The organism is Myxosarcina sp. GI1(2024), assembly GCF_053543375.1.
Genome location: NZ_JBKGTY010000005.1, coordinates 1 through 56495, shown reverse-complemented (window position 1 = coordinate 56495; position 56495 = coordinate 1). Strand labels below are relative to the sequence as shown.

The window sequence follows — 56495 nt, the reverse complement described above, 5'->3', positions numbered from 1 at the left end:
CTAAAATTGCATAGTTAATTAAAAATTCTAGCTGCTGAGAAATCGTACCATCAACAGGAAAATTATCTTCTTCGACTTGCCAAGGATGGAATCCAGTCTCGGTGTCTGGCGGAGTGGTACTCGAAGCAACAAAGGGAAAATTCCTTAACAGACTAACCATTATCATTACACCTCATTCAATAATAGACATTTCAGTTTCAATAACTAACACTCGCGATCGCTACTTACTACTAACTATTAACCATTTCTTTTGCTGCCAAATACTGATACATGGCGTAGCGGGTATTTACATCTTCTTGTGCTTGTTGCATGAGTTTTTTTGCTACTTCTGGTTGGGAGTGCATCAACATTCGGAAGCGGTTTTCAGCATACATAGAAGGTTCTACCGGCTGTTTGGGAGTGCGACTGTCGAGTAAGAGTGGATTTTCACCTCGTTGTTTGCGTCTGGGATCGTAACGGTAAAGTAACCAGCGTCCCGAATCGACTAACGCTTTTTGCTGCTGCATGGCGGTAGTCATATTAATGCCGTGAGCGATACAGTGAGAGTAGGCAATGATTAAAGACACTCCTTCATAGGCTTCGGCTTCGAGAAACGCTCTTAACGTATGTTCGTCTTTGGCACCCATGGCAACGCTAGCGACATAAACATTGCCGTAAGTCATCGCCATTAACCCCAAGTCCTTTTTAGGTGCTGGTTTGCCTGCTGCGGCAAATTTGGCTACTGCACCTCTGGGGGTGGCTTTAGACATTTGCCCTCCCGTATTAGAATAGACTTCTGTATCCAAGATGAGAATATTGACATTCCGTCCGCTAGCGAAAACATGGTCTAGTCCGCCGTAACCAATGTCGTAACCCCAGCCATCACCACCAACAATCCAGACGCTTTTTTTAACCAGGTAATCGGCAAGGGACAGAAGTTGTTTGATTTGGGATATTGTAGTTAGGGGCAAATGGCTATTCGCCCTGACAATAGTTTCAAGTTTTTGTTTTAGTTGGGTAATGCGATCGCGCTGTTCGTAGATCTCGGCTTCGTCTTGTTGTTTGGCGGTTAAAATACTGTTAGCTAGTTTTTCTCCTACTTCATCGGCTAGAGATGTCAGTAACTCAGCTGCAAATTGAGCCTGTTTATCGATAGAAACCCGAAATCCCAAACCAAATTCGGCATTATCTTCAAACAGAGAGTTCGACCAGGCAACCCCTCTACCTTCAGCATTATGACTCCAAGGTGTTGTTGGCAGGTTACCGCCATAAATTGAAGAACAGCCAGTGGCATTGGCGACGATCGCGCGATCGCCAAAAAGTTGACTCATTAATTTGAGATAAGGAGTTTCGCCACAACCCGCACAAGCACCAGAGAATTCAAACAGGGGTTCTTGCATTTGCTGGTGGCTAATTTTATGGAGATTTAATTTAGTGCGCTCTGGGTTGGGAAGCTCGCAGAAGAAATTCCAGTTTTTTCGTTCTCGTTCTCGTAAGGGTAGCTGGGGTTGCATATTAATCGCTTTAAAGCGAGGCTGAGATTTATTTTTAGCAGGACAAACATCAACGCAGATTCCGCATCCCGTACAGTCTTCGGCTGCGACTTGGATGGTAAATTTCGCTCCTTTCCAGTCGTGTTCTCTTGCATCGGCACTCTTAAAGCTATCTGGGGCATTTTCTAGCTGTTGTGGTTCGTATACCTTACTGCGAATTACTGCATGGGGGCAGACCATCACGCATTTACCACACTGAACGCAGACATCGGGATCCCAAACGGGAATTTCTTGGGCAATATTGCGTTTCTCGAATTTAGCAGTACCAGTAGGATAGGTACCATCGCAAGGTAAAGCACTGACGGGGATACTATCTCCTTGTCGAGCGATCGCTGTGCCTAATACTTCTCGGACGAATTCAGGTGCGGTATCGGGTATTGGGTTGGGTTTGAAGGTGTCCCGTTCCGCTGATACATTCTCAATCTCGACTTCGTACAAATTATCTAAAGTGGCATCTACGGCTTTGAGATTCATGTTGACGATTTCTTCGCCTTTTTTACTGTAGGTTTTGCGAATTGACTGTTTAATCGCGGCGATTGCTTCTTCTTTAGGTAGCACTCCAGATAAGGCAAAGAAACATACTTGCATTACCGTATTAATTCTGCTGCCCATTCCCGCTTCGCGAGCAACTTTGTAAGCATTGATGGCATAGAACTTTAACTGCTTAGCGATAATCTGCTGTTGTACTCGCTGCGGTAACTGATTCCACAGTTCATCTCGCTGGTAGGGGCTATTGAGTAAGAAAATTCCTCCAGGTTCGATCGCCTCGAGAACTGGTAATTTTTCCAAGAAATGCCACTGGTGACAGCCAACGAAGCTAGCGTTGTTAATCAAATAGGTCGAATGAATCGGTTGGGAACCAAAGCGCAAATGAGAAACCGTTACCGAACCAGATTTTTTCGAGTCGTAGACAAAGTAACCCTGTGCATAGTTATCGGTAGACTCGCCAATAATTTTAATCGTGTTTTTATTTGCCCCGACAGTTCCATCCGAACCCAAACCGTAGAAGATAGCGCGGACGATCTCTAGTGATTCGGTTGAAAAGTTGGGATCGTATTCTAGGCTAGTGCCCATTAAATCGTCATTGATGCCGATTGTGAAATAATTTTTCGGTTGGTTTTGAGCTAAATTATCGAATACTCCTTTAATCATCGCTGGAGTAAATTCTTTGGAAGATAATCCGTATCGTCCCCCAACGATTTTAGGTAGAGACGTTCGATTGTATTCGACAAGAGCATTGACTACATCTAAGTATAGTGGTTCGCCTGCACTACCGGGTTCTTTCGTGCGATCGAGAACGGCGATACTCTTAACCGTTTTAGGCAACGCAGCGATAAATCTGAGAGAATCAAATGGGCGATAGAGCCTTACTTTAACCAAGCCAACTTTTTCACCTTCTCTATTGAGATAATCTACTGTTTCTCTTACCGCTTCGCATCCCGAACCCATGAGAACGATTACTCGTTTGGCTTCGGGATCGCCGTAATATTCAAACAAACTATACTGTCTTCCCGTCAGTTGGGCAAATTCATTCATTACTCGCTGAGTAATTTGCGGACAGGCTTGATAGTAAGGATTGACCGTTTCTCTGGCTTGGAAGTAAACATCGGGGTTTTGCGCCGTACCTCTGATTGCCGGGCGCTCTGGAGTTAAAGCCCTGTGACGATGAGCGATAATATCATCTTCTCTAATCAGCGATCGCATTAGCTCTTCGTCTAATAATTCGAGCTTTTGAATTTCGTGGGAAGTGCGAAAACCATCAAAGAAATGAAGGAAGGGAATGCGCGATCGCAAAGTAGTAGCAGTAGCAATTAGAGCCAGATCTTGGGCTTCTTGTACCGATGCCGAACATAACAAAGCAAAACCCGTAGCGCGAGTTGCCATTACGTCGCTATGATCGTCAAAAATAGATAAAGCTTGTGCTGCTAGAGAACGGGCTGCGACATGAAATACTGTTGGTGTCAGTTCTCCAGCTATTTTATACATATTGGGAATCATCAACAGCAATCCCTGAGAGGCGGTAAAAGTAGTCGTCAGCGAGCCCGTCTGTAAGGCACCGTGAACCGCACCTGCCACTCCGCCCTCACTCTGCATCTCCAATATTGTCGGTACGGTACCCCAAAGATTTTTCCTACTCTGTGATGACCAGGTATCCGCCCATTCACCCATTGGCGAAGAAGGGGTAATGGGATAGATCGCGATAACTTCATTTAGTGGATAGACAACCCGAGCGACGGCTTCATTACCATCGAGAGTAGCATGGGTTTGAGTCATTTCTCTAACAGGCGATTGCTTCGAGAGCACCATAATCAACCTCTTTTCATCTGGTTAGAACAGTCTTGTAGTGGTACTGTTCTAAGTTCACTTTAAAGTTAATTAAAAAGTTTGAGGATGTTGTGAAGTGTGACAACCTGGCTTTTTTCGCTCGTTACAATAGCAGTAGTTCCGATTTATTTACTGCATCGGAATTGGAAACTGTGTCAAGATCCACAAAAACATCTTCAAACATCAGTCTGTTTATGCGCCATCTTTCCTACACTCCACCTACGTTGCTGAAAAACGGCATGACGATGACTGTCTACACCGCTTTGAAAGCCAGCCGTAATTGGGAAAAGACCATTACCGAATCAGAACCACTTTACCAAGAAAAAATCTTTGTCGGTGCGGCAGGAGTGCCAATTTTTGGCATTGTGGCTATTCCCGAACGCCCACGAGGAACTATTGTCGGTACTTACGGGATTACAGGAGATTTGGATAACCAATGGTTTCTAAGGCTGTTGGGACGCAAGGCATTTGCCCAAAATTATGCCGTGGTTTTGTTTGACTGGCGTGCTCATGGCAAAACAGCCGAGTTATCTGCAACGCTCACTTCCGATGGTTTGTATGAAGGAGAAGATTTCGTTCGTATTGCTGCAGCAGCTAAAACCATGGGTTGTCCAGCACCATTTTGGTTTACCGGATTCTCTCTAGGAGGACAACTGGCGTTATGGGGGGTTAATTCAGCACAAACGATGGGAACCTGGGGGTCAGATCTCGGTTTACCAGAAGCAGAAATTGCTGGTGGAGCAGTGATTTGCCCCAGTTTAGATTCTAATCGTTCTCTAACCTATCTAGTTCAAAGTAAATTGGGTAGATTTATAGAAAAAGCGATCGCACGAGAACTGAAATTACAAGCTTTACGGATTCATCAGTACCATCCAGAGAAAATCGATCGAGCCGCAATTAAGCGAGTTAAAAGTATTTGGAGTTTCGACCGAGAACTGGTGATTGAGCGATTGGGTTTCTCGTCAGTCGAAGAGTATTACAAGCGCAGTAGTGCTTTAACCTTGTTACCTCACTTGAGAAAACCAACCCTGATCCTCTACGCAATTGACGATCCGATGTTCGATCCGGCAATCGTACCCGAGCTACAGGCTGCTGGTGCTGAAAATTCGGCGATTGACTTGGTGCTGACTGCTAACGGAGGACATGTCAGCTATATTAGTAGCAAAACTTGCCAGCGTGAAAATCAAGACGGCGATCGCTGGTGGGCATGGAATCGAATCTTAGATTGGTACAATCGTAATAGCTGAGTCTTTAACTGCCTTTGGATACTGTACTCAGTTTAAGCAATAAGTAATAAGTACAATACTCTTTACTCTTTACTCCCACACCTTTTTTCGTTCACCCGATTCGGCGTTCCATCACATATAAAGGCTTTAAAATAAAATTACAGTTATCAGTCGAACCAAGATCGATGGAAGCCATTGCTATCCCCAAGGGATTTAAAGTAACTCCAGAACAATTTGAGCAACTAGCATCTGCCGAACAGCTAGCTCGAATCGAATTAACCAAAGATGGAGAATTAATTGTTATGAGTCCCACTGGAGGTGAAGCAGGAAGAAAAAACCGTCGTTTAACACAGCAAATAGGAATTTGGACAGATCGAGACGGTACGGGAGAGGCTTTTGATTCTTCTACGGTGTTCGTTTTACCCAATGGTGCGAGAAGAAGTCCTGATGTTAGCTGGATTACATTAGAGAAATGGAATACCTTAACTCTAGAAGAAAAACAAGGTTTTCCGCCGATAGCTCCTGATTTTGTTATCGAGCTAGTAAGTCCTAGTGATATCGAGAACCAAGGATACGAAGACTTGCAGGCAAAGATAGAAGAATATTTAGATAATGGAGTGCAACTCGGTTGGTTAATCGAGCCGTCAGCAAAAACAGTTGAAATATATCGAGTCGGGCAACGAGTAGAGATTTTAAATAATCCTCAAACCCTATCGGGAGAAGATATCTTACCTGGATTTAGTTTGGATTTAAGTGAGATTTTTTGAGCCAATTGCTTTCCAATTCAACTTATTTTTAACTTATTAAAGTAAAATAGTCAGCATTACCGGGATGAATAATAAAACTATGACAATCCAAAATACTGTTTCTGGAGTCGTATCTGTAATTATTTCTTTTCTTTGGCGATGACTCATCTCATACCTCCCGCAGCGTTTAAAATTTGTCTATCGTTCGGAAATTGACTATACGACCTGGGAATCGCTTTCAAGCTGGGAATAATAAAATAAGAATAATTTGTTTAAAGATAATAACGTTTGTCTAACCAAGATCTAACTTCCTCTTCAGAACCGAGGTAAATAAAGCGATCGCTAATTGGATCGTAGATTCGGAAATAAGTATTGCCATATCGATCTTTTCTTTCCGATATTTTCGGTTCGTAATTCGGATCGAAATCGATTAAATTTTTACGCAAATTATCAATGCTTTTAGCCAAATTATGTCCCAGGTCAGCATTAAATATGGTTAGGGATTTTTTGGAGGTTTTTTCCCTAGAGTTTTCTTGCCGACAATTTAGTTTTGTTCTTGCCAAAGTTTTCATAATACTCCTTAGCTTCGCTCGAGCGTCAAAGAGCGATAGCTAGATCCTAGCTTTTTTGTCTCTAGTTATAGATTAGGAAGTTTATTTGAGGATTTTGTGATGAATTTTCATTCTAGTTGAGATAGACAATCACAGATCGAAATGATTTAGCGAGCGTTTGGTACCGCATAAATAGTCATTGAAAAATGGGACAGAAAGTGCTGTAGATTCCTCCCTAGTCGATTTCTTCATAAGTTCTTCAAGTAGTTTAGTTACTTTAAGCGTGGAAAGTATTAATCAAACGATAGTTTAAGATTTTTTTATAACTCAACTTAGCAATCTAATCGAGGAGCAATCTCATGGGGGGACGAAAGCGATCGCCTTCTAGAATTATTATTATGGGAGCGGCAGGTCGAGATTTTCATAATTTTAATCGGGTATACCGCCACGACCGAGAAGTAGAAGTAGTGGCATTTACCGCAGCACAAATTTCAGGCATTGCCAACCGTCGTTATCCACCTAGTCTTGCCGGTTCTCTTTATCCTGACGGTATTCCGATCGTCGATGAAACTGAATTTGAATCCCTTTGTCGTCGAGAACGAATAGACCGTGTGATGTTTGCCTACAGTGATTTGACTCACGCTGAAGTAATGCATTTAGCATCCCGCGCCATGGTAGCAAGTTCGGATTTCTTACTTTTAGGTCCCGAACGAACTATGCTGTCTGCCAAAGTACCCGTAATCGCTGTTTCTGCAGTCCGGACTGGTTGTGGCAAGTCTCAAACTACCCGTTGGCTGTCTAAACTACTGCTTCAAAAAGGGTTACAGGTAGCAGTTATCCGCCATCCTATGCCTTACGGAGAGTTAGAAAAGCAAGTAGTGCAACGATTTGCTAGTAAAGCAGATTTAGATGTAGCTGAATGCACGATTGAGGAACGGGAAGAATACGAACCTCATATAGAGTTGGGTAACATAGTCTATGCAGGAATCGATTATGAATTAATCGTCCAAAAAGCCGAACGAGAAGCAGATATTATCCTTTGGGACGGTGGTAATAATGACTTTCCTTTCATTCGACCAGATCTACATTTGGTGTTAGTCGATCCTTTACGTCCCGGAGATGAAACTACTCACCACCCAGGGGAAGTAGTCTTGCGGATGGCAGATATTGTAGTCATTGCTAAAATCGATTCGGCGGCTGATGCGGACGTACAGCAGGTTAGGGATACAGCCAAAAAAGTTAATCCTCGAGCTACAATCGTTCGCGGTACTTCGCCGATTAAATTAGACGATCCAGAAGCGGTACGCGATCGCCGCGTCTTAGTAGTCGAAGATGGTCCAACTACTACTCATGGCGGCATGTCCTACGGTGCTGGTTACGTAGCTGCTACCCGCGCTCAAGCAGCAACGATTGTCGATCCTAGAGATTATGCCGTTCCAGAAATTGCTGAAGTTTATGACCGCTATCCTCACATTGGCTCAGTATTGCCAGCGATGGGTTATTTCCCTTCCCAACTCAAAGCACTAGAAAAAACTATTAACAATGCAGAAGCTGACGTAGTCGTAGCAGCTACTCCTAGCGATCTCAGTTCGCTGATGGAACTCAACAAACCAGTAGTCCGTGCCCGCTATGAGTTCGCCGAGACAGGTACGCCGAGTCTCTCGGCTCAAGTCGAGAAGTTTCTCGTGCAGAACAATTTGGGAGGATAGGTAATAATGCTCGTGGTTATTGCCTTGGGCGGTAACGCCCTAATTAGGCGCGGTCAAACTCCAGAAGCAGATATCCAACGACAAAATATTCAGCGAGCAGCCAAAGCGATCGCCGAAGTTGCTAGAGAACATCAAGTAGTACTCACTCACGGCAATGGTCCCCAAGTGGGACTGCTGGCAATGCAAGCCGAAGCTTACCAGCAAGTCAAACCCTATCCTCTCGATATTCTAGATGCCGAGACAGAAGGGCGATCGGCTATTTAATCGAACAAGAACTCCACAATCAACTACCAGAGCGATCGATAGTCACTCTGCTCACTCAGATTGAAGTAGATCCCGACGATCCTGGTTTTACCGAACCTACTAAACCCATCGGTGCGGTTTATTCAGAGAGTGAGGCGAAACAGTTAGCTAAAACAAAAGATTGGACGATTGCCCCCGATAGGGAAGGCTATCGCCGCGTCGTCCCCTCTCCAGAACCCAAACGAATCTTAGAATTATCGGCAATTCGCTTACTCGTAAAAGTGGGAGCATTAGTCGTCTGTGCTGGCGGTGGTGGTATTCCCGTTGTGGTTACTCATGCAGGTAGTATTCGTGGAGTTGAAGCAGTAATCGATAAAGATTTAGCGACGACAATACTGGCAACAGAGTTAAAAGCCGATGCGTTACTGCTATTAACCGATGTAGATGCTGTTTACGCTAACTGGGATAGCCCAGAAGCACGAGTAATACATGAGATAACCCCACAGCAGTTACCCAACTATAGCTTTGCTCCCGGTTCGATGCAACCGAAGGTAGAAGCAGCTTGTCGTTTTGTTGAGGCTACAGAGAGTATAGCGGGAATTGGAAAGTTAGAAGATGCAGCAGCCATTTTGAAGGGCAATCGTGGGACAATTGTTAGAGCAGAATAGCGAATGTACCGAAAGTTTCTTAATATCATTTAGGGAGTAAATATAGGAAAAATTTCTCTGATTTACTCTATACAGAGTGGATATTCAGAAAGTTTCCGCTCGCAATAAGCTAATCGCGTCGAGTAACGGATGCGGTTCAGCTGGTTCCTTAGCGTTCAAGAACAGCCCAGTATGAATTTGAATGTACGCAGAGCCTTGGAATCAGATAGACAAGCGATTTTGGATGTTGTCATTGCTGCATTTGGTAAGGTGCAAGGGCAAGAAATTGCCGATCTAGTGACCGATCTATTGGAAGATCCAAGTGCGCAACCATTGTTATCGCTTGTTGCGATTTCTAATGATAACGTTATTGGACACATTTTACTTACGAGCACGGAAATCGAGCATCAGCCAATAGTTTCTTCGGCTATCCTTGCCCCCTTGTCTGTACGCCCAGAATATCAAAATCAGGGAATCGGAGCTCAGCTAATCAATGAAGGGTTAAGACAGTTGAAGACAGCGGATATGGAACTGGTGTTTGTGCTAGGTCATCCCGGCTATTACCAAAAGTATGGCTTTACCCCCGCTGGGGTGAAGGGATTTGACGCACCGCATCCAATTCCTTATGAAAACTCTGAAGCCTGGATGGTTCGAGAACTTCGCCCAGGTACTATTGGTCATGTTAGTGGGCGAGTAATATGTGCTGAGACGCTCAACGATCCTAAGTATTGGCGAGAGTGAACATAATATCGATTAAAATAAAATAGGGATAAGAAATTGACCTGGCAAAGTTGGAGACAACCTCAAAATGTTACAAGCTTGTTCCAAAGTACTGACATTGGAGGAGTTTTTGGAACTGCCAGAAACTGAGCCTTCTAGTGAGTACATTGATGGTCAAATTGTTCAAAAACCCATGCCCCAGGGGAAACATAGTAGGATTCAAGGAGAACTAGTTTCCGCTATTAATATTGTAGTTAAACCGAAAAAAATCGCCTGTACATTTCCTGAGTTACGCTGTACCTTTGGAGGACGCTCAACCATACCTGACATCGCAGTATTTGTTTGGAATCGAATTCCCTGTGATGAAAATGGAGAAATTGCTAATGCCTTTTCCCTAGCTCCAGATTGGACAATTGAAATCTTGTCTGCTGACCAAAGTTATACAAAAGTAACCAAAAATATTCTTCATTGTCTCAAGCATGGAACTCAGATAGGGTGGTCGATCGATCCAGACGAAAAAGCCGTCTTGGTTTACCGTCCCCAACGAGAAGTTGAGGTGTTTGACGAGCCAGATGTCTTGCTTCCCCCATCATTTGTGAACGAACTAAATCTTACGGTCAAAGATTTGTTTGCCTGGTTAGTACTTTAATAGATTTAAGAGAATATATTTTAAACTCTCGATTAAAAGAGTATTTTCAGGTTATTGAATGAACGATCGAACGCCTCAAAGTTTAGTCTCCTTAATTGAATCTGCAAAAACTTGTGTAGATTTATATCTCAAAGCATCTAGAGCATCCGCCGACAGCCTCACTGGTTGGTCACTAGAAGACCGAAACCCAGAAATAATTGAAAAGCTGATGCCTTTTTTCGGCTGGGTATACCAAAATTATTTTCGAGTGCGAACCGATGGCTGGGAAAACATTCCCAAAACAGGAAAAGTGCTCTTGATTGGTTCTCATAATGGTGGTTTGGCAGCTCCCGATACCGTGATGATGACTTATGATTGGTTTCGCAATTTTGGTACGGAGCGATCGGCCTATGCGTTAATGGATCCCAAAATCTGGAAGTTATTACCTGGTTTGGCTCGCTTGGCAACACAAGTAGGCACCATTCAACCACATCCGGATTTGGCGAGGGCAGCGCTGCGCCAAGGTGCTGCTGTTTTAATCTATCCGGGAGGAGCCAAGGATGTGTTTCGACCCTATTCGTTGAGAGACAAGATCTATTTTCATGGGCATCAAGGATTTATCAAACTAGCCTTGCAGGAAGAGGCTCCAATTATCCCGTTTATTTCTCATGGAGCCCATTCTACCCTAATTGTGTTGGTGGATATCTATCCTCAATTGCAGCAACTGCATCAATTGGGTATGCCTTGGTTGGGGGGCATCGATCCTGGCGTATTCCCCATTTATCTGGGGTTGCCTTGGGGTATTGCCTTTGGTCCCTTACCCAATATTCCCTTGCCGATCGCTCTCCACACTAGAGTCTGTCCGGCGATTGTCTTCGAGCGATATGGAGAGGAGGCGGCTCACGATCGCGATTATGTCGAGCACTGCTATCATCGAGTTTGCCAACAGATGCAGCAAGAACTGGATCGATTATTTCGAGAGGAAGAAAACTCTGGTTTTAAATTATCTTGTTTCTAAGCTGGCTCTTGATGAGCCAAAGCTCGCATCACCGTTTCTCGAACGCTGGGATCGTTCATCATAAAGGTATGCATGACTGGTAGCTGAACTATGCGGTCTCGAGCAGACAATCTAGTCTCATTCAGAGCAACAATACCATCATTGAGTTCCTCTCCAAATGGACTCCAGAATCCTGTCGCTCCTCCAATTCCCGCCACAATCGTGTAGGGAGATTTCAGTCTTGGGAGGGAAGAAAAAAAAGCTGGATTGGTTAAGTTAGATCCACATCGACCCGTCCACCATCTAAAAAGTGGTAATTTCCAAGCATGAGGCGCGAGACGTGGTAGCTGGTTTGGCGTACCCAACATCACGATGTGTTTGGGCAGTTCGATAGAACCCAATCCGAGAGCTACTCGCGTTAATAATCCGCCGAGAGAGTGGGCAACAATTCCATAAGAACCTTGGCTAGCTAGTGCCTGAAGTCGGACTCGAAGGCGTTCGACGATGCGATCGAAGGTTTCTGTAACGGCAAAGTAGCTAAATTGTTCGGTCGTCCATCCCGCTCGTTGTAAATCCCACTCTAAACCTAGCAGTGACAGGGGTGTTCGACTAAGACCATGAATTAGCAAGATCTTCATCTTTCTCATCATTCAAAATATTGGTAATTTTAGCAGATAATTTTAGTAGTAAATAGATTCGCTCTAAACTGTATTCATTAAGATGAATTATCAGTTTTACGAGCTGTAAAATTCATTCTAAACATTGAGATTATTAAGTAAAGTTCTGTATCATTTACCCGGTCTCAAAACAAAAAGTGATAAATTAATAATTGAAGTCTAAAAAACTTCCCTGACAGAAGATTACAGGTTTGTTCCCATTTAATTTAAGGAGGTTTAACAATCTGTTTCATTTAATATCTGTCTCGTTTTATCAAAACAGTAACACTCAACTAGAAAGCCGATATTTCCTCAAGTGGATAAACAGGGAGTTAATTTACTGAAAAATATCAAACAGTAAAACTCCAAATCAGATTAATGTAAGAGTGGAAATGCCTCAGCGAGTATAGCTTGAGTGTTGTTGTTTGATGGCAAAATCGCTCTACTTTAGTTTGGTAACTTGGTAACTTCAGCCTGCTAAAAAAATTCCAATCTGCCCGCCCAACTAATACGCTCGAGCTTTAGAGATTAGAGAAACGCCTTGGTAGTAACTAAGAGAAGAAAATCTTCGATATGGTTACAATATTGGTGCTAACAAGCGAGATATTCTAGCAGCTAACTTAAACCAACAAGGTTTTTTTTGATAAGTACTAAAGTCGACTGCTGAAGAAAGATTTAAGTCTGATTGCAGCATAGTTTCAACACATTGAATGAAGTGACTATCGATCGAAAAGGTCATTACTTCAAAATTTAAAAAAAACGAACGATTATCTAGGTTAACCGTACCTACACCTGCTATGTCGCCATCGACGAGGATAGCTTTTTGATGCATAAATCCAGAGCGATAACGGTATAGCTTAATTTTTACCGCTTGCAACTCTTGATAGTAAGAAAAAGAACATAAGTAGACAGTTAAATGATCGGGGCGATTGGGTAAAATAATCCGCACGTCTACGCCACGTAGAGCAGCTAACTTAAGAGCGTTGAGAATAGAACTATTCGGAACGAAATAAGGTGTAGCAATCCAGAGTCTACTTTGGGCTCGTTCGATTAATGAGAGAAAGAATAAATTGCAATTGTCTAGGGAATCTGCTGGACCCGTTGGTAAGATTAAGATCGTTTGGTTGTGTTTACTCGCCCTTTGCACCTGCCAGCAAACTTGAGGAATTTCCTTGGTCACCCAATACCAATCTCCTAGAAAGACGCTTTGCAAACATTGAACTGCGGCACCTCGAATTTTTAAATGAGTATCTCGCCAGGAGCCAAAATGGAGATTTTTTCCTAAATATTCATCGCCGATATTTAAGCCACCCATAAACCCTACTCGTCCATCGACGATCGCAATTTTGCGATGGTTGCGAAAGTTAATTTGAAAGCGGTTACCTTTTCTTCTGGTACTACCAAAGCCAGCGACATTGATGCCGTGCTGACGTAAAGATTTAAGATAAGTACGAGGGAGTTTACGCGAGCCAATTTTGTCATAGAGCAAATTAATCCTCACTCCCTGCTTGGCTTTATCAATCAGAGCTTGTTTGAATTCATTTCCCAGGCGATCGTTATTAATAATATAGGATTGCAACAAGATATAGTCTCGAGCTTCGGCGATCGCCTGTAACATTTCTCTATAGGTTTGCTCGCCATCAATGAGCAATGTCACCTCATTGCCAACGGTAAAAGGAAGAGGGCTGAGTACCTCGGTAAGTTTTTCTAGGGTAGTAAATTTAGCTGGAAGTACGGCTTTGAATTCCAGAATGGTTTGATATACTTGACTGACTAATTGATGTTGTTCTGAATATGCTTTTTGTAGAGCTTTAGCATATTCATGAAACTCGTTTTTGCCTAAAATTAGATACAAAGGAATAGCCAGCCAGGGAAAAGTAATCAAAGAAATTCCCCAGGCGATCGCCCCTCGGGATGAACGCACCGCCATCACTGCATGAGCAGCACTAATAGCACCCAAACAATGTACGATTACCGTAACTACGCTCCAAATTGAGACGATGTTAATATTAATCCCTGCCAGCATATCGAGCATATGTTGATTATCGATCTAAATATAAAACTCTACCAGCAAAGGATTGTGATCTGAAGAGGAAAATGTATCGATTACTTTGGCACTAGCTAATTTTTGTTTTAGTCCTCTATAAAATATATAATCTAGGGGCGGAGACAGCAAGAAGCGTTTGATTTTTAGGGCTTCAACCCGAGGAAAACTGACAGGAGTCATACCCAACTCATCTATCATCTGTAATAAAAGTAACCATCGCGAACGATTCCAAGTATTAAAGTCTCCCGAGAAAATCACTGCTCCTTGGTGTCGAGCGATTATTGCTTTAATTTCTTGCAATTGAACTTGAAATTTTTTGGTTTCGACGAAGTTAATCAAATGAGCATTAACAGTTAGCAGAGTTTCTTTCTCGTTACCGAGAGAATATTCAACAAATAGAGAAACTTTAGGCGTACCGGTTACCGGTTCTCGGTGTTTGGTAATCTTGGCTTTACTATTAAGGCGATTGGTTTTAGTTGCAGTTAGCACTCCCGAATAGGTGCCATCCCTAGTGTCAATTAAGTTAGGAGCAAAACTCCAACCCATCGATGTTAGTTCGGGAATTTGTTGCTCGATCGCACAGAGACGAACCTCTTGTAAAAAAATTTTATCTGGCTGATGTCGTTCGATAATTGACAGAAAATCTTTACTCCAGTGGCGATCGCGATTATTTTTGGCGATATTCCAGCTTAAAATCTTAATTGAATCTCGATTTAAGGGCGATGGACTGGGATGAGTGTTCTCAACTGTGGTTTCTAAAACTTTCCCAAATCTGTGGATAGGACTTAGTTGTTTGAAATAGGATAGGGTACTACGTTCTTGTAGCTCGAACATCGCTTGAGGCAACTTGACTTTAAGTATTAAAATGTTTCTACTCAATTATGACGAAGTTTAAGGGAGAAGCTACTAAATCTTTAAGCATTTCAGAGTATTAATTATTTACTTGAATAGGGAGGCTAATCGGTCAATTTTGGCTTTTGTCTCCTCGACTTAACTGGCGATCGCTCGATCTCTCCTTCACAATAGCCTAGATCGTACATACTGGCTGCCTGAGGATCGTGTTCTGGGGTTTGTTTGGGTTTCCCCTCCCAAGCATCGGCTTTACCTTGGTTAATCCAGTCTGCGTCGGACATCTCGTGAATTAGGTTGTCGTTCATCGTGACTTGTTTCTCCTGTGGCTTTGGCTAACTTTGCTAATTAAAAAATCTCTACTACCGTTGTAGCTATTTAAGAACCGATCGAGATATTTTCGTAACTTTTTGATAAAAAATCTTGGCTGTATTCTTGATATAATTATAGTTAGAAGACTAACTAATAAATTGCTTGAAATCGACTTCAATCGCCGTCGAGATTGAGGTTGGAAATGAGCAAAAAACTAGTATTGAACGCTAAACAGTAGTTATTCGTGGATTAAACCAGCTTATCAATAGCATCAGTATTACCGAGTTTTATTATCTAGGAAATTCAAAAAAACACAACTTAATAATAATTTAATTGTAGAACGGACAATTTAATTTATTTATTAAAAATTTTGCCTTTGGCGATCGCATTCGTAGTGCTAGGAGGTGTAAATTGGTCATGTTAAAACCAAAACTCGGTCGACTCAGTAAAGTCTCGAGCATTTCTGCTGGGACGACCTTAGCCCTGGTTTTGGGCAGTTTGGGTTTACTGCCAACTGTAGGGTTAGCTCAAATCCAATCGATTACAGCTACTAGTGCGCAATTAGAGACTCTATACCTCAACAATAATCGCAGCTATTCCTATAACTTAGTGGCAGATAAAAGAGGTGTAATTGACGGAATAGTTATTCCCAAAGGTGCCACTATCGTAGGGAAATACATTCCAGCTAAAGGCGGACTCCGCTATGTCGCTGAAGCAGTAACTTACGATCGCTATAGCTATCGGATTAGTGCTATTTCTCCAGTACTCAAAGACGTTAAAGACCCTAGAGACAGAACCGCTGGCGCGATCGCTGAAGATGCAGCCATTGGTGCTGCCGGAGGCACAGTTCTCGGTGAAGTTTTTGGTAGCGCAGGTGTCGGAGAAATTCTGGGTGGTGCAGCAGCAGGTGCGGTAGTGGGAAACGTTACCGCAGATCGAGTTGTAGTTATCGATCCCAATCGGCAGATTGTGTTGCAAGGTAATTAATACCTACAAGATTGATATTAAGGTTTGACAGGGTGTAAATCATGAGTAAGTTTGTCATCGTAGTTGTTAACCGAACTCAAGCACGTTTTTTTACTCTAGACACGGCAGAATTAGACTTATCTGTTGTCGAAACTGTAGCAAAATTGAGAGAACGTCAAGGACTACTAAATTCCGTTGCAGAACTTCAGGGTCAAGAACTTTGGGCAAATACCAAAACTGGACGCAATCGCGGTACGAGGGGACAAGCTCACAGTTACGACGACCATCGACAAGACCACATGCTTGAATTCGACCGTCAATTCGCCCAAAAAATTACTAACAGAATCGCTCATTTACTAGAGTCCGAGCAAGCGCGACAATTAATCCTAGTAGCAGAACCGCAATTTTTAGGCTTAATGCGAGAAACTCTGAAATCACCTCTGTTTAAAGCGATCAAGATCGAAGAATTAGATAAAGATATCTGTCACTTTAGCTCGCTCCAAATTCATGATTATCTGGCGAAAAGAAAATTATTGCCAGCGCGATCGAGAATGCTTTAATAGCTAGGTCTCGATTTTTACTGGGGTTCTTTGCCGATCACAGATGTGATTTCGAGTAAGACTCGAGCGATAAACTAAAATTAGTATTTCTATTCACACGAGATTATCGAGTTGCTCGTCTATAAGTTACAAGTTAAATATCGAAATATAGGTATTTAAAGACCGAGCGCAATAATATTTGCTTTAGTTTTAGATAGAAGAAAAAATTGAAAATTCAGGGAGAAGAGCAATGAAAGCAGCAGACATCATGACTACTAAAGTATTTACGATTCACAGTTTGGCAACTGTAGCTGAGGCGCTCGCGATGATGCAGGATAAAAAAGTGCGTTCTTTAATTGTCGAACCTAGTGATGATGAGGAAGCTTACGGAATCATTAGCGAAACAGATATTGCCTACAAAATAATTGCTCGAGAAAAAAATCCTGAAGAAATTTTAGTCTATCAAATCGTAACTAGACCTTGTATCGTGGTTAATCCCGATCTCAGTCTAAAAAATGTCGCCCGACTATTTGCTGAAGCTGGTATTCAAAGAGCCCCCGTAATTCAAAAAGAGCTTCTGGGAATCATTTCGGTAACCGATTTGTTAATGAAGCTAAATGTCGCGCCTCAACCCAATTCTAATAAACTATCTGAAAAGATTCACGATACTCTGTTACACGAGCGCATAGTTCGCGATCGCCAAGAAGAAATAGATCGAGAATGTGAAATAGCTTGGGATGCAGTCGATGAATCAGAGACTGAATAAATCGAAATGGATAATAGTTAGTAGTTAGTGGTTAGTCGTCAATTTCAAACTAATGAGTCTCTAGGTTGCCACGAGGCGATCGCTAGTGCCCTATTTTCTTTACCATTCCATGGCAAGTTTCACGGAGCATCTTCCCAATCCCTCAGCTTTTCTCCTTGTTTCTGTTTGGGAGTTGTGCTCAGTGGAACTTTTGGTTTTCCGAAATCTACCAATTGGTTACGCTTTTGTCTTTTAGGATTGTTTTTACGATGAGGTAGATCTGATTTAACTAACATTTTAATTTATCTCCATTACAAGTTAGATGAGTTAACCAAGCCAAACTATAGCATTTAAGATAAAGATCGCTCGCACTTATCCAATGCTTTATGTTGAAATTTGGCTTGACTAGGTTAAGTAAAAAACCAAAATTAATTTCGATCTTTTAACCGGATTATAAACAAATATTATGAGTAATTCGTGAGCATATTTATCTCAAATATTTGCTAGGTTAATTGGCTAAATTTTTTGGGTCTACATACATGGCAATACCAGCAACCCCGAGGACATTTGTTAGACTTTCTTTTTTCTACTCCTCATTCCTTCTTGACTAGATTAATGTTCTAATCCGTTATCCTATTGCTATAAAAAGCTCACAAAATCTTCAAATTTTATTTTTAAATTGAAATCGAAGAAGTTTTCTGGCGATCTTTGGCTAGATATACAACATTATTAACAGTACTAATGTTCTGATGAAATTTGTCGATGAATATCGTAATGCCGCAATAGTAGATCGTTATATTAAAGCGATCGCGCAAATAACTACTCGTCCCTGGACGATTATGGAAATTTGCGGCGGACAGACTCACTCCATAGTTAAATACGGCATCGACAAATTGTTACCCCAGGAAATTACTTTGGTTCATGGTCCTGGGTGTCCCGTTTGCGTTACCTCTGTAGATTTAATCGATCGCGCGATCGCACTTGCTACTCTTCCAGAAGTGACTTTTTGCTCGTTCGGGGATATGCTGCGAGTTCCTGGTAGTCAGAGCCAAGACTTGTTGTCGGTTAAAGCTGCCGGTGGAGACATACGAATTGTATATTCTCCACTAGATGCACTAGAAATTGCGCGTCAACATCCAGAACGAAAAATTATCTTTTTTGCGGTGGGATTTGAGACTACCACTCCGACAACGGCAATGGCAGTATATCGAGCTAGCCAGTTAAACATTGACAACTTTTTTTTATTGGTAGCACACGTACTCGTTCCCCCAGCAATGGAACTGATTCTAGCCGCACCTGATAATTGCGTCCAAGGATTTTTAGCGGCGGGTCATGTCTGCACGGTTACGGGATATCGAGAATATCAACCTATCGCTCGCAAGTATGGCGTGCCGATAATAGTTACTGGCTTTGAACCTGTAGATATTCTTCAAGGAATTTATCTGTGTGTCGAGCAACTAGAAGCAGGCAGAACAGAAGTACAAAATCAGTATAGTCGTTCCGTTAGTTCTGAGGGCAATCAAACGGCTCAAAAATTAGTTGCAGACATATTTGAAATCGTCCCTCGTCAATGGCGTGGTATTGGTACGATTGCCAATAGTGGTTTGAGATTGCGAGATAAATATCGTCATTTTGATGCTTTGAAAAATTTTAAGCTCGAAGTTTCTACCACCAAAGAATCATCGGACTGTATTAGTGGCTCGATTCTTAAGGGAACGAGAAAACCCTCTCAATGTCAAGCATTTGGTAAGCGTTGTACTCCAGAACATCCTTTGGGTGCGCCAATGGTATCTTCTGAAGGTGCTTGTGCTGCTTACTATCGTTATCGGCAGTTAGTTGGGAGTAAATAGTTAGTTTAATAATTTGAGACTTTTCAGAGCATCAAAAATAGATAACTTGCGGAGGTAGAGATGATCGATTTAAAATTTAACTCATTATTTTTAAGCATTTTACTATTGCTTTTTAGTTTAATTTTACTGGCAGCGCCTGCTGACGCAGCTATCTACGAGGTAAAAATGGGATCGGATCGAGGCGAACTAAAGTTCGTCCCAGAAGACTTGGAAATTAAGCTTGGAGATACGGTCGAGTGAACGATTAATAAAGTCCCACCACATAATGTAGTGTTTGAAGAAGATAAAATTCCTAATGGCAATAAAGCATTAGCCAAACAGCTATCTCACAAACAACTATTATTCAAAACTGGCGACTACCGATCGAACTAACTTTGCCCGAGATCTTACTCCAGGTTCGTATCCTTATTACTGCGAACCCCATCGTGCTGCTGGTATGGTAGGTAAGATTATTGTCAAAGGCTAGACAAACCAAATTATGAGCGATCGCCCAAATTTTAATCTTGCTTGTCCCCTTCCCTTACAAACATATCCCCATGTATTATTGGCTCATGGTGGGGGTGGCAAATTAATGCAGCAGTTAATTCAAATGTTTTTGACTGCTTTCGGTACGACGAATGAGATTCAACACGATGCGATCGCTCTTCAGCTTAGCGGCAATAAAATTGCCTTTACTACCGATTCTTATGTGGTTAATCCCTTGTTTTTCCCGGGTGGCAACATTGGTTCTTTAGCCGTTAACGGTACGGTAAACGATCTGGCAATGGCGGGGGCACGTCCACTCTATCTCAGCGCGAGCTTTATCTTAGAAGAAGGATTATCTATGGAGACTCTTTGGCAAGTGGTGCAATCGATGCAGCAAGCCGCAGCAATAGCCAAGGTAAAGATAGTCACTGGCGATACTAAGGTGGTAGATCGGGGCAAGGGAGACGGTATTTTTATTAATACTACGGGAGTGGGAATTATCGAACACAATCTGGCGATCGCGCCGCAGTCAGTTAAGCCAGGGGATTTACTATTACTCAATGGAGATTTGGCACGGCACGGAATTGCAATTATGGCGGTAAGGGAGGGATTAGAGTTTGAAACCACTATTGAAACTGACTCGGCACCGCTAGCGAATTTAGTCTTAGAATTACTTGCCGCTGATGTGGAAATTCACTGTCTGCGAGATTTAACGCGCGGTGGTTTAGCCAGTGTTTTAAATGAAATTGCTTATGCTGCTGGCGTTGGTATTGAAATTGACGAGAGTTTAATTCCTATTACTGAAGAGGTACAAGGAGCTTGCGAACTACTGGGTTTAGATCCTCTTTATGTAGCTAATGAGGGTAGGTGTGTAGTTTTTATTCCGCAACGAGATGGCGATCGCGCTTTAAGAATAATGAGTTCTTATCCTCCCGAGTACCAGGCAAAAATTATCGGTCAAGTGGTTGAGGATAAAAATTCTTTAGTTACTCTCAAAAGCAAAATTGGCTCGAAGCGTATTGTCGATCTCTTAAGTGGCGAACAGTTACCGCGAATCTGTTGATTCGATTGGTAGTTACAGCAGTTTTCTATGAGTAGACTACATCTCGATCTGAGGCAGTAGGCAGAAGGCAGTAAGGTTATTATGACTGATTAAACGGACTTGATATTAGAGATCGTCTTGCTAGTCTATAGTAGCAGGAAAGCTAGTAGAGAGAAGATTTTTCTACTAGCTTACGATGTTGATTATTGCTTTTCCCTAAAATATTTATGAATGTTGTTCGCGTTCGTCATAAGGATCGCCTTCAAAAGGCTGTACTCCCGATTTAGGATAGTCATCATCGGTGGGTTTGAACAGTCTAGAAACTCCGTCCCAAATATATTGAACTGTATCCCGCAGCCATTGAGCAATCTTCATTTTTTTTACCTCTTTATTTAATTATTCAGCTATAAAATTTTTAGTGAATTACTATCTTCACTGCCAACTTAGAATTAGACACTGGGCTACCGTCTATAAATTTAGAACCTTTAAAGCTTAGCCGTACTGGCAATCTCCATCTTAGGCATGGTTATAGTTAAGACTCCATCAATGAGTTCGGCACTAATTTTTTCTACTTCAATCTTTACTGGTAAGAGAATATTGCATTCAAGCTGTCCGTAGTGCAGTTGAGAAGGAATTAATTCTTTTTCGGCTTGCGATTTATGACGGTCGTGAATTCCCGAAATCGAGAGCGATTCGGGTTCGGCATGAATATTCAAATTTTTTATTTCAATTCCTGGCACTTCTGCTTTGAGAATTAGGTCTTCATCAGTTTCATTGAATTCAACAGCAGGACACCAAGTTTTAGTTTGCTCTTTCATCGAGATTATCTCCTCATGGTTCTCTAGGTGTGAAAGTTTCTAGCAGTTAGCCTCGATCTTTTATATTTTTAGATTAAGAAAACAACTTGAAGAACTTGTGAAGAGAATAGAACTAATGCGAAGAAAATAGATAAGTATACAAGTAGTCGATTCCCTCACCTGTTTTAGCTGAAATCTCAAAAATTTGAGCTTGAGGGGCAATTTTTCGAATATTAGAAATTGCTTGGTCTCGATTAAATTCTATCACTGCGGCAAGGTCGATTTTGTTAATAATTACTAACTGGGCAGATTTAAACATGGTTGGATATTTGAGTGGTTTGTCTTCTCCTTCTGTTACCGACAGCAATACAACTCTCAAATCTTGTCCTAAGTCGTAAGCGGCAGGACAAACCAAATTACCGACATTTTCGATAATTAGTAAGTCTAAATTATCTAAATCGAGCTTCTGAGCAGCTTTGGCAACCATAGCTGCTTCTAAATGACAGGCATTACCAGTAGTAATTTGTATAGTTGATGCGCCTTTGCTTTGCAGTCTTCGAGCATCGTTATCAGTAGCCAAGTCACCTACAATGGCACCGATACCGATAGAATCACTATAATCTTGCAGTATTCTTTCAATTAAGGCGGTTTTACCCGAACCAGGTGATGACAGCAAATTGATAACCAGCAATCCTTTCGATTTAAAGTAGTGACGGTTTTGCTCCGCGAGGCGATCGTTTTTACTGAGGATACCTCGATGGAGATTAATTGTCTGCTGGTTTGTTGTTTCTATTTCCTGAGTTGGAGTTACATCCTCAAGAACGACATTATCGATTACACTACAGCCACAGTCTTTACACATTTTTTATTTCTCCTTAAACACCGAGCGAGCAGCAACTAACTACTAACTACTAACTACTAACGAAGCCAATTCTAGTTCTCTACCAGTAAGAATATTGCTGCTAATTTGCTGGCATTGAGGACATTGGTAAACATAATTTTTAGGTTGAAATTGGCGATCGCACTCTCGACAATAACAAACTACTGGAATAGCATTAATTTCTAAGCGAGCGTGTTCAGCTATCGTGCCACGAGTTAGAACTTCAAAGGCAAATTCTAAAGCTTCGGGAATCACTCCCGATAATTCACCAATATTCATCGTCAAACGTTCGATCTTCGTTGCTCCATTTTTTCGAGCCTGAGCGATCGCAATCTCTAAAGTAGTTTGCATCATACTTACTTCGTGCATCTATCTCAACTGGCTGGTTTTGCCTCTAGATGTTACTTCGGTCTGGGAATTGACTGCTGAAATTAGGTTTCTTATCTGAATTAATGCCTGAGAAATACCATCTCGTGCCAAAACTGATAGGCGATCACCCAAAGTGAAATTTACTCCTGGCACTACTACCCACCATGCTTGAGGACATTTTTCATAAATAGATTGAGTGAGACTGAGTATTGCTATCGGATCGCTGAAGTGGCTCTCAAGTTTAGTTGCATCTACAGGTTTTAATGAATACAATTCTACGGAATCTCGACCGAAAGCCCGACAAGCGTCGACAAAAATTACTAAATCTACGCTAGCCAAATCCGCAGCTAATTCTGGGAATAACTGATGTAATGGCAGCGATCGCACTCTTGGCAAATGCCAAGTGGCGACAATTTGAGCGACCTGAGTGCCGATACCATCATCACCGCGTAAGTCATTGCCGTAACCGACCACCAAACTTTTAACCATTTAGCCTCTAAGTTTTTAGTAGCAAGATATTGTTCTGCCCTGACTCTGTCGTTTACCATTAAAAGTCTAAGCAAGAGCGGTAGATTCTACATTTTCTAATGCAGAATCTCCCTGTGGTTCGATGGCAGTCCGAACTAGCAATATCGAGCAAGGAGTGTGATGAACTACATAGTTGCTAACGCTGCCGAGAAATAGTTCTTTCCAACCCGAATATCCCCTACTGCCGATGAGGATTACCTTGGCGTGGCAAGTCTGAGCAAAGTCGCAGATAGTCAAACTAGGATGACCGATAAGCTGACTAAATTCTGTCGGTACTCCTGCGGTGATCGCTTCATTGGCAAAAGAACGTAGTAATTCCACTCCTTGAGCTTTAAAAGCATTCCACTGCCTACGATACATTTCATTTGCCATTTGACCGACTGTAGGATCGAGATGTAGGTAATGGTGATGGTCGCCCACTGCAGGATAGTGAGACATAATCGGACTGTCTGGTTCTTCTCCAGATAAAACGTGCAGTAAGATTAAACTAGCTTGGTTCGCTTTGGCTAAAGATAGAGCTTTGTCGAATACCTTTCTATTTGCCGGGGAGCGATCGAGCGCTGCTAGGATTGTGTCAAACATCTTGTTTTGCTTAGTAGGGTTAGTCTTGTTAGTCTTCAGTGAGCGGATTGTTATCTGCTGGTTGTTCTTCAGCAGCGATCGAATCTGAGTTTGATTCGGGTTCGATCGCATTACGCACGATGAACACCGAACAAGGTGCATGGTGAGTTACGTAATTACTAACGCTGCCGAGAAACATTTCTTTGAGACCTTTTAAGCCGCGACTGCCTACTACAATCAAGTCGGCTGACCAAATATGGGCTATTTCGCAGATCGACCGCCCTGGATTGCCGGTTAATTGGGTGTATTCAGTTTGAACTCCTACTGCTGTTGCCTCTTGAGTGAGATTTTGTAAAAAATCAATTCCCCATTGTTTGTATTCTGTCAAATTTTCTCGATATAAGTTATAACTGCGCTCGTCTAACATCGGATAGTAGGCATAGCTAGGCAACACGGGATAGCCTGCTTCGTCTTCGGATAAAACGTGCAGCAGCATTAAAGTTGCCCCTGTAGTTTGGGCTAGAAATACTGCTGTCTCAAAGACGGACTTATGTATTTTAGAATGGTTGAGTGGTACCAAAATTTTTTTCATCATTGGCAATACCTCTTGTTCGATGGGTGGTTGGTGGCGAGGAATGAAACTTCGATGCTACCAACTGTTGCTTGCTAACTAAGATTTTGGGCGTTGCTGATTAGGTAATGGTGTTCAGTATTTATGACATCTACAATCCATGTTTTTCGTAGACAAACGAAGTAAAATCATTACGCATTCAGCAACGCCAGATTTTTTCTACTTCGGCGACTTTTAATTTCGTTTTCAGCACGGAATCGGGATTGAGACTAATCGAATCAATACCCTGCCGAACTAAAAACTCGGCAAACTCTGGATAATCGCTTGGTGCTTGACCGCAGATGCCAATTTTACGTTGATTATTGCCAGCCGCAGAGATCGCCATTGCCAGCATAGTTTTAACAGCGTAGTTGCGTTCGTCAAAGAGATGGGCAACTAAAGCTGAATCGCGATCGAGTCCTAACGTTAGTTGAGTAAGGTCGTTCGAACCAATGGAGAAGCCATCAAAGACTTGACTGAATTCATCCGCTAGCAGCACGTTACTGGGCAGTTCGCACATGACGTAGACTTGCAAATCATTTTTGCCTCTAACCAAACCATGTTTGCCCATCTCGGCTATAACTTTGCGTCCTTCATCGGGAGTTCGGCAGAAAGGAATCATGGGAATAACATTAGTCAAACCCATTTCATCTCGGACTCGTTTAAATGCCTGACATTCCATCGCAAAGGCTTGACGATAGAGAGGATCGTAATAGCGACTCGCACCACGCCAACCCAGCATCGGATTTTCTTCGGTCGGTTCGAATTGTTTGCCCCCCAAAAGATTGGCATATTCGTTACTCTTAAAGTCCGACATCCGCACGATAACGGGTTTGGGATAAAAGGCGGCGGCAATAGTAGCGATGCCTCGGGCAAGCTTATCCACAAAGAAATTGGGTTTATCTGGGTAATGAACTGTCAGGCGAGCGATCGCCATTTTTTCTCCAGCATCTTGGAGTTCTTCAAATTTGAGTAACGCTAGGGGGTGTACTTTAATCTGATTGGCAATGATAAATTCTAACCTGGCTAAACCCACCCCATCGCAGGGTAAAGCTGACAAGCTAAAAGCTTCTTCGGGATTGCCGACATTCATCAAAATTTGCGTTTTGGTTTGGGGTAAGTTATCTAACTCCGTCGAGTCGACGGTGAAAGGAATCAAACCAGCATAAACTTTACCTTCTTCCCCTTCAGCACAAGATACGGTTATTTCTCTTCCGGTTTGAATATTTTTAGTCGCAACGTCACAGCCTACAATTGCCGGGATTCCCATTTCGCGAGCGATGATCGCCGCATGACAGGTTCTACCGCCCTGATTGGTGACGATCGCACTGGCTTGTTTCATAATTGGTTCCCAGTCGGGATCGGTTTTATTAGTAACTAAAACTTCTCCCGATTGGAATTTATCAATTTCAGTAATATCTAAAATAACTCTGGCATTACCGGCACCAACTTTTTCGCCAACTGCCCGACCTGTGGTTAGTATCTCGCCTGTTGCTTCTAACTTATATGTCTGCAAGATATTGCGAGCTTTCTGAGATTGTACGGTTTCGGGACGAGCCTGGACGATAAATAATTCTCCCGTTAACCCGTCTTTTGCCCATTCAATATCCATTGGGGTAGCAACACCGCGTACTTGAGAATAATGTTCTTCGATTTGACAAGCCCAAGACGCTAAAGTCAAAATTTCGTCATCTTCGATCGCATATTTAATTCTTTCCGAGGGGGATGTGGGTACATTTTTGGTGAGCTTACTACCGCCAATATCATACACCATCTTAATTTCTTTGCTACCGAGACGTTTTTCTAAAATGGGTCGATAGCCTTGAGTTAGTGTCGGTTTGAAGACGACATATTCATCGGGATTGACCGCCCCCTGAACCACATTTTCACCCAAACCATAAGCAGCCGTAATGATAGCTGCATCTTTAAAACCAGTTTCGGTATCGATCGAAAACATCACTCCCGAAGTTGCTAAATCCGAACGCACCATTTTTTGTACGCCGACAGAAAGCGCGACATTAAAGTGGTCGAAACCTTTAATCGTACGATAGGAAATCGCGCGATCGGTAAATAGGGAGGCAAAACATTTATGACAAGCGTCAAGGACGCTTTGGAAGCCATGAACGTTAAGATAGGTTTCTTGTTGTCCTGCAAAACTGGCATCGGGTAAGTCTTCAGCGGTAGCCGAGGAACGAACCGCCACATCTACGTTATAAGTATATTTGTGACAGAGTTCTTTATCTTCCCCTTCAAAGCGATCGCAAGCTTCAAAATCGATGCTATATCGCTGGCATAATTGACTGTAAGCTTCGGTAATTGCAGCCTCTAATTCTTCGGGAAAGGGAGTATTGAGAATCAACGTCCTCGCTTGCTTGCCGTGCGATCGCAAGTTACTAACATCTTCTACATCGAGATCGGCAAATAGTTGACGTAGCTTGCTTTCTAATTCTGCCTGTTGAATAAAATAACGATAAGCATAAGCAGTAGTGGCAAAACCTCCCGTAACATTAATTCCCTCTGGTGTTAACTGTCGGATCATTTCTCCTAAAGAGGCATTTTTACCACCGACTAGGGAAACGTCTTCCATTCCCACATCTTCAAACCAGAGAATGAAAGCTCCTTCTCTATCTTGCGATAGTTCTTTTTGGCGATCTACTATTGTTACCATAAATCCCAGTTCCTCATTTTCTTCATTCAATTTTTATTTTTTCGCATCTAATAGAGCGAGAACTCATTTAGGCTGATAACTCTGTTGTAAACCAGTAACTTGAGGAACTTGTGAGGATATGGGATGTAAAATTCAAATAGGCAAAGATTGATACTTTTACAACCAATTTCCTACCAACGCAAAAGGCGACCAATAAAAAGTATGGTTGGAGTCCTGAGAATGGATCGATGCCAATTGAGCTTGACGCAAAGCTTCAGCTTGATTAATGTCGGACTGGGACTGTACTAACTGTTGATAAAAGTCATTAATTAATAAGGAACCGTCTGTAGAGACAGAATCACCGCCAGGCGCTCGCTCGAGATTATGGGATAAATTACAGCCGTAGTAATAGTTACTTCATCTGTTTGTTTGGGTCGAACTTCCAGACAGGCTTCTGGAAAGAAGTTTTCTAGTTCTGCTAACTGAAGCGATTCGATCGCTTGTCGCGCTTGTTGGAGTTGTGCCTGAATGGGATTAACATCTAGTAACAGCCCAACTAACTCTCGATCTCTCGATATACTGGTTCGACACATTAGTCGAAAAGAAAATTAGGCATCGGGAGTAACTGCTACCAAAAAGCTGCGTGGAGACTGGAAATCGTTCACTGCGGCTATGTAGGGCGCGATCGCACTGTTGTAGCCGAGCGATCGGATTAAATCTTCTCCTCACAAATTCTTCAAGTCTTGTTTGTACGCTGAAATTACTAGGATTTCCCAGGCAATTTTATCGAACTGCGTGACTTAGATTTGATGAAGCGAGCAAGGAAAAATCATGAAAATCAAACTAGCAAAGAAATTATTGGTTGCAACTCTAACGAGCTTTATTTTAGTTGCGCCCGCAGCTAATCCTCTTGCCTCCGAAGAACCACTCGAGGATTCTGAATATCCCTATTGTTGTCAACAAAACCGCTCTGGCTGGCACAGAGGTCGATATGGCAGAAGTTACGACCTCAACCAAAGTGAAACTTTTAATGGAGAGATAGTAAGTATAGATACTTATGGCTATCCTTTGTGGCGTAGCTGGAGAGGATAAACCACGATTGTTTACTAAACTAAGCACTAACCACCAATATGCCAATTACAAAAGGAAATTCTCAACTACATCCTAGCGGCGATAAGCGGTTTCGGATGCTGGAGGCGACAATGAAACGTCACCAGTATGCGCCTGATGCACTGATTGAGGTGCTGCACCAGGCGCAAGAGTTATTTGGTTACTTAGAAGAAGATTTACTGCTTTATATTGCCCATAGCCTAAAACTACCTCCGAGCCAAGTCTACGGAGTAGCTACTTTTTATCATTTTTTCTCTCTAAAGCAAAAAGGAGCGCATACTTGCGTTGTCTGTATGGGTACGGCTTGCTATGTCAAAGGGGCGGCTAATTTACTGGCAACTTTAGAACAGCAGTATCAAATTAAAGCAGGAGAAACCACTCCTAACGGTCAATTGTCCCTAGTAACCGCCCGTTGCTTGGGTGCCTGCGGAATTGCTCCTGCAGTAGTAGTAGATGGCAATGTCGAAGGTCATCAAACCTCTGAATCTGTTATTCGTCGAGTTAGGGAACATTTACACTATGGATCTTGAAGAACTCAATACAATTGCCACTAGAGAACGGCAAAAACGACAAAAAACCTGTATTCGTTGCTGTACCGTAGGAGGATGTTTATCTGCTAATGGACTAGCAGTCAAAGAGCAGTTAGAAGAAGCCATAAACGAAGCAGGTTTGGGAGGAAAAGTCGAAGTTGCCGGGGTTGGTTGTATGGGATTGTGCAGTCGAGGACCATTAGTCAGAGTCGACCCCCAAGGAACTCTATACGATCGCGTTGCTCCGGATAGTGCTTCAGAAATTGTGACATCTATCCGACAGATGAACGAGGGAGACTCAGCCTTTGCACCATCACCATATCAACCACAAACTCACCCTTTCTTTACCCGACAGTTAAAAATCGTCCTCGAAAATAGTGGCAAAATCGATCCAGAAAAGATAGAAGAATACATTGCTGCCGATGGTTATCGGGCACTATATAAAGTATTACGGGAAATGACCCCAGAATCGGTAGTAGCGGCAATTACCAGCAGTGGACTGAGAGGTAGAGGTGGCGCAGGATATCCTACAGGATTGAAATGGGCAACTGTAGCCAAGGCAAAAGGCGACCGCAAGTTTGTAATTTGTAATGCCGACGAAGGCGATCCTGGTGCCTTTATGGATCGCAGTGTGCTAGAAAGCGATCCCCATCGAGTAATTGAAGGTATGGCGATCGCTGCTTATGCGGTGGGAGCAAGCCAAGGTTATATTTACGTCCGGGGAGAGTATCCTCTAGCTATAAGCCATTTACAAACAGCAATTCGTCAGGCGAAGCGGTTGGGTTTATTAGGAAGTCAAATCTTTGAGTCTCCTTTCGATTTCAAAATCGACCTTCGTATTGGCGCAGGGGCATTTGTCTGTGGCGAAGAAACTGCATTGATGGCATCAATCGAAGGCAAGCGGGGCATTCCTCGCCCTCGCCCTCCCTATCCTGCTGAATCTGGTTTGTGGGGTTATCCTACTCTAATTAATAATGTCGAAACTTTGGCTAACGTTCCGACAATTATTCGTCAGGGTGCAGAATGGTTTTCTAGTATCGGCACCGAAAAAAGTAAAGGAACTAAAGTTTTTTCCCTGGCAGGAAAAGTCTGCAACACGGGTTTAATTGAAGTGCCAATGGGCACTACTTTGCAGCAAATAGTAGAAGATATGGGTGGCGGCGTTCCTGAAGGTATCGCCAAAGCAGTGCAGACAGGGGGACCTTCAGGTGGATGTATCCCTGCTGCTGCATTTGACACTTCTGTAGATTATGAATCTCTAACCAAATTAGGTTCGATTATGGGTTCGGGTGGCGCGATTGTCATGGATGAAACTACCAATATGGTAGATGTGGCTCGCTTTTTTATGGAATTTTGCATGGACGAGTCTTGTGGTAAATGTATTCCCTGTCGAGCGGGAACGGTTCAGCTATATCAGTTACTAACCAAAATTCGAGAAGGCAAAGCTTCGGTTACTGACTTAGACAAGCTAGAAGAATTATGCGAGATGGTGAAATACACTAGCTTATGTGGCTTGGGGCAATCGGCACCCAATCCCGTTTTAAGCACTCTGCGCTACTTTCGCAGTGAGTATTTGGCACTGATTGCCAACTCTTAATTAACGACAGAGATTCGATCGCAGATCCAGCAATTAAAAGTCATAGAGACTTAAGAGATGCGATCGAGTTTGAACGAGTACTTAACAAATTTAAAACTTGCTGTATTACATGTATCTCCCTCGACCATCAATAGTCGATTGAATTTAAAATTAGACAATCGAGCACTGAAATTTTATTCACTTTTTAGGTCGATAGATTCCAGGTTTGACTCGCACCCATTCTCTTCCCAAATAGTCACGTCTACCTAAAACATTGGCGATTGATTGACGAATTTTAGTCCTGCGATTTGTCGTCCAGTTCGATTGCTGCCGTTCTGAATATAGATAATCGATTATTTCTCTGGTTGAAAATACTCTAGGCTTACACTCTTTTAAAAAACCTCGGATAGTTTCTAATAGTGTTACTTTGAGTTTGTTTGAGTCGGGTAAGTTATGGAGCTTTCGCATCCCATTCTTTTCGCTTGAAGTTTCCTCTACACTATCGTCGGCTAAATCTCCTGCAGCTTTTACTTCAGCCGAGTCAGCGTCGTTCGAGAAAACTGGGGAAGTTTCAACTGAAGAATCCTGTTGGCTTTCGGTATTCGTGTAGCAATGAAGGTCGTAAGTATCCAAACGACAATAGCCTCGATCTATCGCTTGATTTAGGTAAAGTTCGAGAGATTCTTCAGTCAAATCTAGATTGAGTTCGGTGTTGAGTATTTTCTGCAAATAGCTGAGATGCAGGGTTTTGTTAGGTTCCGAATCAAAGACTTTTTTGATTGCTGGCAGCACGGTTTTAGATAGTTTTAAAAAACTAGCAATAGTATCGATCTTTCCTTCCAAGTTAGATTCAAGTCTCGAGACTTCATTATCAGAACCAAAATTAGTCGCTCGCAGTTGTGAACCATACCCATTGGTTCTCTCTAATCGTGCATCTGGCAAATTGAAACTTTTTTTCCGGCGACGACGACTGAGTGATGGTTCTACGACCGAGGTTGAAATTATTTCATGAGTGAATTCTGACTCATTAGACTCTTCAAGCACATCTTCTAGTTTCTCGTCTAAATCCCGCAACAACATTTCGATTTTTTCTCGATGTGCTTTAGCCGCCATTGCCTCGGCTAAATAGCGTTCGTATTTGTTTTGATAGTAATTCTCTAGCCTTTCAAGACTCTCAATCGCTGCTACGATTTCTCTTTCCAGCATTATTTATTTCTCCTGCACTCTGAAGCTTTTCCATTACACTCGTTGCCATAACTCGGACAGCATACTGCATAGCTAATCCGTTCTACTATGCGATCGCATCCCTTACAGACAAACTTATATTCACGTTCGTACATTTTCCGCTCGTGTTCTTTAACCTTGTATTTACGATAATGTTCCGTTTTGACTGCGCGAACTAACTTTTCTGAACTCATCTTGACACTTCTATATTGGATGTACTTTATTTTGACTAATTTTTACCAGTAAACCCCATCTACTTTGAAAAGCCGAATCTTTTGGTTCTGGAAATTAGCAACAGCATTAATTTACTCCTGCTGAGAATCATAACAGTATGATAAATTACGTTTCCGACCATTGCTCAAAATACTTTTGTAGGATTGACTCGAAACAAAGATCGGTCACGATGATATCGGTTCGACTAATGCTGCTCGACGAAGATGTTATCCCAAACAATCGTCATTTTTTGCTTAACCTCAGCTCGGATTAAGACAATCAAAGGCTTAGGAATGTTAAGAATCTACCTTTGATGGTAAACAAACTAATTGAGCGGTTTTAAGATCGAAGAAATAGATTTTTTTTAAGCTAAGGAGGGTAACCATGGTCACTGCTACAAGACCAGAACCAAAAGTAAAACTCGGACCTACTAAGCTGCTAACGGTACTTAAACAAAAATCAAGCCCAAACAAAGCCCAAACTAGCTTTATAAGCTACGAATACGTCGCGATTTTGGTTCAACCATTGGACAAAACGATAAGATATACCTGTACGAAAAGCTTCTAATGCTTCAGGAAATGTCTCCAAAGGTTTGTTCGCCCAACGTCTTCTTAAACCTCCAGTAAGCTTATGCCAAAGGATAAAAGTATAGGCACAAAAAACTAGAATAAAATGTCTTTCCAAACTCTTCTTATCTCTAACTTGATACTCTTTTAATCCTAACCATCCCTTGGCTTCTCGATAGAAAACTTCTATCCAGTTTCTCTGAGCATAAGTTTGAACTATCCATTGCTCGGTTACTATTTCTCCCTCAACATTTGTGAGTAAGTAGTCAATATCTTCAGCATCTTCAAAGATTGGTGCACTCATGACGATAGCTATTTTTCTGATTCCTTCTAGCCTTGATATTTCTGCTTCTATTATTGCTACCCAGACGGTTCTAGGTTTTTCACCCTGGATTTGAATCTCCTTAAATTCCTCATCAGATAACCATTGAGCATATTCATCTACTCTGATTTTTTCTAATTGATTTGATGGAGTTTTAACCAAAATATTACGATTTTTAGCGATTCCTCCTATATACTTTAATTTCTTTTTTTCCAGTTCGAGTAAAACAGTTGTGTTGTTACCATAGGACGAATCTATTAATACTAGTCCTGGTCGATATCCCCTCTTCAAACTTTTATCGATTAATTCTAAGGCTAAGGTGGGTTTTTTCTTGAATTCTCTGTCTTTCTTTCCTTCGGGCAACGAATTACCATGTTGATATAGTTCTATGTCTAAAGGTAAGCTTTTTTGGCCATCATATAGATGAGTTGTTACTACAACATTGCCATTATCTGTTTTCCCAATTTCCCCAATATATTGACGACCTACTGCTGCGGTAAAGTTACCACTTTTTCTATGCCCAGAGTCATCAACAATTAGACTAAATCCCTTACTGATTCTCGTTTGATTACACTTGTTCATCACTTCTAAGCGACGTTCATTTATCTTGTTCGCTGACCAAGTTGCTTCAGTTAAGAAATGGTGTAATTTGTGGTATGTGACCTCTACTGCGTCTTTAGCCATTTGAGATACATTTTTTCGCTCACTTTCCCCTAATAATCCTCCTAAATAATGTCTGAATTCCCTTTTTTGCGCTTTAGTTCTCAGTAAATCATCAAACTTTTGACACCATCTCATCTATCGAAACAGGGAGGCATGGCTGCGGGAGTAGTTTCTTTCATAAAGTAAGTGCGATCGGGCTTTAGAATAATGTTAAAGTTAATCAGCAAAGGTATTCTATCTTATTTTGTCTGTTTAAATTGTTTAAGTACCGTTAAGACGGTGACAGTAAAACTGTAGCAAGCGCGAGTTAAATAGATCGACGTTTCTTAAATTCCTTGCCCCCTTGACCCGCAATCTTGGGGGTATTATAGTAATTCCCAATAGAAACCAGAGATTTACTAGTAACTACTTTTAACCATTTATCATTCCTCGCCAAAATGGCGCGAATTTTAGTCTCGTTAAGGCTCGATCTATTTTCGTCCACAGCGATAATTGACTTGCCCGTGTTATGGATAGACAATTATTTATTGCTCGTCAATTGTAAGTTATCAACTTTGCGATCGTGAAACAAAAGCTTTTAAATGTTATTATGGCTTTGGGAACGTTAACAGCCACATTGTTAGTTGTTGCGCCATCTTTTGCCGCAGAATTAACGGCAATAAAAGATCGCGGTCAAATAATTATCGGAGTAAAAGATAATCTACGTCCTTTGGGTTTTACTGATACTGAGGGAAATTTGGTTGGGTTAGAAATAGATATTGCTCGTAAGTTAGCTGAAGAAATCTTGGGCGACTTAGAAGCCGTAGAATTTATCCCCGTCAGCAATCAGGAAAGATTGCAGGTAGTCTTAAACGATGATGTGGATCTGGCGATCGCCAGAGTTGGTTACACTACACCTCGTGCTAGAGTAGTCGATTTTAGTTCCTACTATTATCTAGACGGAACGAGTTTAATCACTAAAGATAGCGGGATCGAAGATTTAAACGATTTAACTCAAGGGACTATTGCCGTGTTGGAAAATTCAGCAACTATTGCCGTGATTCGTCACAGACTACCGAATGCTACTTTAGTTGGTGTAGATTCTTATATGGAAGCTTTAAAACTATTAGAAACCGAACGAGCCGCGGCTTTTGCAGGCGATCGCACCTTGTTAACCGGTTGGACACAAGAATATCCCGAATATAAATTATTATCCGAGAGACTTTCAGGCATACCCCTATCGATTGTGATGCCTAAAGGTTTACAGTATCAAGAATTGCGAGACCGGGTAAATGACGCGATCGCCCGTTGGCAAGAATCTGGCTGGCTTCAGGAAAGGATTGAATATTGGGGACTTTAAAAAGATTGGGGTAAGCAAACGAAGGAGAAATACTGATTAATTCCTAGTGCCTAAAGCCTTCTTTCAAGTGTAACTATTGGCTTCTTCTTGTAGCCAAGGAGCGACGGGTGTTCCATTTTTACGACGTAATTCTATTTCCCGCATCACAATTAATCCCGATTCTGGTGGCGCGGGTTTTTCGTGAAATAATATTTCATAATCATCGGGATTTTCATTACGCTGTCTCAGCCAGTCTTGTACTTTGACAGTACAAAAAAAAGACTCTCCCCGCTCGAACATCCGACTGATTTGCATCGACAGACTGTAAATATTGATTCGCGGCATAAATGATATTATTTTGATTCTGAATCTATTTTAGCGTTTGCAGCAAAGCGATCGAATATTTGTATTTTCTCTATTTGTTTTTTAAATAAACTGCTTGCTATTCCAAAGTACTCCAACAAAATTAGATGCGATCCTCCCCTTATAAATTACTAGCTCGACCGTTTCTTATTACTTGAGAAATAAATAAAAAATCTACAATAGTTTGCTGATGTTTGTGCAGATTAACAAACAACAATATGAACACCTTAAATAGATGTAGTTCAAAAGATAGATAGATATAAGCTATTGTAATATAACATAAGTTAGATGCTCTTTAATTTCCAAAATAGCTACGATTTTTAATAGGCAGTAAAAGTATTGCTTATTTTATTTAATTGTTGCAAGTAAGACGAAAAATATAGAATTTATGTCAAATTATAATTTATTAACTAAACTTGGAGTAGGTGCATTAACCTTATCTATGGCATCAGTTTTTACGACTGTTGTTCCTTCTAGTTTGCAGGCTCAAGAAACAGATGGTAGTACCACCATCGAAGATATTGAAGAAAATCCAACAGACGCATTAGGCGAACGAGTAACTGTTAGAGGGCAAGTTGAAGAAGAAGTCGAACCTGGCACAACTTTCACCCTTGATGCAGAGGGATTTTTAGAAGGAGAAGAGGTATTAGTTGTTAATCTTTCAGGAGAAATGCTTCCTGAAATGCCTGACGAAGAGCTAGAACTTCAAGTTACAGGAGAAGTAGGTAGTTTTGTTTATGCAGATGTCAACAGTTTATACGACCTCGATCTCGATCCAGATCTCTATGTAGACTATGAAGGTCGACCAGTCATTTTTGCCGATGCTATAACCTTATCGCCAGGTATAGGAGATATCTCTGAAAGACCTGAAAACTTCTATGGTAAAGAAGTTGCCGTCGTAGGAGAAGTGGGTGAAATGTGGAACACCAACACCTTTGTTCTCAACGAAGAACAGCTGATTGGCGGCGAAGAGGTATTAGTACTCAATCTGAGCGGAGAGCAAATTCCTGCAGAAGAACGAGAAGTAGTGGTTACAGGTATGGTTCGTCCCTTTGTCGCTGCCGAACTAGAAAGAGACTACGACTTGGACTGGGATTTGGACGTACAGCAAGAACTAGAAGCTGAATACTCACAACGACCAGTAATAGTGGTAGATAGTATTTATGCGGCGGCAGAAGACGAAGGTCTATTTGAATAATTTTCTATAATTAATTACACGGAGCGCAATTCTATCGCGCTTCGTGCGATCTGTCATGTGTTTTTACGCTCCAACTGAGGATCGCTATAACTTCGTTACAATTTATTTTCTAGTAATCATCCAAAATTCTCTGAAATATTTCTTCAACAAAAGCAGCATTAGTTTGTAGTCGTTCGATGAAGGCGGCTAAAGTTTCGGAATCGCTCTCTACAGCAAGACAAATACTGCCATAGCTGATAATTAAGTTGCGGTCTATTTCTAGCAGTTTTTTTAGCTCTGACAAATCTGTCTCGTCGATAGTTTGAATTGTAACGTGGCGTTTTTTAGGTGGAGTGGCAGAAGATATTGGCACTATTTCTTCTGGCTCGCTCATTAGTGTTTGTCGATCGGTCAAGATTTCATTTATTGTTGCTGTTTGACCATGCCAACGACCTACTTTTATTTTGACAGTCGCTCCCACAGTCATCTCAGTGGTTGCTTCTAGTTCATCAGCACGATATAGCCTAACGAGACAGCCTAGATTTTGAGTTGTTAAACGAAACAATTGGTTAGAGGCAAACTCTCGTTCTGAAGTTGTCTGGTTTACTTCACTTTGTGCCACAACATCAATAACACTATCACTATCATTATTCTCGGTTTGATCCCCAGGAGACAAAGTCGCCGCACTTTTGTGGCGCTCTACTATAATTCTAACGCGAGTGTAGGTAACTTTTTCACCACCATCAACTATACTCAAAACTTCTGCTCTTGCTTCTGGTGGTGTCGATGGCGCGGCGAGTAAATAGAGCGCAGATGTAGCCAGTTGAGAAAACACAAAATTTTTGTTTTCTATAGTTTCCGACCAACGATATACTTGCATGAACTGACGAGCAGTTTGCTCGCTCCATTCAAACTCGGTTTTCAACCAGCTTTCAAAGCTGCCATACTCTAGTCGTTCCTTAACTTCAGTCAATCTTTTGCCAATATCAATAATATTTTCAGCAGTAAGACGCATTAAATTTTTAATTTCTGCGGCATGTTGTCTGATAATAGTTCTCGTTCGCTCGTCTAGAAGTGTATATTTAAAAGAGTCTTCTTCGGGAATTTGATTCATATATCTATCTGTGTTTGATATGCTGATTTTTGAACATTATCGTACTTTAATCAGCTTATCGATCGGATATGTTTTTATGATGTCAAGGATTTGACACCCTCGCGATCGCGATCGTGTCTTTTTAGGGATATTATTAAATAGCGATTCTAATCTACATCTTTACTTTTAAAAGTTAAGTTCGTTCGGTAACGCCAAATGGTTCCGAACGCGACAAATTACAGCAAGTTTTAAATATGAATTTTAGTTTAAATACAGCAGTAGCTTTATTAGCTATATTGGGTATTAATACATTTGGGAATGATGTAAACGCCCAAAACAACAATAACAATATTGATGTAGACGGTAACTATATAGAAAATCCAGTCGAAGACCCAGCAGATCGTGAAGATAAAGATTGCGTTGAGGGTGATGAAGATATTAGCATTACCGAAACTGAAGAAGATAAGGACGGAGATACCCAGCGTAGTTGAGGAAACTACCGAAAACTATGCCGATGAAGTGGATGAAGATATTTTAGAGGACTCGGTAGATACCACTGATACCTTAGAACCAACAGCACCCGTATGTCCATAAGCTGCTGGTTTATTTAAAAAGCGATCGCCGTTGGCTAACAGCGATCGCCCCTCAATTGTCAACAAAAACAAAATGTCATTTATTTAGCTGCTGCCGGAATAGCAGAAGAATAAACGCGATCGACAACTAAAACTGGTCTTTCGCTGTATTCTGCCTCGAGTTCTCGTTGTAAGTCCAAATCCCAGGTTAAATCGTAGTCGCGTTCGAGATCGGCAACGACGAAAGAACGCAATTCTCCAGTAGCTGCAACCGTTTCACTATCGTTTACAGGTTCCGAAGCGCCAGTTACTAATACCAATAAATCGTCCTCAGCCAATAGTCCCTCTTCATCAATAGAAAACACATTGTCGCTGTAAATATCTTCTACTTCCCCCTTAACGGCAATGGTTTCTCCGTAATACTGACTGGGATCGGCAGTAATCTCTGATGGTTCGGGTGCGATCGCCAAAGATTGGGCAATTATCGCTGGGCGATCGGTATATTCTACATATAGGTCTGGGTCTAAATCTAAATCGTAAGCCGATTCGATATCGGATACGACGAATTCAGTTACTTCCCCAGTTATTTGGACTTCTGTATCGTCTGTGGTAGGTAATTCGAAAGGAGATCCAGTGGCATTAACAACTACAATATCTTCTCCTCCAAAAAACTCTTGGTCTGCCACGACAAAGGTAGATGGTTCGATTACTTCGATGGCATTGCTGCGAATGGTTACGGTTTCACCCATAAGCTCGCTAGCGTCTTCTGCTACTTCTCCCGTAGTAACGTTTTCTTCTGTTTGAGTTTCAGCAAGTGGCTCGTCTTCTATGACTTCCTCTTCTGTTTGGGTTTCAGTGAGTGGCTCGTCTGGTACTATTTCTTCTTCAGTTTGAGTCTCAGCGAGAGGAGCGTCTTCTGTTACTTCTCCCGTAGTAGCGTTTTCTTCTGTTGTTACAACTCCTACATCAGGCTCCTCAGTCTCACAACCGATTAATGCCGCTGTTAATAATAGTAGAAACGATGCTTTAGAAAATATTTTATTCAAGTTCATATCTTTTCTCAACTTCATCTATTGTTTACGATAATCAAATATTTTTAGCTCGAATGATCGAGGATAAAAAATAGCCAAATTTTGAGTCTAGCTTATTGGATGATAGTTGTTAGTAGATTCAATAAATATCTAGCTACGGCAATAAATTTCAATTTCAAATTTTTTAATTTTAATAAATCTAATTAATTTTAATAAATCTAAACTGAAACCAAAAAGTTTAAAGTTTATTTAAGTAAAAATTTTCTCTATCTACTGTTAGTACTAAATCTTAAGTATTGTATTTGGAAAATAAAAAAGTGTTTTCCGCCTCTTATAGCTATTGGTAGAAATAAACAAATGAGATTCTAGAGATAACTGGAATTGTGCGGTAGTTTTTGTCAGTAGAACCCATATCCGGCTTGAAAGAACTTATTTGAGTCAGAAAAACTTCCAATTATAAAATTATGTTTCAAAAATCAATCTAATAGTTGCCCTATATCTATTAAATCTCTCAAAAAGTAGAGCGACATTTATTCAAGGATAGTACCTTAGATATATAAAATCGAGCGATATTTTGCTTATCTTAAATAATAGTTGAGTGGCTTGCTATTGTGGCTTGCTATTAATTACTAGTAACAAAAAATGGAATTGCCAGAGAGCGTGCGAGCGATTAAAAGAAATTCTATTGTCCGAAGGATTCTGTCATCTCACGACAGAGCAGGGCAGATAAAACCTATAACAACTGAGTACGGAATATATTTCGGTATGCTCGCTAAAGTTAGATTTTAGCAATTTTGCCTTTTTCGTATCCGCTTCCTTAGCTACTCAAACTAAATCGACATGTTTTAAAGCTGTTCGATACCGATAATTTCTTTTATTGGCTTGCTCGATTTTGAACTGTAGCCAAGCTAATAATAATCGTGCTTATCAGGAAATAAAACAATTATGTCTAATCGAAACTATTTTAGTCAGCGCATAACCAAAAGAATATTAGCTTATGTAGGAGCAGTCGCACTAGGACTAACTGCAACCCAGCTACTCCCTAACAAACTTACCGCCCAAGAAGAGATTCAAGAAGGTAAAACCAACGTTACTATCGAACAAATTACGGGAAATATCGATGAATATATCGGTCAAACTGTAACCGTTAGGAGCGGAGTAGAAGAAGACTTGGGCGAGTCGGGTTTCGTACTTCAAGCCGACGAGTTTTTTGGCGGCGAACCATTTATCGTCGTTAACGCTAGTGACACTCCCATTACCCGTCCAAGCGAGGATGTCCCAGTGCAAGCTACGGGGACGGTTAGAGAGTTGGTCATCGCCGATATCGAAACTGAATACGGTATAGATTTAGATGACGAACTGTATGTAGACTACGAAGATCGACCTGCTGTTATTGCCGAGTCCGTAGCTTTAGCCCCCACTCCCGAGGATTTAGCGGCAAATCCTTCTACTTTCTACGACCAACCGATCGCTGTTGAAGGTGAAGTTGGGGAAATGTTTTCTTCCAACACGATGTCTCTTTACGAAGATGGTTGGGTAGACGATATCGGTTTGATAGTAGTCGGCGTCGGACGAGACCTCGATGCAGAGGATAGTGCACTTCAAGCAGGAGAAACAGTAGTCGTTACGGGAATGGCGCGTGCGTTTGATGTCAATCTGCTCCAACAAGATCCCGAATTGAAATGGGACTCAGAGGAGTATAGCGAATTTGAGTCTCGTTATACCGAGAGACCAGTGATTGTTGCCGATGATGTTTATCCGTCTGCATTGGACGAATAATTTGTCGTACGGTCATAAATCACGTTTTTATAACGATTGTAAACTTTTAACTTAAGAGGAAAAAAATATGAATACGAACAGAGAAATCACAACTAATTACAAAAGAGCCGTAGGCGTTTTTGAAAGAAGAGAAGATGTAGAAAGCGCGCTTCGCGCCCTTAAAGACAAGGGCTTCAATATGGATAATGTCTCTCTACTTGCAAGAGATATTGAAGGTGTAGAAGGTGCTGACCAAGTCACGGACAAAGAAGGCAACGAAGCCTCGGAAGGAGCCGGAATTGGTGCGACCACCGGTACGGTTTTAGGTGGTATTGGTGGATTCTTAGTAGGTGCTGGCGTACTGGCTATTCCTGGGGTAGGTCCCGTCCTCGCTGCAGGGGTAGGAATCTCGGAAATCGCCTCTACTCTGGCAGGTGCTGGTATCGGTGCGGCAGCAGGCGGTATTGTCGGTGCTTTAGTAGGTTTGGGTATTCCTGAAGAGAAAGCCAAAGTCTACGAAGACCGGATCAAAGCCGGTGACTATTTACTCATGGTTACGGGTACTGAAGATGAAGTAGAATCAGCCGCTTCTATTCTGCGCGATCGCGACATTCAGGAGTTTGAAATTTACGATGCTCCCGACCGGTACCAAGCTGATAATGAGTTGGTAGAACAACCAAGACCTATGGCAGAACGCGAGGAAGTGGTTAGCGAGAGACGCGAAGTATCCAGACGGGATGCTACCGATAAAATCGATATTGATAACGATAATGAAGCGGAAGTATTTATCGTTGACGAAACTAAAAAAAATCGCTAACTTAACCAGTCCCAATTTTGGGAATGCGGAGTCTGATAGCTTTGCATTCCCGCAACTTCTCAATGGTAAATTGTCACAACATCTAAAACTAACTATGACCTTATATAAATTAGAAGATTTTGCCCCCGATTACCAGCAAGAATCTTTTGACGGTAAAGATATCAAAAGGTTTGCAGTGAAAGCAGGGGAAACAGAAGCACGAGTAGGATTCGTGCGAGATGTCTTAGTAGACGAGTCCGGACACTTTCGTTACTTTGTAGTCGAGACTGGATTCTGGATTTTCGGAAAACAAGTTTTATTGCCAGTTGGACGTGCTTTAGTTGATGCGGATAACGAGTGTATCTACGCCTTAGGAATAAGTACGGTCGATCAAGCAGAGGCATTGCCAAAATACCACGAAAACATGGTGGTTGATTACGAATATGAAGAAAAAGTTCGTGCTAATTATCGCTCCCCCGAACGAGCTGCACAAGAATACGATCGAGACACCTATAGTTACGATCAAGAAAAAGATTTATACGAACTTAATGAGAAAAATAGTGACACTTTCAAACTCTATCAAGAACGTCTAATCGCCAACAAAAAACGGCAAAAAACTGGTGAAGTTAAAGTTGGTAAAAAAGTAGAATCTGAAACGGCAAAAGTATCCGTACCGGTAGAAAAAGAACGAGTAGTTATCGAACGTCATGATGTTGACAATGCAGAAACTGTTGCTGCCGAGGATGTCAATTTTTCCGATAACGAAACCGTTAAAATGGATGTCTATGAAGAAACAGCCGACATCAAAAAACAGGCTTTTGTTAGAGAAGAAGCTAGTATCCACAAAGAAGTGCAACAAGATAGTGTTGACGCTGAAGAAACTTTAAGAAAAGAAGAGTTAGAAGTAGATACGGATGGAGAAAATATCGTTAAAAATTGAAATGCACCGAGTTGAAGAAAGCTTCATCATTCGCAGAGTTTAACCCTTTTAACCTCTTTAAAGCGTTGTTCTGGCATTGCGACTCAATATCGCGCTTTGCGGAGCGGCGCATTTAAAATATACCGAAATAGGTTAAGGTCAGTATAGTTGCGATTCATCATTGTCTCGTATCTCTACTTCAGACGGTGCGATCGAGCTAAAAAGAATTCTACTGAACGCATAGACCAAACAGGTGGTCGCAACTGCCAAGATAAAAGCAATAATGAAATTGCTAAAGGGTTTCATAATCAATATCTATAAAAGCAGAGAATGAGGCGATCGGTCTGACAGTTAAAAAACGCGATCGCCTAAGAGCTAAAGTAATTTATCTGCTCGTGTTTGGCATCTGAATACTTATTTACAAAATTTACAGACCGCTTTGTCACTTAGGGAAAACCAATCTAAATTATTCGTAATCTACATTACTGGGATTAATGTATACGCTTCCGTCTTCCTCAATTCTAATCACTCCTATATTTCGCTCCGGATATTCGTCTAAGGATAATTCCAACATTCCCTCTTCATTGACTTCTGGTATAGTTTCAATAAAGCCATCATCCTGGCGTGCTGCTCTAATTACTACGGGTACGGGTAAATCTTGCAAAACGTGTTCTTTCCCACCCTCAAGTGTCTGATTCTCAGTATAGCCAATCGCCTGATAATCGATTACGGCATTAGTTTGATTTTTAACCAAAACACCGACAGTTCCTTCTGTAGGAACGACTGTAGCTATTGGTTCGCCATCATAGCCGGCATCACCCTCATAATATGGTGAATCTTCAGATTCTATGGCATCATTTTCTGTACCCATTTCCGTTTGGGGCATAGAATCTGTATGCATATCTGCTTTAGCTTCTAATGTGGTTACTAGCGGTAGTCCCATCAATAAGCTGCCCAAGAAAAATCTAGTTAGACTAGAATTTAACAAACCCATTTTGTTCGATTTATTGGTCATGATTTTTAAATTTATTTAGGTTAGTTTACGTCATTAACAGTTTAATTGTTACTGAACTATAAGCGCTCTATTAAAAGACATAAAATATTTAGCATTTGTAAGACAGTTAACTTAAAAAATAGGCAATCGTTAATTTTAAACTAAACTATTTTCTCAAAAAAATGCCTTAACAAAAATATAAATATCACAAAAAAATCATGACATTATGAGGTAATATCGCCAAGGAACACGCTCAGTAATTACTAACTGCTAATCGATAAAAAGCTTTGATCGCCTAAAATTTCAAACTAGTTAGTTATTAATTAGTGGGAGTAACGTCTACTTCTACTTCGCTCGCGTCTACATTGACAGGAGATATTGATTCTACTATTAATACTCCGGCGTTAGAATATTTTTCATCCAATTCTTCGGTAAAGATTTGTGCGCCATAATCTCGTTCTAACTGTTGGCGGTCATAAGGACGAACTATACCTTTAATCGATACTTCGGCTTGGTCAGTAGGCATCGGCTCAGAAGTCAGGTTCAGTACTAGTAAATCTTTATCTTCTGGTAAAGCATACGAAAGTTGAGCGAGAGTAAAAGCATTGTCGCTTAAGATTTCTGCTACTTTTCCTTCTACAACAACCTCCCTATTGTAATAATTGGAAGGAACTTCTATTACTTCTCTAGGATCGGGAGCGAGAATAATTGACTCGGCAAAAATAGCAGGCTTATTCATTAAATCGGAGGGTACATTATCAGACGAAAGATTTACATCTCTACCTTCAATAAATTCTGTTGCCTTAACTCTTTCTACCGTTCCCGTTACCTGTAAGGCAACGTTTTCTGCGGGTAATTCGGGTATTGGTTGCCCAGAACGATTGATTACTAAAATTCTCTCACTGTCTAGATAAGCTTCATCTTCTATAGTAAATGCTGCTCCCTCTTGTACGTTTTCAATAGTTCCAGTGACGGTTACCGTCTTACCAAGCCATTCTCCAGTGCTATCGGTTATACCCTCTATAGTTGCATCTGGCTGTTCTTGCTGCGCTATAGCTTGTCTGCTACTATCAATTCCAAATGGCAATAGTGCTGTGGTGCCTAATAAAAATCCTAACAAAGCATAATTTTTCATCAGTTCGATCTCCTCTCTATTTACTAGTATTTAGATATTTAGATTGCTATAAATTAACGTTTTAATTGGTCTTACTGTTACAGATATAATTTTTGGAAGAAAAATAATTTAGAAGTCATTCAGAGTTGGGACTTAGGCACATTACCCGAACAAAAAAAATCGAGTTGCTCTCTCAATTTGGCAATGCCTTTTAATCTTTTATTTTTAAAATAGAAATAAGCGCTATTAAAATTCTTCTAGCTTTAGATATAGTTATTTAACTCTTTCTAAATGACTGGCCGCTGCACTTAAAAAGTATACTTTAGCTTAATTATTTAAATAGATTGGCAAGTTCGATCGCCTTGGTTTGTAGGGTTGCTACGGGTTCGGCTCCTGTTTTCAAACTGTATTCTAATTCTAGAAGTAGGGGTAAGGCAACCACGAACTGACGCACAGAAACAGGAGCAATTTCTTGGCGAATATAATATAGTCGATTGGGATTATTAATCTCTGCTGCTGAAGCGATGGCGCGATTGTCTGTTTCTCCTGCTTCCTGCATTAGTTTGACGATCGTCCAGGTGCGAAACTGTCCGACTAAAGTCGCAACAATTCTTAAAGTGGGTTCGTTGCGATTTATCAAACCCATAACTAATTCTATAGCTGTTTGCGTTTTGCCATCTTTAATTGCTGCAGCTAGTTTGAGGCTATTTTGGGTATGACAAATAACTAAGTCCGATACGATATTTTCATCGGTTAAAGTATTATTTTCTCCCTGATAAGTCTGTAATTTTTCCAGTTCATTCCATAGCTGCCTAGTATTATTTCCTACCGACTCAGCCAATAATCTTACTGCTTGAGGAGTTAAATTTACTCCTATTTCTTTAGCAAATTGTTTGACTTTACTTTCAATTAATTCAGTTTTCCAAGGTGGAATTAAGCTAAAGTCTTTTACTATGGCGTATTTATTAATCAGCTTGGTAGACTTTAATCTACCGTCTGGCTTTTTAGCAGTAGTTAACAGTAAATGAGAATTATCGGGAATAACCGTTAAAGTACGCTCTAATTCTGTCAGAGTATCTTGAGAACAATGCTGACAAATAGTAGTATCATCTAGCCATACTAAACGTCCTCCCATACCAAATACAGGAGTTATAGCTTGGTTTAAACCTTCAATAATTGTTTCGCTGCGATCGCCAGTTAGCTTGTGATAATTAAACTGTAGCCAATTGGGATCGAGAACTTTCTGCTGTAATTGTTTTACGGCTCTGGCAATGGCAAAATCGTCTTCTCCCCAATATAAATATACGGGCATATAAATCGCTAGTTAGTGGTTACAAGTTTGGGTGGGCTAGATATTTTTTTCTTTTCTATTTATTTAAGTGTTATCCAAAATCGTATTGGTCAAATTGGCTTTGGTGAAATTAGTATTAGTTAAATTAGCCTCGAGCAAATTAGCTCCAATTAATTTGGCTTTGGTGAAGTTGGTATTAGTTAAGTTTGCTCCCGATAAATTAGCGGCAATTAGTTTAGCTCCCGATAAATTTGTATCGGTTAAATTAGCACCAGCTAAATTAGCATCGATTAAATTAATATTTACTAAATTTAACCCCGATAAATCTGCTTGGGATAAATTAGCCTGGCGAAAGTTAATTCTTCCCAAAGCAAAGCCTCGTATTAGTTCGGCGCGATCGCCTACCGCAATGGTTCTTTGAGTAGGACTACTAAAAGTAAATTTAATTGTGTCGCCACTAGCAATAATTCGTTCTAATTCTCGATATAGATCGTAATCTCCAATACCGCTTAGATTTACCCATCCTTTAGAGCGAGTTAAAGCGACGAATAACTGATAGCGTAAAGCTAAATTATCTTCCCATTTGGCAATATTATCTAAGCCAACTAAATATACCATATTTGCTTCTTGTCCTTTAGCTCGATAAATAGTAGAAATAGTTACCGCTCCTGGTTGCCAAAAACAGTCTGGTAAACGTTCATCTAATTCAGTATGTAAAGTATTAATCCTACTATTTGTCGGAAGATAAATATCGATTCCCTGTCTGATTAAAAACCTCGCTACTTCCCGTTCTAGTTCTGCTGCATCGTATGAAGTTCCCAAAGCTATAACTAGAATTTCACGACCGCTTTGCAATTTATCTGTAGCTAAATTATATTTAATTTTATCCGATAAAACCGATAGTTCTTGTTGACGAGATAAAAATTTATTAAACTCAATAACATTTCCAGACCATAATTCGCTAACGAGATTGGGTGAATTTATGTCATGGCGTTTGAGAGAAATTGGTGCGCCATTTACCAATTTACCATTTATTTGATAGCCTAGTGCTTGCCATTCTTCGGGATAAATAGAACCCGTAAGTATTCCCGATTTTCTTAATAATCCCGTCGCGATCGCATGAGCGGCAACTATAATTGGTTTAGGAGTTCGATAGCAACAAGTTAAAATTTCCGTTTTGTTAATATTATTACTATATTTACCCGTAACTAAATGTTCTAATTCTTCACCAAATAGTTCGCTGGCATTGGGAACATTCAAACTATCTAAACTCTGAAATTCATCATAAGCCCAAATCAGTCTTCTTTGTTCGGGATAAAGAGGATTAACGGGTTTTAAAGCTTGATATGCTAACCAATAAAAAGGTTGTTTATCTTGATATTTCCAACGATTTACGATTAAATCTTGTGCTTCGTCGATTAAAATTGCATCATAAATTTGCGGTATTGTAGTAGATTCCAATAGACGAACGCAAGCTTCTGCTAATGCTTCGTTAGGTTCTTGAATTTCGGTATTATTAACGCTTAGAGGTTTAACCCCCTTAAGTTTGCAAACAGTACTATAAAAACCGGCTTGTTTTCTACTGCCCCAAGCGTGTAATATTTTTAAGTTAGACTGCTGCCAATTATAGCCGCGATCGCCTTTAGTAAAATGACGTATCCATTTATCCACCTGTTCGGTTATTTTTTCATATAAACTTCGCGAAAAAAAGACTAAAGCAATACGCCACTGAGGATATTTGAGATGCATCAATGCCGCTTTTTGACAGAGAATTACTGTTTTACCAGAACCTGCAATACCTCTAATTCTTTGCATTCCTGGAGGTATTTGTTTGGCGATTTTTTCTTGTTGTAAGTCTAATCGATTGAGTCGCGATCGCGCCTGTTGGATAATTTTACTTCGGCGATGATTTGCCCTTTCTCTATGTTGATACGGTTGAATATACAGTGACGTACCTCCCAAAACTGCCAATAATAGTTGCCACTGAGTTAAAGTTAGCGAAGTTCCCGTTCTTATCGTCGAAGTTTTGCTTATAACCTCTAAACTTAGTCTCGGTGAATTCAAATTATTTTTAAATAAAATAGGTGGATTATTTGGCAGTTTGTTAAAGCTTTTTTGTTGCCATTCTGCTTCAGTAATTAAGGGTAAGGCAACCATTACCCTAGCAGCTACTTGTCGGTTTAATAAAGGTTCGCGCTCGCAATACTCTAATAACGCCGATAATTGATTTTCCGCTTGTTGATAGGGATTACCATAGTCAGTATAAAAATTTTGATATTCCCAACGATGTCCGTGAATGGCAACGATATTTTCAATATTTATTGCTTTAACTTCGATGACAATTAAACCCAATAAATAATCGGCGATTAAAATATCTGGTTCTTTACGAAATTTACCTCGATTAGAAAAGATAGGATAACGCCAATATGCCAAACATCGACGATCGCCAAAGCTAGCTTTAATGCTTTCCCAAACTAACTGTTCTCCTGTTTCTCCTCGCTCTCCAAAAAGTTCGGTAGCAATAAATTGAGATGAATCGCTCATCAACATAATCAAACAAATGACAAAAAATTAATGACTAATAACAAGCCATATTTCGGTTTTTCGCTCGAATTAGAATTGCTATATTTGTCGTTCTGCTTCTAAAATACGCGAAAAATAAAAGCGAGTGCTAGTCATTCCCTGACGTTTAATGACAAAGTTATTCTTTTCTAAAATAGCGATAATCTCCGACTCTTGATGTTGATAGGCGCGAGTTGCTTTAGAAGGACCGGGAAAAAATTCCCCGATCTTTTTTAAGATTGACAGTAAAATTGTTTTGGGTGCAAAACTGAGAATAATGCGAGATTCGGCTAGAGATGCTAAGTGTGCGATCATTTTTGCCGCTTCTGCTTGAGGATAGTGAATTAAAACATCCAGACAGATAACGGTATGGTATTTTCCCCTTAAAGCCTCTAAATCTTCGACGACAAAAGTCAACTTGCTAGTGTCTTCCAAAATTGATGCCGCTTTAGTTTTGGCTTCTTCTACCATTTTCTCTGAAATATCGCTGGCAAAAACTTTCGCTCCTGACTGAGCTAAGGGAATACTCAGACTCCCCACACCACAACCAGCGTCGCAAACCGAGATCTCGCTTAAATTACCCTCCTGCTGCAACCATTCAATTATCGTGTCGATCGTCTGCTGATGTCCGACGCGAATGTCCTGCTGAACTTTATTGACATCTTCAGCGTTACCATAAATTCGGCGCCAGCGATCGAACCCCTTTGCGTTAAAATATTCTTTAACGATCGCCTTATCATCTAATGCTTTCATGTATTGAGTATTTTTATCTAAAGATCACAATAAATTAGGATAGAGCAATTGGGCGGAATTGCGATCGGAAATATTTTAGTAAATTCGCCAGTCTCACTCTCAGTTTGTCTAAGTTGTTTGAAGCTGAATCGTTCTCGGTCGGGTTCGAGAAAAATAATTCTGTTATCTGGCTGTGCCAATTCTCAAGCAGCAACTATTTTATTTTTTATCCCGTACAAAGTAAAAAAAGCCAGTTGTCCAAAACTTTAATAAGATGTTAGAAAGTACCTAGAAAAAAAGTATTAGATATTATTGATGACCAACAATGCTCCACGAACCATGCAACCACCCCAAGCACCCTCAAGACCAATTGTGGCTCAACAAGCTTTAAACGAGCTTATTGACTACTATCGCCAATTGGCTAACTATCATCACTCGTCGGTTAACTATTACCAACAATTAGTCGAACAACACTCTAAGGAAATTAAGCTAGTTGAAAAACAAATGGCAAGTATCGAAGCCTTGCTCAATCCTCTAGCAAAAGATTCTCAGTCAGAAAATGGTGCTGTCATTCAGAAGCAAGTCGATGAAACGAGTCAAGTAGCGAGCCCTACAGACTCGACGTTAGATACAGAAATGCCTGAAGCCGAATCCTCAGCAGCAGGGGAAGTAGAAGAAAACCTAGCTGACTTAACAGACTGCGATAGAGACCAGATAGAAACCCAAACTACTTCCGAAATTGGCGATTTTTCTGGTAATGGCAAGACAACCGCCAAGTCAGAGCCTTTGAATGTCGAAAACTCACCAGAAAATGTACCTGAGACTCAAGCATCAGCGACAGAGCAAGAAATTACTAACCGCAGTACCGAATCCAAGCAAGGTACTACGGAGACAAAAAAAACTAAGGTTAAAGCTAACTCCAAATCTACAAGTTCTGGCACTAAAGCCACTCGCGGTAGTAAAAAACGAAGCAAGACCAAAGAAACGAGAAAACCTTTTTCATCTCGTCTACCCTATTCACCCTTGCTAGAACCGTACGAAACTATTAGCGATGCTGTAGCTGGATGTTTGCAAGAACATTATCCTCATGTAATGAGTGCTGATGATATTTTGAAGTATTATTATCCTGAAGGATTGACGGGAGAAACCAAAACCAGAGCCTATGGTGCTTTTAGTAACACTTTAAGCAAAGGAGCTGGCAAAAAAGGCTGGATTAAAGAAAGTATCGGTAAGTATCGTTGGCGAGAGGGAATTTAAGGAGATCGCTTTTTTAGAATGGATCTAAGCTTAAATTCCTCATGGAATTGGTAGGAATCGGGTTAAACCGATGCTAAAAATAAGGATTAACAATAATAATGCGCTCGCTCTTGCACTCGGATTGAGTAATATTTAATGGATAGAGATCCAACATAATCTGAGACTAGCAAAGTTATCATTTTTTATTGAAACAAGAGAGCGCGTTATAAAAATTCTACCTGTATGACCCCCCTCAATCTCTCTCCTATAAGGAAAGCGAAAAAATAATTGTTAACTTTTGTTCGATTGTCGAAGAGTTTTAGACAGCGATCTATTCTTCTTTACTTCAACAAATTATCGAAAATTTATAGTCGATCGGTGCTGTTGTTTTCTGGGATTAATAATTGCAAGTATAAAAGTAGTATTAAAGGCGATCGTTTGAAAAATTAAATAGCAATTGCGATAGCCTACAAATCAATAAATTAAATTTACTTGTTTTTGTTGAGAAATATAAAGTCAGAGATTACTGCGGAGCTTGTCTCCGCAGTAATCTCTGAACATTGGTCTAATTTAAACTTTGTCTGTTTGACGATTGCTATCGACCGAGCAAGGAATTGATATACAAACCCAAAATATCGATCTGATTAATTTAGAACGACAAGCTATTCATACTACGGCTCAAATACAACCAGACGGAGTAGTTTTAGTACTTCAAGAGCCGGAGTTAAAAATATTACAAACTACCACTAATACTTATAGTGTTTTTGGAATGTCGGTACTACTTTTACAGTAATCTTACCTTTGCTGATACCTCCACAAACATAAAGTTATCTTTGCTGGCTAACAGCATAACAAAAGCGATCGCCTCTAGAAATCGACTCTCCGTGAACTAAGGGGTGGTTGTCGGTTGTATAAGCAGTATGACGATAGACGAGCAAGGGATGACCTAAAGGAACTTCTAAATACTCGCTGAGTTCGAGATTAGCATTGGTACATTCGATAATTGCTTCTACTCGCTCAATCTGATAATTATTTCGTTCCAACACGGGAAAAGTCATGTTTTGTTGTAACTCTGCTGCCAAGTTTTGACCGATGTTGGGCACAATGTAGGTGATATCGACACACCCAGGTACTTTGTCAATAAACAAGAGTTTCTTTTGTAAATAAGCAATCGGGTTATCTGGAGATAATTGGAGAATTTTTTGCACTGCTCTAGGTACAGTAATGAGTTCGAAGGTAATATTTTGCAGCGATAGTTCGATCCCCTGACGTGCTAAATCGTCTTCTAGAAATTTTAGGGGATTCGAAAGAGTATGGGCGACTTTACGTTTCTTGGTGACAAATACTCCTTTACCTTGATGGGTATGAACTAAACCTTGCCTTACTAAATTGGCGACCGCTCTTCTAATGGTGATGCGGCTTGCCTGAAACTGCTCTATAAGTTCACTTTCACTGGGTAGTTTAGCACCGGGAGTATATTCGCCATCAATAATTTGTTGGCGCAGTTGTTCGGAGATAGATAAATGCAGTGGTGATGACACGAGCTAAGTTTATTTGCTTGAATTTTTTTGAACTGCTGACTTATTATAATAAGATAGATTAGCTTGTTATAATAAGTTTGCGAGGTAAACATACACTATGACACCTGGGTTATCTGAAGCAACTAAAATCCCATCCGAACCGCGACAAATCTTATCTGTTAGTGAGTTAAAAGATTTAAATACCCGTTCTAATAGACAAGGTTTAGTTCACTTAGGGGGACACCTGGCGATAATGGGAGTCAGTGGCTATCTTTGGGGCAGTAATTTAGATAATTGGTTAATAGCCCTACCAATGATAGTTCTATACGGCTTTAGTTTGGCATCGATGTTTGCGGTAGTTCACGAATGCGTCCATCGTACGGCTTTTGCTAGCAATCGTCTCAACGATACGGTTGCTTGGTTTGCTGGAGTTCTATCTTTTTATAACAGCACTTTTTACCGTCGCTATCACAAGTGGCACCATCGCTATACCCAGATTAGTGGCAAAGACCCCGAATTAGAAGATCCCAAACCCACAAATTTTAGAGAATACCTCACAGAAATAAGCGGTTTTAACTGGTGGTCGGGTAAATTTAAAACCTACTATCGTCTGGCAACGGGAAAATTAGATAACTATCCCTACGTTTCTGAAAATGTCAGAGATGAAATAGTGCGATCGACTCGCTTTCAGCTTGCAGTTTATGCTGGGGCGATCGCGCTTTCAGTAGCAGTAGGTCATCCTTGGTTTGTTATTTATTGGTTGCTGCCCTTAGCGGTAGGACAGCCAATTTTACGAATGATTCTCATCGCCGAACATACAGGTTGCAGTAACGACAACAACCCTTTAACTAACACCCGCACTACTTTAACTTGGTTTCCGATTAAATTTTTAATGTGGAATATGCCCTTTCATGCCGAACATCATCTCTATCCTTCAATTCCCTTTCATGCCTTACCCCAAGCCCACCAGCGATTAAAAGAGCATTTTACAGTTTGCGAGCGCGGTTATATTGAGGTAAATCGAGGCATACTAGCAAATTTCCCATAGAGGCAAAAGAATATTCATTCATATCTCAGGGCAAACCGATACTCAGCTCGACAATACTTTAGCCAGATGAGCATTGTTCTATCCAGCTACAGCATCGATAATTCTCCAGAAGTTTCTAAACGGATGTATTTACCGATATTTAAGAAACTTTCTGACAAAATCTCGGAGACTGCTGGAGCGATCCAGCCCAATTGCTTGAGCAAATGAATGGCGATCGCATATTTAGCTCGTCTGGCACCGTCTCTGACTTTAATTGCCAAGCCCATTCCTTCTCCAAGATGACCGATACATTGAATCCCTTCTGCTCCCGACTTGCTGACAATTACTCCTTCGCTGAGGCGCATCAGTTCGGTATCAAAAGCACCATCTCCGGCGATCGCTCGAGGATGATAGATCATGGCGCGAGCAATTCGCTTTAAATCCAGATTGTTACCCGCCGCAAGTTGAGCATACAAGTAAGCCATTTGCTGGAGTTGCATTGAATAGGTAGGCGCACCACAGTCGTCTCGCGCTCCAATTAATTCTTCTCCAGGCATTCCCAGTAGCTCCGATACTTGACTTAAAATCAACTGCTGCACCGGATTAGTCCGCTCGAGATAGCTTTCAATTGGCCAGTTACGATGCCGACAAACAGCTAGCATCCCAGCGTGTTTACCAGAACAATTATGCTGTAGGGCACTTTTTTTACCGAAAGGTACGGAACATTGAAGCGCGCTAGGATCGACATCAGCACGCCACAAAATGTTAAAGGCCTGGCGAGACTGCTCGATCGTACCTCGATGGGAGCTACAGATAATTGCCAAATCTCGCTCGGTTAACTCATAACGTTTGAGAGTTCCCGTTGTAGTTACGGCAAGTGCCTGAAAGGGTTTTAATCCCGAGCGAATAAATGCCGAAGTTTCACAGCTACCTGCGACTAACAAAGGGCGATTGCGATCGTCACAAACTGTAGCTTCTATGTGGTGAACCGATTCAGTGATTCCTTCTCTTAGCAGATGAACTTCTAATATTGGTGTATGGGTACGCTTTCCTCTGGTCATTCGTTGAATTACAAAAATATATGTTTGTTTGAAGAGTTTATTCTAAAATTAGCCAAGTCAAACTGCTCAGAATTGAGATGACGATTAATAATAGAAAGGTGATTCTAATTCGCAGCATAATTGGCTCTATCTGATAGGAAACAATCAGCCGGTCGCGAGCGAGCATGGCATCGGGTTTGATCCAGGTTTGTCCGTCGTACCAGCCAGACTCCTCATAAAAGATACGGTCTTGTTTGAGGCGACTGCGAATATAAGCCCAACCCAAGTACATTCTCGTTAGAATCAAAGTTATCAGTAAGATAGCTCCAAAAATACTGGAGCAGGCAAATTTGAGCGGATAGCGATAAGGCACATAACTAGTAGCGGCGATCGGTGCAGCCACTAACCAACCCCAAAAAGCACACCAAGCTAATTTGCGATGGTAGCTGTTTAATTTCAAAGTTGCCCAACAAAAAAACCAGGAATCTTTTAAGATTTCATATTCGTATATGGGTTGCTGTTCTCGCGGAACTGGGCAAAAATCGACTGGAGATTCCTTCATGGCTATTTTTCTAGCTGTGCTTGACTAAACTCTATTCTTTCGGCGTGTCCCCAAAATGCTTCTAAATTATAATATTCTCTAGCTTCAGGCAGAAAAATATGAGCGATCGCCTCTCCATAGTCTTGTACGATCCAGTTGGCTTCTGCTTTGCCCGAAACTCTAATTGGTTCTTGTTGAAATTCTGATGCAACTCGCTCTTCAATCGCGTCGGCGATCGCTCGTAACTGAGTTCTGGAAAATCCCGTAACGACAATAAAATAATCAGCGAGATATGATACATCCGTTACTTTTAACAACACGATATCAGCAGCTTTTTTTTCGTCTGCGGCTGTAGCTATTTCCCAAGCTAGCTGTTGACTTGTGGTTAGAGGAAAAGAATTATTGTTTTGAGTGGCTAGATCTATTAATTTGTCTGATGATGAATTTCTCATTAAAATTTCAAAATTTTGTGCTCTACTTTCCAATGTGGCTGTTTAGAGAACAGTTCTAAAGCAACCGTTCTTGTTAGTAATCATAGTAAATAGACTGGGATTCAAGTCGCTATCTTTATGAATGTAACTTAAAAGTTTGTCAACCATTAAATTTAAGATTAATCGAAAAGAATAATATTTTAGCTCTGTTACTAAACTGTTTCTAAAAATCGCTCATTCCATAGCTAGTGCCCAGTTTCGAGTTAAAATCGTACGAGGATGAATTGTCTTATGTCTGTCGAGCAAGTGTTTTAAAGAATAATCGCTAGTTCGCCGTACGCATTGATAGAGGTTTTTTGGGGCTATTCGTCGTAAGACTTCCAACTCTGAGTTATCACCACGATTTGGTTCGATAACATCGGCAATAAACACCACGCAGCTTAGCTGGCTCATCTCGGGAGAGCCTAAAGTATGATTGGCAATAGCGGTTAAAATTTCAGGATCTTCAACGGCAAATTCTTCTTGGGCGACTATCGCTCCTACGTCTGCGTGAAGTAAATGTGGATGAGTCGTACAGATGGAATCTAGGGCAATGTCAGCTTGTCGTGCCATCTTAAGTAGTTTATCGGCTGGGAAAAATTTAGCTAAGTCATGCATTAAACCAGCTATAGCAGCTTTGTTGGTATCGAGATGATGGCAGCGCGCCAGTTCGATACAAGTTCGTTCTACTCCCAAAATATGCTGTAGACGATTACTAGAAACATTGTTTTGCAACCAAGCTAAGACGCGATCGCGCATGAGTATTGAAACTAAATTATCTGATTAATTATCTTTAACTGTTTTTTCGAGATATTTCTTGCGCATTACCAAACAGTTACGACGATTTGGTAAGTTTAAATACTGCATTTCGTCGGTTAATTTGTTGATAAACTGCAGTCCCCTACCGCCTTCTTTTTCCAAAGAATTAACTTCTAGTTCGCTTGCTTTGAGTTCGGCATTAAGATCGAAAGGTTTACCTCGATCCCAAATGCGCATTTCTAGAAAATTAGGGAAAAATTCTACTTCTAGTTCGATAGGAGTAGTTTCAGGCAAATTGTGATGTGCGTGGCGTACTGCATTTGTAAAAGCTTCTACCAGTGCTACTTCACATTGCCAGCCCATTTTTTTAGGAATAGAAGGAAAAACCAAACCTTCAAACCACTGCAGCACCTCTTGTAATTCTTCTAATTTTGTTTTGACCTGTATATTAAATTGTTGAATGGTTTTACTTGTTTTCATCTACCACAATTATTAAAAAAATCTATAATTTTCGGGCAGTTGGTATTAGTAGAGATGAAGCAGAAAAACGTTCTAATCTCAGAACGAGAAAAATAACAACATCATGCTTGATGGCAAGCTTGAAGTTTCAAGCAAAACCTTCACCTCTCTAAGGTATAAAGCCTCGCTTAACGACCGCAATATCGATCCGAAAAATTTAGTTTTGTAAACAGCGACACCAGCTATCTATATATATATTAGCGTAGACAATTATCTAATAGGTTCTGTTGACACAATTAACGCAACCAAATTAAAGCCGAAGCAAATTCGGC

The 56495-nt window shown here is 40.9% G+C and carries 61 protein-coding genes and 2 pseudogenes (1 of these 63 running past the window's edge); 28 read left to right on the top strand and 35 right to left on the bottom strand.

All coding sequences use genetic code 11. The features are described 5' to 3' along the window. Positions 1 to 160, bottom strand: the 5' portion of a protein-coding gene (locus ACLFKQ_RS19205; RefSeq protein WP_449001365.1) for an Acg family FMN-binding oxidoreductase. It extends 935 nt beyond the left edge of the window; only the first 160 of its 1095 coding nucleotides appear in the window; its start codon is at positions 158 to 160; its stop codon lies off the left edge, out of view. 70 nt (positions 161 to 230) lie between these two features. Then, a complete protein-coding gene (gene nifJ, locus ACLFKQ_RS19200) occupies positions 231 to 3806 on the bottom strand; it encodes a pyruvate:ferredoxin (flavodoxin) oxidoreductase (protein WP_449001364.1) in 3576 nt (1191 codons plus the stop codon). 245 nt (positions 3807 to 4051) lie between these two features. Between nifJ and ACLFKQ_RS19195 the strand changes: the two genes are divergently transcribed. Further along, positions 4052 to 5104, top strand: a complete 1053-nt coding sequence (locus tag ACLFKQ_RS19195) for a YheT family hydrolase (protein ID WP_449001552.1) — start codon at positions 4052 to 4054, stop codon at positions 5102 to 5104. A gap of 164 nt (positions 5105 to 5268) precedes the next feature. Continuing rightward, positions 5269 to 5850 carry a Uma2 family endonuclease gene (locus ACLFKQ_RS19190; protein WP_449001363.1) on the top strand — a complete coding sequence of 194 codons (582 nt, stop codon included), beginning with the start codon at positions 5269 to 5271 and terminating at the stop codon, positions 5848 to 5850. Positions 5851 to 6101: 251 nt separating this feature from the next. Here ACLFKQ_RS19190 and ACLFKQ_RS19185 read toward each other — a convergent pair whose 3' ends face one another. Further along, a complete protein-coding gene (locus ACLFKQ_RS19185) occupies positions 6102 to 6401 on the bottom strand; it encodes a phage integrase Arm DNA-binding domain-containing protein (RefSeq protein WP_449001362.1) in 300 nt (99 codons plus the stop codon). A 338-nt stretch (positions 6402 to 6739) separates the two neighbouring features. Between ACLFKQ_RS19185 and ACLFKQ_RS19180 the strand changes: the two genes are divergently transcribed. From ACLFKQ_RS19180 to ACLFKQ_RS19160, 5 genes and pseudogenes are all read left to right on the top strand, one after another. After that, on the top strand, positions 6740 to 8089 hold the full coding sequence (locus ACLFKQ_RS19180; protein WP_449001361.1) for a cyclic 2,3-diphosphoglycerate synthase: 1350 nt from the start codon (positions 6740 to 6742) through the stop codon (positions 8087 to 8089). 6 nt (positions 8090 to 8095) lie between these two features. Further along, positions 8096 to 9000, top strand: a pseudogene (gene arcC / locus ACLFKQ_RS19175) (carbamate kinase). A gap of 195 nt (positions 9001 to 9195) precedes the next feature. Next, positions 9196 to 9720, top strand: a complete 525-nt coding sequence (locus ACLFKQ_RS19170; RefSeq protein WP_449001360.1) for a GNAT family N-acetyltransferase — start codon at positions 9196 to 9198, stop codon at positions 9718 to 9720. A gap of 67 nt (positions 9721 to 9787) precedes the next feature. Then, on the top strand, positions 9788 to 10348 hold the full coding sequence (locus ACLFKQ_RS19165; RefSeq protein ID WP_449001359.1) for a Uma2 family endonuclease: 561 nt from the start codon (positions 9788 to 9790) through the stop codon (positions 10346 to 10348). A 58-nt stretch (positions 10349 to 10406) separates the two neighbouring features. Beyond that, the gene (locus ACLFKQ_RS19160; protein WP_449001358.1) at positions 10407 to 11345 is read left to right on the top strand and encodes a lysophospholipid acyltransferase family protein; all 939 of its coding nucleotides are present in this window, start codon (positions 10407 to 10409) and stop codon (positions 11343 to 11345) included. Here the strand turns inward: ACLFKQ_RS19160 and ACLFKQ_RS19155 are convergent. The 4 genes from ACLFKQ_RS19155 to ACLFKQ_RS19140 form a co-directional block, all read right to left on the bottom strand. Beyond that, positions 11342 to 11962 (bottom strand): esterase/lipase family protein, encoded by a 621-nt coding sequence (locus ACLFKQ_RS19155; protein ID WP_449001551.1) that lies wholly within the window; start codon positions 11960 to 11962, stop codon positions 11342 to 11344. The two genes, ACLFKQ_RS19160 and ACLFKQ_RS19155, sit on opposite strands and share 4 nt — an antisense overlap. 595 nt (positions 11963 to 12557) lie before the next feature. Continuing rightward, entirely contained in the window at positions 12558 to 14006 is a 1449-nt protein-coding gene (cls, locus tag ACLFKQ_RS19150; protein ID WP_449001550.1) for a cardiolipin synthase, read from the bottom strand. A 24-nt stretch (positions 14007 to 14030) separates the two neighbouring features. Continuing rightward, the gene (locus ACLFKQ_RS19145; protein ID WP_449001357.1) at positions 14031 to 14906 is read right to left on the bottom strand and encodes an endonuclease/exonuclease/phosphatase family protein; all 876 of its coding nucleotides are present in this window, start codon (positions 14904 to 14906) and stop codon (positions 14031 to 14033) included. 77 nt (positions 14907 to 14983) lie between these two features. After that, positions 14984 to 15184, bottom strand: coding sequence for a hypothetical protein (locus tag ACLFKQ_RS19140; protein WP_449001356.1), 201 nt, complete (start codon positions 15182 to 15184; stop codon positions 14984 to 14986). 421 nt (positions 15185 to 15605) lie between these two features. Between ACLFKQ_RS19140 and ACLFKQ_RS19135 the strand changes: the two genes are divergently transcribed. The 9 genes from ACLFKQ_RS19135 to hypE all read left to right on the top strand — a co-directional run bounded on the left by ACLFKQ_RS19135 (position 15606) and on the right by hypE (position 20816). Then, a complete protein-coding gene (locus ACLFKQ_RS19135; protein WP_449001355.1) occupies positions 15606 to 16175 on the top strand; it encodes a hypothetical protein in 570 nt (189 codons plus the stop codon). Positions 16176 to 16216: 41 nt separating this feature from the next. Next, positions 16217 to 16714 carry a host attachment protein gene (locus ACLFKQ_RS19130; RefSeq protein ID WP_449001354.1) on the top strand — a complete coding sequence of 166 codons (498 nt, stop codon included), beginning with the start codon at positions 16217 to 16219 and terminating at the stop codon, positions 16712 to 16714. 229 nt (positions 16715 to 16943) lie between these two features. Beyond that, positions 16944 to 17459: a CBS domain-containing protein gene (locus tag ACLFKQ_RS19125; RefSeq protein ID WP_449001353.1), complete on the top strand. Its 516-nt coding sequence runs from the start codon at positions 16944 to 16946 to the stop codon at positions 17457 to 17459. 27 nt (positions 17460 to 17486) lie between these two features. Further along, complete coding sequence (locus tag ACLFKQ_RS19120; RefSeq protein ID WP_449001352.1) at positions 17487 to 17711, top strand: hypothetical protein; 225 nt, start codon at positions 17487 to 17489, stop codon at positions 17709 to 17711. A 476-nt stretch (positions 17712 to 18187) separates the two neighbouring features. Next, positions 18188 to 19288: a hydrogenase formation protein HypD gene (hypD, locus tag ACLFKQ_RS19115; RefSeq protein WP_449001351.1), complete on the top strand. Its 1101-nt coding sequence runs from the start codon at positions 18188 to 18190 to the stop codon at positions 19286 to 19288. A 60-nt stretch (positions 19289 to 19348) separates the two neighbouring features. Continuing rightward, positions 19349 to 19528 (top strand): hypothetical protein, encoded by a 180-nt coding sequence (locus tag ACLFKQ_RS19110; RefSeq protein ID WP_449001350.1) that lies wholly within the window; start codon positions 19349 to 19351, stop codon positions 19526 to 19528. A 30-nt stretch (positions 19529 to 19558) separates the two neighbouring features. Further along, a complete protein-coding gene (locus ACLFKQ_RS19105; RefSeq protein WP_449001349.1) occupies positions 19559 to 19660 on the top strand; it encodes a hypothetical protein in 102 nt (33 codons plus the stop codon). Beyond that, positions 19638 to 19754, top strand: a complete 117-nt coding sequence (locus tag ACLFKQ_RS19100; RefSeq protein WP_449001549.1) for a plastocyanin/azurin family copper-binding protein — start codon at positions 19638 to 19640, stop codon at positions 19752 to 19754. The genes ACLFKQ_RS19105 and ACLFKQ_RS19100 overlap by 23 nt, the downstream gene beginning before the upstream one ends. A 12-nt stretch (positions 19755 to 19766) precedes the next feature. Then, positions 19767 to 20816, top strand: coding sequence for a hydrogenase expression/formation protein HypE (gene hypE, locus ACLFKQ_RS19095; protein ID WP_449001348.1), 1050 nt, complete (start codon positions 19767 to 19769; stop codon positions 20814 to 20816). Between the two features lie 204 nt (positions 20817 to 21020). Here the strand turns inward: hypE and ACLFKQ_RS19090 are convergent, their stop codons facing one another. The 10 genes from ACLFKQ_RS19090 to ACLFKQ_RS19045 all read right to left on the bottom strand — a co-directional run bounded on the left by ACLFKQ_RS19090 (position 21021) and on the right by ACLFKQ_RS19045 (position 27780). After that, the gene (locus tag ACLFKQ_RS19090; protein WP_449001347.1) at positions 21021 to 21170 is read right to left on the bottom strand and encodes an isochorismate synthase; all 150 of its coding nucleotides are present in this window, start codon (positions 21168 to 21170) and stop codon (positions 21021 to 21023) included. 110 nt (positions 21171 to 21280) lie between these two features. Beyond that, on the bottom strand, positions 21281 to 21613 hold the full coding sequence (locus ACLFKQ_RS19085) for an Hsp20/alpha crystallin family protein (RefSeq protein WP_449001346.1): 333 nt from the start codon (positions 21611 to 21613) through the stop codon (positions 21281 to 21283). Positions 21614 to 21725: 112 nt separating this feature from the next. Next, positions 21726 to 22454 (bottom strand): hydrogenase nickel incorporation protein HypB, encoded by a 729-nt coding sequence (hypB, locus tag ACLFKQ_RS19080; protein ID WP_449001345.1) that lies wholly within the window; start codon positions 22452 to 22454, stop codon positions 21726 to 21728. 42 nt (positions 22455 to 22496) lie between these two features. Continuing rightward, positions 22497 to 22841, bottom strand: coding sequence for a hydrogenase maturation nickel metallochaperone HypA (gene hypA / locus ACLFKQ_RS19075; RefSeq protein ID WP_449001344.1), 345 nt, complete (start codon positions 22839 to 22841; stop codon positions 22497 to 22499). Continuing rightward, positions 22842 to 23330: a hydrogenase maturation protease gene (locus ACLFKQ_RS19070; protein ID WP_449001343.1), complete on the bottom strand. Its 489-nt coding sequence runs from the start codon at positions 23328 to 23330 to the stop codon at positions 22842 to 22844. Between the two features lie 66 nt (positions 23331 to 23396). Beyond that, positions 23397 to 23951, bottom strand: coding sequence for a universal stress protein (locus ACLFKQ_RS19065; protein ID WP_449001342.1), 555 nt, complete (start codon positions 23949 to 23951; stop codon positions 23397 to 23399). A 28-nt stretch (positions 23952 to 23979) separates the two neighbouring features. Continuing rightward, positions 23980 to 24525, bottom strand: a complete 546-nt coding sequence (locus ACLFKQ_RS19060; RefSeq protein WP_449001341.1) for a universal stress protein — start codon at positions 24523 to 24525, stop codon at positions 23980 to 23982. A 175-nt stretch (positions 24526 to 24700) separates the two neighbouring features. Next, complete coding sequence (ppsA, locus tag ACLFKQ_RS19055) at positions 24701 to 27208, bottom strand: phosphoenolpyruvate synthase (protein WP_449001340.1); 2508 nt, start codon at positions 27206 to 27208, stop codon at positions 24701 to 24703. A 156-nt stretch (positions 27209 to 27364) separates the two neighbouring features. Further along, positions 27365 to 27475, bottom strand: a complete 111-nt coding sequence (locus tag ACLFKQ_RS19050) for a CHAT domain-containing protein (RefSeq protein WP_449001548.1) — start codon at positions 27473 to 27475, stop codon at positions 27365 to 27367. A gap of 41 nt (positions 27476 to 27516) precedes the next feature. Then, positions 27517 to 27780: a hypothetical protein gene (locus ACLFKQ_RS19045; protein ID WP_449001339.1), complete on the bottom strand. Its 264-nt coding sequence runs from the start codon at positions 27778 to 27780 to the stop codon at positions 27517 to 27519. 238 nt (positions 27781 to 28018) lie between these two features. On the opposite strand from ACLFKQ_RS19045, the gene ACLFKQ_RS19040 reads away from it, so the two are divergent. From ACLFKQ_RS19040 to nuoF, 3 genes are read left to right on the top strand one after another with little or no spacing between them, the layout of a single operon-like run. Beyond that, complete coding sequence (locus ACLFKQ_RS19040; protein WP_449001338.1) at positions 28019 to 28279, top strand: hypothetical protein; 261 nt, start codon at positions 28019 to 28021, stop codon at positions 28277 to 28279. 38 nt (positions 28280 to 28317) lie between these two features. Further along, a complete protein-coding gene (gene hoxE, locus ACLFKQ_RS19035) occupies positions 28318 to 28827 on the top strand; it encodes a bidirectional hydrogenase complex protein HoxE (protein ID WP_449001337.1) in 510 nt (169 codons plus the stop codon). Next, positions 28817 to 30424, top strand: coding sequence for an NADH-quinone oxidoreductase subunit NuoF (nuoF, locus tag ACLFKQ_RS19030; RefSeq protein ID WP_449001336.1), 1608 nt, complete (start codon positions 28817 to 28819; stop codon positions 30422 to 30424). The genes hoxE and nuoF overlap by 11 nt, the downstream gene beginning before the upstream one ends. Before the next feature lie 177 nt (positions 30425 to 30601). Here nuoF and ACLFKQ_RS19025 read toward each other — a convergent pair whose 3' ends face one another. From ACLFKQ_RS19025 to ACLFKQ_RS19015, 3 genes and pseudogenes are all read right to left on the bottom strand, one after another. Then, positions 30602 to 31609, bottom strand: coding sequence for a hypothetical protein (locus ACLFKQ_RS19025; RefSeq protein ID WP_449001335.1), 1008 nt, complete (start codon positions 31607 to 31609; stop codon positions 30602 to 30604). Next, positions 31609 to 31821 (bottom strand): hypothetical protein, encoded by a 213-nt coding sequence (locus tag ACLFKQ_RS19020; RefSeq protein WP_449001334.1) that lies wholly within the window; start codon positions 31819 to 31821, stop codon positions 31609 to 31611. The genes ACLFKQ_RS19025 and ACLFKQ_RS19020 overlap by 1 nt, the downstream gene beginning before the upstream one ends. Positions 31822 to 32299: 478 nt before the next feature. After that, a pseudogene (locus tag ACLFKQ_RS19015) lies at positions 32300 to 33570 on the bottom strand (IS701 family transposase). A 383-nt stretch (positions 33571 to 33953) separates the two neighbouring features. Here ACLFKQ_RS19015 and ACLFKQ_RS19010 point away from each other — a divergent pair. After that, on the top strand, positions 33954 to 34730 hold the full coding sequence (locus ACLFKQ_RS19010; protein ID WP_449001333.1) for a transporter substrate-binding domain-containing protein: 777 nt from the start codon (positions 33954 to 33956) through the stop codon (positions 34728 to 34730). A 63-nt stretch (positions 34731 to 34793) separates the two neighbouring features. Here ACLFKQ_RS19010 and ACLFKQ_RS19005 read toward each other — a convergent pair whose 3' ends face one another. After that, the gene (locus ACLFKQ_RS19005; RefSeq protein ID WP_449001332.1) at positions 34794 to 35054 is read right to left on the bottom strand and encodes a hypothetical protein; all 261 of its coding nucleotides are present in this window, start codon (positions 35052 to 35054) and stop codon (positions 34794 to 34796) included. 406 nt (positions 35055 to 35460) lie between these two features. Here ACLFKQ_RS19005 and ACLFKQ_RS19000 point away from each other — a divergent pair, with 406 nt between their 5' ends. After that, the gene (locus ACLFKQ_RS19000) at positions 35461 to 36270 is read left to right on the top strand and encodes a hypothetical protein (protein ID WP_449001331.1); all 810 of its coding nucleotides are present in this window, start codon (positions 35461 to 35463) and stop codon (positions 36268 to 36270) included. Between the two features lie 109 nt (positions 36271 to 36379). Here ACLFKQ_RS19000 and ACLFKQ_RS18995 read toward each other — a convergent pair whose 3' ends face one another. Further along, the gene (locus tag ACLFKQ_RS18995) at positions 36380 to 37363 is read right to left on the bottom strand and encodes a DUF3102 domain-containing protein (RefSeq protein WP_449001330.1); all 984 of its coding nucleotides are present in this window, start codon (positions 37361 to 37363) and stop codon (positions 36380 to 36382) included. Between the two features lie 233 nt (positions 37364 to 37596). On the opposite strand from ACLFKQ_RS18995, the gene ACLFKQ_RS18990 reads away from it, so the two are divergent. Beyond that, positions 37597 to 37833 carry a hypothetical protein gene (locus ACLFKQ_RS18990; protein ID WP_449001329.1) on the top strand — a complete coding sequence of 79 codons (237 nt, stop codon included), beginning with the start codon at positions 37597 to 37599 and terminating at the stop codon, positions 37831 to 37833. Between the two features lie 15 nt (positions 37834 to 37848). Here ACLFKQ_RS18990 and ACLFKQ_RS18985 read toward each other — a convergent pair whose 3' ends face one another. Both ACLFKQ_RS18985 and ACLFKQ_RS18980 read right to left on the bottom strand, forming a co-directional pair. Further along, the gene (locus ACLFKQ_RS18985; RefSeq protein ID WP_449001328.1) at positions 37849 to 38007 is read right to left on the bottom strand and encodes a hypothetical protein; all 159 of its coding nucleotides are present in this window, start codon (positions 38005 to 38007) and stop codon (positions 37849 to 37851) included. A gap of 8 nt (positions 38008 to 38015) precedes the next feature. After that, positions 38016 to 38966, bottom strand: a complete 951-nt coding sequence (locus ACLFKQ_RS18980; protein ID WP_449001327.1) for a hypothetical protein — start codon at positions 38964 to 38966, stop codon at positions 38016 to 38018. 924 nt (positions 38967 to 39890) lie between these two features. On the opposite strand from ACLFKQ_RS18980, the gene ACLFKQ_RS18975 reads away from it, so the two are divergent. The 3 genes from ACLFKQ_RS18975 to ACLFKQ_RS18965 all read left to right on the top strand — a co-directional run bounded on the left by ACLFKQ_RS18975 (position 39891) and on the right by ACLFKQ_RS18965 (position 42439). Then, positions 39891 to 40724 carry a hypothetical protein gene (locus ACLFKQ_RS18975; protein WP_449001326.1) on the top strand — a complete coding sequence of 278 codons (834 nt, stop codon included), beginning with the start codon at positions 39891 to 39893 and terminating at the stop codon, positions 40722 to 40724. A gap of 67 nt (positions 40725 to 40791) precedes the next feature. Next, entirely contained in the window at positions 40792 to 41520 is a 729-nt protein-coding gene (locus ACLFKQ_RS18970) for a general stress protein (RefSeq protein WP_449001325.1), read from the top strand. 94 nt (positions 41521 to 41614) lie between these two features. Further along, on the top strand, positions 41615 to 42439 hold the full coding sequence (locus tag ACLFKQ_RS18965) for a DUF2382 domain-containing protein (RefSeq protein WP_449001324.1): 825 nt from the start codon (positions 41615 to 41617) through the stop codon (positions 42437 to 42439). A gap of 445 nt (positions 42440 to 42884) precedes the next feature. Here the strand turns inward: ACLFKQ_RS18965 and ACLFKQ_RS18960 are convergent, their stop codons facing one another. The 5 genes from ACLFKQ_RS18960 to bchM all read right to left on the bottom strand — a co-directional run bounded on the left by ACLFKQ_RS18960 (position 42885) and on the right by bchM (position 49132). Beyond that, the gene (locus ACLFKQ_RS18960) at positions 42885 to 43433 is read right to left on the bottom strand and encodes a hypothetical protein (RefSeq protein WP_449001323.1); all 549 of its coding nucleotides are present in this window, start codon (positions 43431 to 43433) and stop codon (positions 42885 to 42887) included. 298 nt (positions 43434 to 43731) lie between these two features. Next, the gene (locus ACLFKQ_RS18955; protein ID WP_449001322.1) at positions 43732 to 44547 is read right to left on the bottom strand and encodes a hypothetical protein; all 816 of its coding nucleotides are present in this window, start codon (positions 44545 to 44547) and stop codon (positions 43732 to 43734) included. 310 nt (positions 44548 to 44857) lie between these two features. Next, positions 44858 to 45838, bottom strand: coding sequence for a DNA polymerase III subunit delta (holA, locus tag ACLFKQ_RS18950; RefSeq protein ID WP_449001321.1), 981 nt, complete (start codon positions 45836 to 45838; stop codon positions 44858 to 44860). Between the two features lie 63 nt (positions 45839 to 45901). Next, a complete protein-coding gene (locus ACLFKQ_RS18945) occupies positions 45902 to 48361 on the bottom strand; it encodes a pentapeptide repeat-containing protein (protein ID WP_449001320.1) in 2460 nt (819 codons plus the stop codon). Positions 48362 to 48439: 78 nt separating this feature from the next. Continuing rightward, positions 48440 to 49132 carry a magnesium protoporphyrin IX methyltransferase gene (gene bchM, locus ACLFKQ_RS18940; protein ID WP_449001319.1) on the bottom strand — a complete coding sequence of 231 codons (693 nt, stop codon included), beginning with the start codon at positions 49130 to 49132 and terminating at the stop codon, positions 48440 to 48442. Between the two features lie 294 nt (positions 49133 to 49426). Between bchM and ACLFKQ_RS18935 the strand changes: the two genes are divergently transcribed. Both ACLFKQ_RS18935 and ACLFKQ_RS18930 read left to right on the top strand, forming a co-directional pair. Beyond that, the gene (locus tag ACLFKQ_RS18935; RefSeq protein ID WP_449001318.1) at positions 49427 to 50368 is read left to right on the top strand and encodes a hypothetical protein; all 942 of its coding nucleotides are present in this window, start codon (positions 49427 to 49429) and stop codon (positions 50366 to 50368) included. 571 nt (positions 50369 to 50939) lie between these two features. Then, complete coding sequence (locus ACLFKQ_RS18930) at positions 50940 to 51140, top strand: hypothetical protein (protein WP_449001317.1); 201 nt, start codon at positions 50940 to 50942, stop codon at positions 51138 to 51140. Between the two features lie 34 nt (positions 51141 to 51174). Here ACLFKQ_RS18930 and ACLFKQ_RS18925 read toward each other — a convergent pair whose 3' ends face one another. Further along, positions 51175 to 51888, bottom strand: coding sequence for a GntR family transcriptional regulator (locus ACLFKQ_RS18925; protein ID WP_449001316.1), 714 nt, complete (start codon positions 51886 to 51888; stop codon positions 51175 to 51177). 97 nt (positions 51889 to 51985) lie between these two features. On the opposite strand from ACLFKQ_RS18925, the gene ACLFKQ_RS18920 reads away from it, so the two are divergent. Then, a complete protein-coding gene (locus ACLFKQ_RS18920) occupies positions 51986 to 52915 on the top strand; it encodes a fatty acid desaturase family protein (protein WP_449001315.1) in 930 nt (309 codons plus the stop codon). An 86-nt stretch (positions 52916 to 53001) separates the two neighbouring features. Here the strand turns inward: ACLFKQ_RS18920 and ACLFKQ_RS18915 are convergent, their stop codons facing one another. From ACLFKQ_RS18915 to ACLFKQ_RS18895, 5 genes are all read right to left on the bottom strand, one after another. Next, complete coding sequence (locus ACLFKQ_RS18915) at positions 53002 to 53955, bottom strand: asparaginase (protein ID WP_449001314.1); 954 nt, start codon at positions 53953 to 53955, stop codon at positions 53002 to 53004. 37 nt (positions 53956 to 53992) lie between these two features. Next, complete coding sequence (locus ACLFKQ_RS18910; protein WP_449001313.1) at positions 53993 to 54496, bottom strand: CGLD27 family protein; 504 nt, start codon at positions 54494 to 54496, stop codon at positions 53993 to 53995. A 2-nt stretch (positions 54497 to 54498) separates the two neighbouring features. Further along, positions 54499 to 54927, bottom strand: a complete 429-nt coding sequence (gene rsfS, locus ACLFKQ_RS18905) for a ribosome silencing factor (RefSeq protein WP_449001312.1) — start codon at positions 54925 to 54927, stop codon at positions 54499 to 54501. Between the two features lie 213 nt (positions 54928 to 55140). Continuing rightward, a complete protein-coding gene (gene yqeK, locus ACLFKQ_RS18900; RefSeq protein ID WP_449001311.1) occupies positions 55141 to 55704 on the bottom strand; it encodes a bis(5'-nucleosyl)-tetraphosphatase (symmetrical) YqeK in 564 nt (187 codons plus the stop codon). A gap of 24 nt (positions 55705 to 55728) precedes the next feature. Beyond that, the gene (locus ACLFKQ_RS18895; RefSeq protein WP_449001310.1) at positions 55729 to 56184 is read right to left on the bottom strand and encodes an ATP-binding protein; all 456 of its coding nucleotides are present in this window, start codon (positions 56182 to 56184) and stop codon (positions 55729 to 55731) included. Positions 56185 to 56495 lie beyond the last annotated feature (311 nt).

Excerpts from the sequence above, each read along its gene's own strand:
- nifJ (WP_449001364.1), bottom strand. The coding sequence starts at position 3,806 with ATGACTCAAACCCATGCTACTCTCGATGGTAATGAAGCCGTCGCTCGG.
- ACLFKQ_RS19195 (WP_449001552.1), top strand. The coding sequence starts at position 4,052 with ATGCGCCATCTTTCCTACACTCCACCTACGTTGCTGAAAAACGGCATG.
- ACLFKQ_RS19190 (WP_449001363.1), top strand. The coding sequence starts at position 5,269 with ATGGAAGCCATTGCTATCCCCAAGGGATTTAAAGTAACTCCAGAACAA.
- ACLFKQ_RS19185 (WP_449001362.1), bottom strand. The coding sequence starts at position 6,401 with ATGAAAACTTTGGCAAGAACAAAACTAAATTGTCGGCAAGAAAACTCT.
- ACLFKQ_RS19180 (WP_449001361.1), top strand. The coding sequence starts at position 6,740 with ATGGGGGGACGAAAGCGATCGCCTTCTAGAATTATTATTATGGGAGCG.
- ACLFKQ_RS19165 (WP_449001359.1), top strand. The coding sequence starts at position 9,788 with ATGTTACAAGCTTGTTCCAAAGTACTGACATTGGAGGAGTTTTTGGAA.
- ACLFKQ_RS19160 (WP_449001358.1), top strand. The coding sequence starts at position 10,407 with ATGAACGATCGAACGCCTCAAAGTTTAGTCTCCTTAATTGAATCTGCA.
- ACLFKQ_RS19155 (WP_449001551.1), bottom strand. The coding sequence starts at position 11,962 with ATGAAGATCTTGCTAATTCATGGTCTTAGTCGAACACCCCTGTCACTG.
- cls (WP_449001550.1), bottom strand. The coding sequence starts at position 14,006 with ATGCTGGCAGGGATTAATATTAACATCGTCTCAATTTGGAGCGTAGTT.
- ACLFKQ_RS19140 (WP_449001356.1), bottom strand. The coding sequence starts at position 15,184 with ATGAACGACAACCTAATTCACGAGATGTCCGACGCAGACTGGATTAAC.
- ACLFKQ_RS19135 (WP_449001355.1), top strand. The coding sequence starts at position 15,606 with ATGTTAAAACCAAAACTCGGTCGACTCAGTAAAGTCTCGAGCATTTCT.
- ACLFKQ_RS19130 (WP_449001354.1), top strand. The coding sequence starts at position 16,217 with ATGAGTAAGTTTGTCATCGTAGTTGTTAACCGAACTCAAGCACGTTTT.
- ACLFKQ_RS19125 (WP_449001353.1), top strand. The coding sequence starts at position 16,944 with ATGAAAGCAGCAGACATCATGACTACTAAAGTATTTACGATTCACAGT.
- hypD (WP_449001351.1), top strand. The coding sequence starts at position 18,188 with ATGAAATTTGTCGATGAATATCGTAATGCCGCAATAGTAGATCGTTAT.
- ACLFKQ_RS19110 (WP_449001350.1), top strand. The coding sequence starts at position 19,349 with ATGATCGATTTAAAATTTAACTCATTATTTTTAAGCATTTTACTATTG.
- hypE (WP_449001348.1), top strand. The coding sequence starts at position 19,767 with ATGAGCGATCGCCCAAATTTTAATCTTGCTTGTCCCCTTCCCTTACAA.
- ACLFKQ_RS19090 (WP_449001347.1), bottom strand. The coding sequence starts at position 21,170 with ATGAAGATTGCTCAATGGCTGCGGGATACAGTTCAATATATTTGGGAC.
- ACLFKQ_RS19085 (WP_449001346.1), bottom strand. The coding sequence starts at position 21,613 with ATGAAAGAGCAAACTAAAACTTGGTGTCCTGCTGTTGAATTCAATGAA.
- hypB (WP_449001345.1), bottom strand. The coding sequence starts at position 22,454 with ATGTGTAAAGACTGTGGCTGTAGTGTAATCGATAATGTCGTTCTTGAG.
- hypA (WP_449001344.1), bottom strand. The coding sequence starts at position 22,841 with ATGCACGAAGTAAGTATGATGCAAACTACTTTAGAGATTGCGATCGCT.
- ACLFKQ_RS19070 (WP_449001343.1), bottom strand. The coding sequence starts at position 23,330 with ATGGTTAAAAGTTTGGTGGTCGGTTACGGCAATGACTTACGCGGTGAT.
- ACLFKQ_RS19065 (WP_449001342.1), bottom strand. The coding sequence starts at position 23,951 with ATGTTTGACACAATCCTAGCAGCGCTCGATCGCTCCCCGGCAAATAGA.
- ACLFKQ_RS19060 (WP_449001341.1), bottom strand. The coding sequence starts at position 24,525 with ATGATGAAAAAAATTTTGGTACCACTCAACCATTCTAAAATACATAAG.
- ppsA (WP_449001340.1), bottom strand. The coding sequence starts at position 27,208 with ATGGTAACAATAGTAGATCGCCAAAAAGAACTATCGCAAGATAGAGAA.
- ACLFKQ_RS19045 (WP_449001339.1), bottom strand. The coding sequence starts at position 27,780 with ATGTGTCGAACCAGTATATCGAGAGATCGAGAGTTAGTTGGGCTGTTA.
- ACLFKQ_RS19040 (WP_449001338.1), top strand. The coding sequence starts at position 28,019 with ATGAAAATCAAACTAGCAAAGAAATTATTGGTTGCAACTCTAACGAGC.
- hoxE (WP_449001337.1), top strand. The coding sequence starts at position 28,318 with ATGCCAATTACAAAAGGAAATTCTCAACTACATCCTAGCGGCGATAAG.
- nuoF (WP_449001336.1), top strand. The coding sequence starts at position 28,817 with ATGGATCTTGAAGAACTCAATACAATTGCCACTAGAGAACGGCAAAAA.
- ACLFKQ_RS19025 (WP_449001335.1), bottom strand. The coding sequence starts at position 31,609 with ATGCTGGAAAGAGAAATCGTAGCAGCGATTGAGAGTCTTGAAAGGCTA.
- ACLFKQ_RS19020 (WP_449001334.1), bottom strand. The coding sequence starts at position 31,821 with ATGAGTTCAGAAAAGTTAGTTCGCGCAGTCAAAACGGAACATTATCGT.
- ACLFKQ_RS19005 (WP_449001332.1), bottom strand. The coding sequence starts at position 35,054 with ATGCCGCGAATCAATATTTACAGTCTGTCGATGCAAATCAGTCGGATG.
- ACLFKQ_RS19000 (WP_449001331.1), top strand. The coding sequence starts at position 35,461 with ATGTCAAATTATAATTTATTAACTAAACTTGGAGTAGGTGCATTAACC.
- ACLFKQ_RS18995 (WP_449001330.1), bottom strand. The coding sequence starts at position 37,363 with ATGAATCAAATTCCCGAAGAAGACTCTTTTAAATATACACTTCTAGAC.
- ACLFKQ_RS18990 (WP_449001329.1), top strand. The coding sequence starts at position 37,597 with ATGAATTTTAGTTTAAATACAGCAGTAGCTTTATTAGCTATATTGGGT.
- ACLFKQ_RS18980 (WP_449001327.1), bottom strand. The coding sequence starts at position 38,966 with ATGAACTTGAATAAAATATTTTCTAAAGCATCGTTTCTACTATTATTA.
- ACLFKQ_RS18975 (WP_449001326.1), top strand. The coding sequence starts at position 39,891 with ATGTCTAATCGAAACTATTTTAGTCAGCGCATAACCAAAAGAATATTA.
- ACLFKQ_RS18970 (WP_449001325.1), top strand. The coding sequence starts at position 40,792 with ATGAATACGAACAGAGAAATCACAACTAATTACAAAAGAGCCGTAGGC.
- ACLFKQ_RS18965 (WP_449001324.1), top strand. The coding sequence starts at position 41,615 with ATGACCTTATATAAATTAGAAGATTTTGCCCCCGATTACCAGCAAGAA.
- ACLFKQ_RS18960 (WP_449001323.1), bottom strand. The coding sequence starts at position 43,433 with ATGACCAATAAATCGAACAAAATGGGTTTGTTAAATTCTAGTCTAACT.
- ACLFKQ_RS18955 (WP_449001322.1), bottom strand. The coding sequence starts at position 44,547 with ATGAAAAATTATGCTTTGTTAGGATTTTTATTAGGCACCACAGCACTA.
- holA (WP_449001321.1), bottom strand. The coding sequence starts at position 45,838 with ATGCCCGTATATTTATATTGGGGAGAAGACGATTTTGCCATTGCCAGA.
- ACLFKQ_RS18945 (WP_449001320.1), bottom strand. The coding sequence starts at position 48,361 with ATGAGCGATTCATCTCAATTTATTGCTACCGAACTTTTTGGAGAGCGA.
- bchM (WP_449001319.1), bottom strand. The coding sequence starts at position 49,132 with ATGAAAGCATTAGATGATAAGGCGATCGTTAAAGAATATTTTAACGCA.
- ACLFKQ_RS18935 (WP_449001318.1), top strand. The coding sequence starts at position 49,427 with ATGACCAACAATGCTCCACGAACCATGCAACCACCCCAAGCACCCTCA.
- ACLFKQ_RS18920 (WP_449001315.1), top strand. The coding sequence starts at position 51,986 with ATGACACCTGGGTTATCTGAAGCAACTAAAATCCCATCCGAACCGCGA.
- ACLFKQ_RS18915 (WP_449001314.1), bottom strand. The coding sequence starts at position 53,955 with ATGACCAGAGGAAAGCGTACCCATACACCAATATTAGAAGTTCATCTG.
- ACLFKQ_RS18910 (WP_449001313.1), bottom strand. The coding sequence starts at position 54,496 with ATGAAGGAATCTCCAGTCGATTTTTGCCCAGTTCCGCGAGAACAGCAA.
- rsfS (WP_449001312.1), bottom strand. The coding sequence starts at position 54,927 with ATGAGAAATTCATCATCAGACAAATTAATAGATCTAGCCACTCAAAAC.
- yqeK (WP_449001311.1), bottom strand. The coding sequence starts at position 55,704 with ATGCGCGATCGCGTCTTAGCTTGGTTGCAAAACAATGTTTCTAGTAAT.
- ACLFKQ_RS18895 (WP_449001310.1), bottom strand. The coding sequence starts at position 56,184 with ATGAAAACAAGTAAAACCATTCAACAATTTAATATACAGGTCAAAACA.